The sequence below is a fragment of the Methylobacillus glycogenes JCM 2850 genome (genome assembly GCF_000617925.1).
Classification (GTDB): Bacteria; Pseudomonadota; Gammaproteobacteria; order Burkholderiales; family Methylophilaceae; genus Methylobacillus; species Methylobacillus glycogenes.
Genome location: NZ_BAMT01000011.1, coordinates 1 through 56,360 on the forward strand (window position 1 = coordinate 1; position 56,360 = coordinate 56,360).

54 protein-coding genes and 14 pseudogenes (1 of these 68 running past the window's edge) are annotated in these 56,360 nt (G+C 54.4%); 41 read left to right on the forward strand and 27 right to left on the reverse strand.

Annotation, left to right across the window (positions count from 1 at the left end):
• The 32 genes and pseudogenes from JCM2850_RS21110 to JCM2850_RS13005 form a co-directional block, all read left to right on the forward strand.
• The coding region (locus JCM2850_RS21110; RefSeq protein ID WP_500778289.1) for an EF-Tu C-terminal domain-related protein at nt 1–157 on the forward strand (157 nt) is incomplete at its 5' end.
• 79 nt (nt 158–236) lie between these two features.
• Nucleotides 237–545: a 30S ribosomal protein S10 gene (gene rpsJ / locus JCM2850_RS12860; protein ID WP_011478646.1), complete on the forward strand. Its 309-nt coding sequence runs from the start codon at nt 237–239 to the stop codon at nt 543–545.
• A 97-nt stretch (nt 546–642) separates the two neighbouring features.
• Complete coding sequence (gene rplC, locus JCM2850_RS12865; protein WP_025872340.1) at nt 643–1,287, forward strand: 50S ribosomal protein L3; 645 nt, start codon at nt 643–645, stop codon at nt 1,285–1,287.
• Nucleotides 1,287–1,913 carry a 50S ribosomal protein L4 gene (gene rplD / locus JCM2850_RS12870; protein ID WP_025872342.1) on the forward strand — a complete coding sequence of 209 codons (627 nt, stop codon included), beginning with the start codon at nt 1,287–1,289 and terminating at the stop codon, nt 1,911–1,913. Before rplC ends, rplD begins: the two co-directional genes overlap by 1 nt.
• Nucleotides 1,910–2,218, forward strand: coding sequence for a 50S ribosomal protein L23 (gene rplW, locus JCM2850_RS12875; RefSeq protein WP_025872344.1), 309 nt, complete (start codon nt 1,910–1,912; stop codon nt 2,216–2,218). Before rplD ends, rplW begins: the two co-directional genes overlap by 4 nt.
• Before the next feature lie 8 nt (nt 2,219–2,226).
• Nucleotides 2,227–3,059: pseudogene (gene rplB, locus JCM2850_RS19235) on the forward strand (50S ribosomal protein L2).
• 5 nt (nt 3,060–3,064) lie between these two features.
• Nucleotides 3,065–3,340, forward strand: coding sequence for a 30S ribosomal protein S19 (rpsS, locus tag JCM2850_RS12885; RefSeq protein ID WP_025872346.1), 276 nt, complete (start codon nt 3,065–3,067; stop codon nt 3,338–3,340).
• 9 nt (nt 3,341–3,349) lie between these two features.
• Nucleotides 3,350–3,679: a 50S ribosomal protein L22 gene (gene rplV / locus JCM2850_RS12890; RefSeq protein WP_025872347.1), complete on the forward strand. Its 330-nt coding sequence runs from the start codon at nt 3,350–3,352 to the stop codon at nt 3,677–3,679.
• Nucleotides 3,680–3,689: 10 nt separating this feature from the next.
• Complete coding sequence (rpsC, locus tag JCM2850_RS19240) at nt 3,690–4,400, forward strand: 30S ribosomal protein S3 (protein ID WP_036266225.1); 711 nt, start codon at nt 3,690–3,692, stop codon at nt 4,398–4,400.
• Nucleotides 4,384–4,800, forward strand: coding sequence for a 50S ribosomal protein L16 (gene rplP / locus JCM2850_RS19245; RefSeq protein ID WP_036266227.1), 417 nt, complete (start codon nt 4,384–4,386; stop codon nt 4,798–4,800). Before rpsC ends, rplP begins: the two co-directional genes overlap by 17 nt.
• A gap of 2 nt (nt 4,801–4,802) precedes the next feature.
• Complete coding sequence (gene rpmC, locus JCM2850_RS12905; protein ID WP_025872349.1) at nt 4,803–5,012, forward strand: 50S ribosomal protein L29; 210 nt, start codon at nt 4,803–4,805, stop codon at nt 5,010–5,012.
• Between the two features lie 11 nt (nt 5,013–5,023).
• Entirely contained in the window at nt 5,024–5,296 is a 273-nt protein-coding gene (gene rpsQ / locus JCM2850_RS12910; RefSeq protein WP_025872351.1) for a 30S ribosomal protein S17, read from the forward strand.
• 162 nt (nt 5,297–5,458) lie between these two features.
• Nucleotides 5,459–5,827: a 50S ribosomal protein L14 gene (gene rplN, locus JCM2850_RS12915; RefSeq protein WP_025872353.1), complete on the forward strand. Its 369-nt coding sequence runs from the start codon at nt 5,459–5,461 to the stop codon at nt 5,825–5,827.
• A gap of 11 nt (nt 5,828–5,838) precedes the next feature.
• A complete protein-coding gene (rplX, locus tag JCM2850_RS12920; protein WP_025872355.1) occupies nt 5,839–6,156 on the forward strand; it encodes a 50S ribosomal protein L24 in 318 nt (105 codons plus the stop codon).
• Nucleotides 6,157–6,165: 9 nt separating this feature from the next.
• Nucleotides 6,166–6,705, forward strand: coding sequence for a 50S ribosomal protein L5 (gene rplE / locus JCM2850_RS12925; RefSeq protein WP_025872357.1), 540 nt, complete (start codon nt 6,166–6,168; stop codon nt 6,703–6,705).
• Between the two features lie 2 nt (nt 6,706–6,707).
• The gene (rpsN, locus tag JCM2850_RS12930; RefSeq protein WP_025872359.1) at nt 6,708–7,013 is read left to right on the forward strand and encodes a 30S ribosomal protein S14; all 306 of its coding nucleotides are present in this window, start codon (nt 6,708–6,710) and stop codon (nt 7,011–7,013) included.
• A gap of 15 nt (nt 7,014–7,028) precedes the next feature.
• Nucleotides 7,029–7,424, forward strand: coding sequence for a 30S ribosomal protein S8 (rpsH, locus tag JCM2850_RS12935; RefSeq protein WP_025872361.1), 396 nt, complete (start codon nt 7,029–7,031; stop codon nt 7,422–7,424).
• 10 nt (nt 7,425–7,434) lie between these two features.
• Nucleotides 7,435–7,967: pseudogene (rplF, locus tag JCM2850_RS12940) on the forward strand (50S ribosomal protein L6).
• A gap of 9 nt (nt 7,968–7,976) precedes the next feature.
• Complete coding sequence (rplR, locus tag JCM2850_RS12945; RefSeq protein ID WP_025872365.1) at nt 7,977–8,330, forward strand: 50S ribosomal protein L18; 354 nt, start codon at nt 7,977–7,979, stop codon at nt 8,328–8,330.
• Between the two features lie 15 nt (nt 8,331–8,345).
• Nucleotides 8,346–8,854: pseudogene (gene rpsE / locus JCM2850_RS12950) on the forward strand (30S ribosomal protein S5).
• Between the two features lie 2 nt (nt 8,855–8,856).
• Complete coding sequence (gene rpmD / locus JCM2850_RS12955) at nt 8,857–9,054, forward strand: 50S ribosomal protein L30 (protein ID WP_025872369.1); 198 nt, start codon at nt 8,857–8,859, stop codon at nt 9,052–9,054.
• Entirely contained in the window at nt 9,054–9,488 is a 435-nt protein-coding gene (rplO, locus tag JCM2850_RS12960; RefSeq protein ID WP_025872371.1) for a 50S ribosomal protein L15, read from the forward strand. The genes rpmD and rplO overlap by 1 nt, the downstream gene beginning before the upstream one ends.
• Nucleotides 9,489–9,495: 7 nt before the next feature.
• Nucleotides 9,496–10,818, forward strand: a complete 1,323-nt coding sequence (secY, locus tag JCM2850_RS12965) for a preprotein translocase subunit SecY (protein ID WP_025872372.1) — start codon at nt 9,496–9,498, stop codon at nt 10,816–10,818.
• A gap of 7 nt (nt 10,819–10,825) precedes the next feature.
• Complete coding sequence (gene infA, locus JCM2850_RS12970; protein WP_025872374.1) at nt 10,826–11,044, forward strand: translation initiation factor IF-1; 219 nt, start codon at nt 10,826–10,828, stop codon at nt 11,042–11,044.
• A gap of 21 nt (nt 11,045–11,065) precedes the next feature.
• Complete coding sequence (gene rpmJ, locus JCM2850_RS21115; RefSeq protein WP_081620790.1) at nt 11,066–11,179, forward strand: 50S ribosomal protein L36; 114 nt, start codon at nt 11,066–11,068, stop codon at nt 11,177–11,179.
• A 123-nt stretch (nt 11,180–11,302) separates the two neighbouring features.
• A pseudogene (rpsM, locus tag JCM2850_RS12975) lies at nt 11,303–11,664 on the forward strand (30S ribosomal protein S13).
• 13 nt (nt 11,665–11,677) lie between these two features.
• Nucleotides 11,678–12,067 (forward strand): 30S ribosomal protein S11, encoded by a 390-nt coding sequence (gene rpsK, locus JCM2850_RS12980; RefSeq protein ID WP_011478671.1) that lies wholly within the window; start codon nt 11,678–11,680, stop codon nt 12,065–12,067.
• A gap of 82 nt (nt 12,068–12,149) precedes the next feature.
• Nucleotides 12,150–13,136 (forward strand): DNA-directed RNA polymerase subunit alpha, encoded by a 987-nt coding sequence (locus JCM2850_RS12985; RefSeq protein ID WP_025872382.1) that lies wholly within the window; start codon nt 12,150–12,152, stop codon nt 13,134–13,136.
• Nucleotides 13,137–13,146: 10 nt separating this feature from the next.
• Nucleotides 13,147–13,542, forward strand: a complete 396-nt coding sequence (gene rplQ / locus JCM2850_RS12990; protein ID WP_025872384.1) for a 50S ribosomal protein L17 — start codon at nt 13,147–13,149, stop codon at nt 13,540–13,542.
• 251 nt (nt 13,543–13,793) lie between these two features.
• The gene (locus tag JCM2850_RS12995) at nt 13,794–14,540 is read left to right on the forward strand and encodes a glycosyltransferase family 25 protein (RefSeq protein ID WP_025872385.1); all 747 of its coding nucleotides are present in this window, start codon (nt 13,794–13,796) and stop codon (nt 14,538–14,540) included.
• A 190-nt stretch (nt 14,541–14,730) separates the two neighbouring features.
• Nucleotides 14,731–16,170, forward strand: a complete 1,440-nt coding sequence (mgtE, locus tag JCM2850_RS13000) for a magnesium transporter (RefSeq protein WP_025872387.1) — start codon at nt 14,731–14,733, stop codon at nt 16,168–16,170.
• Nucleotides 16,167–17,447: a mechanosensitive ion channel family protein gene (locus JCM2850_RS13005; protein WP_025872389.1), complete on the forward strand. Its 1,281-nt coding sequence runs from the start codon at nt 16,167–16,169 to the stop codon at nt 17,445–17,447. The genes mgtE and JCM2850_RS13005 overlap by 4 nt, the downstream gene beginning before the upstream one ends.
• Nucleotides 17,448–17,566: 119 nt before the next feature.
• Here JCM2850_RS13005 and rpmG read toward each other — a convergent pair whose 3' ends face one another.
• The 4 genes and pseudogenes from rpmG to coaBC form a co-directional block, all read right to left on the reverse strand.
• On the reverse strand, nt 17,567–17,722 hold the full coding sequence (gene rpmG / locus JCM2850_RS13010; RefSeq protein WP_011478679.1) for a 50S ribosomal protein L33: 156 nt from the start codon (nt 17,720–17,722) through the stop codon (nt 17,567–17,569).
• 11 nt (nt 17,723–17,733) lie between these two features.
• The gene (gene rpmB / locus JCM2850_RS13015; RefSeq protein ID WP_025872392.1) at nt 17,734–17,970 is read right to left on the reverse strand and encodes a 50S ribosomal protein L28; all 237 of its coding nucleotides are present in this window, start codon (nt 17,968–17,970) and stop codon (nt 17,734–17,736) included.
• 105 nt (nt 17,971–18,075) lie between these two features.
• Nucleotides 18,076–18,528, reverse strand: a complete 453-nt coding sequence (gene dut / locus JCM2850_RS13020) for a dUTP diphosphatase (protein WP_025872394.1) — start codon at nt 18,526–18,528, stop codon at nt 18,076–18,078.
• A gap of 11 nt (nt 18,529–18,539) precedes the next feature.
• Nucleotides 18,540–19,780: pseudogene (coaBC, locus tag JCM2850_RS19250) on the reverse strand (bifunctional phosphopantothenoylcysteine decarboxylase/phosphopantothenate--cysteine ligase CoaBC).
• Between the two features lie 67 nt (nt 19,781–19,847).
• Between coaBC and radC the strand changes: the two are divergent.
• The gene (radC, locus tag JCM2850_RS13030; protein ID WP_025872396.1) at nt 19,848–20,522 is read left to right on the forward strand and encodes a RadC family protein; all 675 of its coding nucleotides are present in this window, start codon (nt 19,848–19,850) and stop codon (nt 20,520–20,522) included.
• Between the two features lie 104 nt (nt 20,523–20,626).
• Here radC and JCM2850_RS13035 read toward each other — a convergent pair whose 3' ends face one another.
• The 18 genes and pseudogenes from JCM2850_RS13035 to JCM2850_RS13105 form a co-directional block, all read right to left on the reverse strand.
• A complete protein-coding gene (locus JCM2850_RS13035) occupies nt 20,627–20,893 on the reverse strand; it encodes a hypothetical protein (protein WP_025872398.1) in 267 nt (88 codons plus the stop codon).
• A gap of 220 nt (nt 20,894–21,113) precedes the next feature.
• Nucleotides 21,114–22,625, reverse strand: a complete 1,512-nt coding sequence (locus JCM2850_RS22960) for a sulfite reductase subunit alpha (RefSeq protein WP_036266234.1) — start codon at nt 22,623–22,625, stop codon at nt 21,114–21,116.
• Nucleotides 22,619–23,599, reverse strand: a complete 981-nt coding sequence (locus JCM2850_RS22965) for a molybdopterin dinucleotide binding domain-containing protein (protein WP_234406260.1) — start codon at nt 23,597–23,599, stop codon at nt 22,619–22,621. Before JCM2850_RS22965 ends, JCM2850_RS22960 begins: the two co-directional genes overlap by 7 nt.
• Nucleotides 23,539–25,460, reverse strand: a pseudogene (locus tag JCM2850_RS22970) (molybdopterin-dependent oxidoreductase). Before JCM2850_RS22970 ends, JCM2850_RS22965 begins: the two are co-directional and overlap by 61 nt.
• Nucleotides 25,393–25,755: a nitrite reductase small subunit NirD gene (nirD, locus tag JCM2850_RS13050; RefSeq protein ID WP_025872400.1), complete on the reverse strand. Its 363-nt coding sequence runs from the start codon at nt 25,753–25,755 to the stop codon at nt 25,393–25,395. The pseudogene JCM2850_RS22970 and the gene nirD overlap by 68 nt, the downstream one beginning before the upstream one ends.
• A gap of 67 nt (nt 25,756–25,822) precedes the next feature.
• The gene (locus JCM2850_RS23630) at nt 25,823–26,968 is read right to left on the reverse strand and encodes a ferredoxin-like domain-containing protein (RefSeq protein ID WP_305079988.1); all 1,146 of its coding nucleotides are present in this window, start codon (nt 26,966–26,968) and stop codon (nt 25,823–25,825) included.
• Nucleotides 26,969–26,976: 8 nt separating this feature from the next.
• The gene (locus JCM2850_RS23635) at nt 26,977–28,386 is read right to left on the reverse strand and encodes an FAD-dependent oxidoreductase (protein WP_305079989.1); all 1,410 of its coding nucleotides are present in this window, start codon (nt 28,384–28,386) and stop codon (nt 26,977–26,979) included.
• A 366-nt stretch (nt 28,387–28,752) separates the two neighbouring features.
• Nucleotides 28,753–30,445: pseudogene (locus JCM2850_RS19270) on the reverse strand (bifunctional protein-serine/threonine kinase/phosphatase).
• Between the two features lie 24 nt (nt 30,446–30,469).
• Nucleotides 30,470–31,680: pseudogene (locus tag JCM2850_RS19275) on the reverse strand (nitrate/nitrite transporter).
• Between the two features lie 100 nt (nt 31,681–31,780).
• Nucleotides 31,781–32,548: a uroporphyrinogen-III C-methyltransferase gene (cobA, locus tag JCM2850_RS13070; RefSeq protein ID WP_234406261.1), complete on the reverse strand. Its 768-nt coding sequence runs from the start codon at nt 32,546–32,548 to the stop codon at nt 31,781–31,783.
• A gap of 235 nt (nt 32,549–32,783) precedes the next feature.
• A pseudogene (locus JCM2850_RS19280) lies at nt 32,784–34,201 on the reverse strand (alginate export family protein).
• A gap of 70 nt (nt 34,202–34,271) precedes the next feature.
• Nucleotides 34,272–35,077: pseudogene (locus JCM2850_RS19285) on the reverse strand (ABC transporter ATP-binding protein).
• A 25-nt stretch (nt 35,078–35,102) separates the two neighbouring features.
• Nucleotides 35,103–35,989, reverse strand: a pseudogene (gene ntrB, locus JCM2850_RS19290) (nitrate ABC transporter permease).
• Nucleotides 35,990–36,042: 53 nt separating this feature from the next.
• Nucleotides 36,043–37,316: pseudogene (locus JCM2850_RS19295) on the reverse strand (CmpA/NrtA family ABC transporter substrate-binding protein).
• 433 nt (nt 37,317–37,749) lie between these two features.
• Nucleotides 37,750–39,006: a nitrate regulatory protein gene (locus JCM2850_RS13095; protein WP_025872404.1), complete on the reverse strand. Its 1,257-nt coding sequence runs from the start codon at nt 39,004–39,006 to the stop codon at nt 37,750–37,752.
• 203 nt (nt 39,007–39,209) lie between these two features.
• Nucleotides 39,210–40,313, reverse strand: a complete 1,104-nt coding sequence (locus JCM2850_RS24320) for an ATP-binding cassette domain-containing protein (RefSeq protein WP_439645870.1) — start codon at nt 40,311–40,313, stop codon at nt 39,210–39,212.
• A 2-nt stretch (nt 40,314–40,315) separates the two neighbouring features.
• On the reverse strand, nt 40,316–41,005 hold the full coding sequence (locus JCM2850_RS24325) for an ABC transporter transmembrane domain-containing protein (RefSeq protein ID WP_439645871.1): 690 nt from the start codon (nt 41,003–41,005) through the stop codon (nt 40,316–40,318).
• Nucleotides 41,006–41,202: 197 nt separating this feature from the next.
• Complete coding sequence (locus JCM2850_RS13105; protein ID WP_025872406.1) at nt 41,203–41,508, reverse strand: hypothetical protein; 306 nt, start codon at nt 41,506–41,508, stop codon at nt 41,203–41,205.
• Nucleotides 41,509–41,627: 119 nt separating this feature from the next.
• On the opposite strand from JCM2850_RS13105, the gene JCM2850_RS22975 reads away from it, so the two are divergent.
• The 3 genes and pseudogenes from JCM2850_RS22975 to JCM2850_RS13115 all read left to right on the forward strand — a co-directional run bounded on the left by JCM2850_RS22975 (nt 41,628) and on the right by JCM2850_RS13115 (nt 43,888).
• Nucleotides 41,628–42,452, forward strand: coding sequence for a carbon starvation CstA family protein (locus tag JCM2850_RS22975; protein ID WP_267879291.1), 825 nt, complete (start codon nt 41,628–41,630; stop codon nt 42,450–42,452).
• Nucleotides 42,391–43,670, forward strand: a pseudogene (locus JCM2850_RS24330) (carbon starvation CstA family protein). Before JCM2850_RS22975 ends, JCM2850_RS24330 begins: the two are co-directional and overlap by 62 nt.
• 14 nt (nt 43,671–43,684) lie before the next feature.
• Complete coding sequence (locus tag JCM2850_RS13115) at nt 43,685–43,888, forward strand: CstA-like transporter-associated (seleno)protein (protein ID WP_025872408.1); 204 nt, start codon at nt 43,685–43,687, stop codon at nt 43,886–43,888.
• A gap of 24 nt (nt 43,889–43,912) precedes the next feature.
• Here JCM2850_RS13115 and JCM2850_RS13120 read toward each other — a convergent pair whose 3' ends face one another.
• From JCM2850_RS13120 to lgt, 4 genes are all read right to left on the reverse strand, one after another.
• Nucleotides 43,913–45,376 carry an aminotransferase-like domain-containing protein gene (locus tag JCM2850_RS13120; RefSeq protein WP_305079990.1) on the reverse strand — a complete coding sequence of 488 codons (1,464 nt, stop codon included), beginning with the start codon at nt 45,374–45,376 and terminating at the stop codon, nt 43,913–43,915.
• A 95-nt stretch (nt 45,377–45,471) separates the two neighbouring features.
• Nucleotides 45,472–45,771, reverse strand: coding sequence for a helix-turn-helix domain-containing protein (locus tag JCM2850_RS13125; protein WP_025872412.1), 300 nt, complete (start codon nt 45,769–45,771; stop codon nt 45,472–45,474).
• Nucleotides 45,761–48,085 (reverse strand): FdhF/YdeP family oxidoreductase, encoded by a 2,325-nt coding sequence (locus JCM2850_RS13130; protein ID WP_025872414.1) that lies wholly within the window; start codon nt 48,083–48,085, stop codon nt 45,761–45,763. The genes JCM2850_RS13125 and JCM2850_RS13130 overlap by 11 nt, the downstream gene beginning before the upstream one ends.
• Before the next feature lie 194 nt (nt 48,086–48,279).
• A complete protein-coding gene (gene lgt / locus JCM2850_RS13135; protein WP_025872416.1) occupies nt 48,280–49,077 on the reverse strand; it encodes a prolipoprotein diacylglyceryl transferase in 798 nt (265 codons plus the stop codon).
• Nucleotides 49,078–49,149: 72 nt separating this feature from the next.
• Between lgt and ilvD the strand changes: the two genes are divergently transcribed.
• From ilvD to JCM2850_RS13155, 4 genes and pseudogenes are all read left to right on the forward strand, one after another.
• The gene (gene ilvD, locus JCM2850_RS13140; RefSeq protein ID WP_025872418.1) at nt 49,150–51,000 is read left to right on the forward strand and encodes a dihydroxy-acid dehydratase; all 1,851 of its coding nucleotides are present in this window, start codon (nt 49,150–49,152) and stop codon (nt 50,998–51,000) included.
• Between the two features lie 190 nt (nt 51,001–51,190).
• Nucleotides 51,191–51,960: pseudogene (locus tag JCM2850_RS19310) on the forward strand (D-hexose-6-phosphate mutarotase).
• A gap of 101 nt (nt 51,961–52,061) precedes the next feature.
• Nucleotides 52,062–52,388: a c-type cytochrome gene (locus tag JCM2850_RS13150; RefSeq protein ID WP_025872420.1), complete on the forward strand. Its 327-nt coding sequence runs from the start codon at nt 52,062–52,064 to the stop codon at nt 52,386–52,388.
• A 12-nt stretch (nt 52,389–52,400) separates the two neighbouring features.
• Nucleotides 52,401–52,643, forward strand: a complete 243-nt coding sequence (locus JCM2850_RS13155) for a DUF2442 domain-containing protein (RefSeq protein ID WP_025872422.1) — start codon at nt 52,401–52,403, stop codon at nt 52,641–52,643.
• A gap of 89 nt (nt 52,644–52,732) precedes the next feature.
• On the opposite strand, the gene JCM2850_RS13160 is transcribed toward JCM2850_RS13155, so the two are convergent.
• On the reverse strand, nt 52,733–54,610 hold the full coding sequence (locus JCM2850_RS13160) for a sigma-54-dependent Fis family transcriptional regulator (RefSeq protein ID WP_025872424.1): 1,878 nt from the start codon (nt 54,608–54,610) through the stop codon (nt 52,733–52,735).
• Between the two features lie 313 nt (nt 54,611–54,923).
• Between JCM2850_RS13160 and JCM2850_RS13165 the strand changes: the two genes are divergently transcribed.
• On the forward strand, nt 54,924–56,360 hold the 5' portion of the coding sequence (locus JCM2850_RS13165) for a methanol/ethanol family PQQ-dependent dehydrogenase (RefSeq protein ID WP_025872426.1). Its footprint extends 435 nt past the window's final position; 1,437 of the gene's 1,872 nt are visible here — the first part of the coding sequence; the start codon lies at nt 54,924–54,926; its stop codon lies beyond the right edge, outside the window.

Here is a 56,360-nt window from a genome sequence, read left to right on the forward strand (position 1 = left end):
GCTGCCGGCTGGTACCGAAATGGTGATGCCAGGTGACAACGTCTCCATCACTGTTGCGCTGATTGCGCCAATCGCGATGGAAGAAGGTCTGCGTTTCGCGATTCGTGAAGGCGGCCGTACCGTTGGTGCTGGTGTTGTTGCTAAGATCATTGAGTAATTAAAAACCGTCAGCCCGCAGGCAGAAATGCTTGCGGGCTTTTCGCTCTTTGGAAGTATCGCTCTTTAAGGAAATTAACATGGCAGCACAAAAAATTCGTATCCGCCTCAAGGCTTTTGATTACCGTCTGATTGATCAATCCGCACTTGAGATTGTTGAAACTGCCAAGCGTACCGGTGCAGTTGTTAAGGGTCCAGTACCACTGCCAACACGTATCGAACGTTTTGATATTCTGCGTTCCCCACACGTTAACAAGACATCCCGCGATCAGTTCGAAATTCGTACTCATCAGCGTCTGATGGACATTGTTGACCCAACTGACAAGACAGTCGATGCATTGATGAAGCTGGATCTGCCAGCTGGTGTCGATGTAGAGATCAAGCTGTAACTTGTGTTTATGAAGTGGGTCGGATATAATCCGACCCTTTCGCGTACCGGGTCGGTCAATTGTAATCGGCCTTTTTAATTATTATAAGGAATCGATCATGAGCTTAGGGCTTATTGGTCGCAAGGTGGGCATGACCCGCATTTTTACCGAAGAAGGCGAAAGCATTCCGGTAACAGTGCTGGAAGTCGTACCTAACCGTGTGACACAGATCAAGACTGTCGCAAGTGATGGCTATACTGGCCTTCAAGTCGCTTACGGCGAACGTCGTGCAAGCCGTATCGGCAAGGCGCTGTCTGGGCATTATGCCAAGGCTGGCGTTGCTGCTGGTTCTGGTATCAAAGAATTCCCAGTTGCTGATGACGTGCTGGCCAACTACACCGTTGGTGGCAATGTCACTGTAGAACTTTTCCAAGCTGGTCAGCTGGTTGATGTAACCGGCACCTCTCTTGGTAAGGGTTTTGCTGGCGCTATCAAGCGTCACAACTTCTCCTCCAATCGTGCATCCCACGGTAACTCCAGGTCCCATAACGTTCCTGGTTCTATCGGTATGGCGCAGGATCCAGGTCGTGTATTCCCTGGTAAGCGTATGCCTGGTCATCTGGGTGCTGCGAAGACTACCGTGCAAAACCTTGAGGTTGTACGTGTAGATGCTGAGCGCAACCTGTTGTTGATTAAGGGTGCGATTCCTGGCTCTAAAGGCGGCGACGTTGTAGTCCGCCCTAGCGTGAAGGTGAAGGCATAATGGAAATCAAGTTAATCGACAAGAATGGCAAGCCTGCTAAGGCTGGCTTGGCTGTTTCCGAGGCTACTTTCGGCCGCGAATTCAACGAGGCACTGGTGCACCAAGTTGTGGTTGCTTACCAGGCTAATGCCCGTACAGCTACTCGTGCTCAACTGGGTCGTGGCAATGTTAGCCACACCACTCATAAGCCATGGAATCAAAAGGGCACCGGTCGTGCTCGTTCCGGTATGAGCTCCAGCCCTATCTGGCGTGGAGGCGGTCGTGCATTCCCTAATAGTCCTGATGAAAACTTCAGCCACAAGCTGAACCGTAAGGTTTACCGTGCTGGCGTGCGTTCCATTCTCTCTGAGTTGGTGCGTCAAGAGCGTCTTAGCGCAGTTGAAGAATTTGTTGTGGACAGCCCCAAGACTAAGCAATTGGTCGATAAGATCAAGAACCTCGGTTACAACGATGGTTTGCTGGTATTGGTGGACAAGTTCGATGAGAACCTCTACCTATCTGCTCGTAACCTGCCACACGTGCTGGTTATTGAAGCTCAGTATGTAGATCCTGTTAGTTTGGTGCGTTTCCCTAACGTGCTGGCAACCAAGGGTGCGGTTCAGAAACTTGAGGAGATGCTGGCATGAGTGCATTGAGTATTCAAGAGCGTTTGCTGCAAGTCATTCTTGCACCGCAAATCACAGAAAAAGCTACTCGCATTGCTGATAAGAATCAGCAAATCGCTTTCCGCGTACGCACTGATGCTACCAAGCCTGAAATCAAGGCTGCGGTTGAACTGGTGTTCAAGGTGGAAGTGGCAGCGGTTACCGTTGCTAATGTGGGTGGTAAGGTTAAGCGCGCTGGCCGTACTACTGGTCGCCGCAAGGACTGGAAGAAGGCTTATGTTAGCCTGAAGCCAGGTCAAGAAATCAACTTCGCAGCGGGCGAATAGGAGAAATCATGGCACTGATTAAAGTCAAGCCTACTTCCCCAGGCCGCGCGCCGTAGTCAAGGTGGTAACACCTGAGCTGCACAAGGGTAAGCCCTATGCGCCGCTGCTGGAGAAGCAGAACAAAAAAGCAGGTCGTAACAACAACGGCCACATCACAACCCGTCATCAGGGTGGTGGTCACAAGCAGCATTACCGTGTTGTTGACTTCCGTCGCAACAAGGATGGCATTGTCGCTAAGGTTGAGCGTCTGGAATACGATCCAAATCGTAGCGCCCACCTGGCTCTGCTTTGCTACGCTGATGGTGAGCGTCGTTACATCATTGCTCCACGTGGCATCCAAGCGGGTGCTCAGCTGGTAAGTGGTTCCGATGCGCCTATCCGTGCTGGTAACGCTCTGCCACTGCGCAACATCCCTGTTGGTAGCACCATACACTGCATCGAATTGCAACCTGGCAAGGGCGCTCAAATTGCTCGCTCTGCTGGTACTTCGGTACAGCTGCTGGCGCGTGAAGGTAGTTATGCTCAGCTGCGTCTGCGTTCCGGTGAAGTTCGCCGCGTACACGTAGATTGCAAGGCAACTATCGGTGAAGTTGGTAACGAAGAGCACTCCCTGCGTTCCATCGGTAAGGCTGGCGCGATGCGCTGGCGTGGTGTTCGTCCTACCGTTCGCGGTGTGGTGATGAACCCTGTCGATCACCCGCACGGTGGTGGTGAAGGTAAGACTGCTGCAGGTATGAACCCGGTCAGCCCATGGGGCTTGCCAACCAAGGGTTATCGTACGCGTAGCAACAAGCGTACTGACAACATGCGCGTCAGCCGTCGTCCTGCGAATAAGAGGTAATCAATATGGCACGTTCTATTAAAAAAGGTCCATTCATTGATGGCCATCTGGCAAAGAAAGTGGAAGCTGCTGCAGCTACCCGTGACAGAAAGCCAATTAAGACTTGGTCCCGTCGCTCCACCATTCTGCCTGATTTCATTGGGTTGACCATCGCGGTTCACAACGGCAGGCAGCATGTGCCGGTGTTGATTTCTGAAAACATGGTAGGTCACAAGCTCGGCGAATTTGCGCTGACCCGTACATTCAAGGGTCATGCTGCCGACAAGAAGGCCAAGAGGTAGGAGAAGACGATGGAAGTTTCCGCAATATTAAGAGGTGTTCATCTGTCCCCGCAAAAGGCTCGCTTGGTGGCTGACCTGATTCGTGGCAAGAAGGTCGACAATGCCTTGAACATCTTGGCTTTTACCCCAAAAAAGGGTGCCGAGATCATCAAGAAGGTAGTTGAGTCTGCCATTGCCAACGCCGAACACAATGAAGGCGCCGATATCGATGAGTTGAAGGTAACTTCGATCTATGTCGACAAGGGCTTGGTACTGAAGCGCATCCGTGCGCGTGCCAAGGGTCGCGCTGGACGGATTATCAAGCCAACTTGTCACATCACTGTGACAGTCGGTAACTAAAGGAATCGCTATGGGTCAGAAAATTCATCCGTTTGGTTTCCGTCTGAGTGTCCAGAAAAACTGGTCTTCTCGTTGGTATTCCAATAGCAAAAACTTCCCTGCGATGCTGAACAGCGACGTTAAGGTGCGCGACTTCTTGAAGAAGAAGCTCTCCCACGCAGCTGTGAGCAAGATCGTGATTGAGCGTCCTGCAAAGAACGCCAAGATCACCATCTACAGCGCTCGTCCAGGTATCGTCATTGGTAAGAAGGGTGAGGACATTGAGTCCTTGCGCTCTAGCCTGCAGGGTTTGATGGGTGTGCCTGTACACCTCAATATCGAAGAAGTGCGCAAGCCTGAAATCGATGCCACCCTGATTGCTGAAAGCATTGCTCAGCAGTTGGAAAAGCGTGTCATGTTCCGTCGTGCAATGAAGCGCGCGATGCAAAACGCGATGCGTCTGGGTGCTCAAGGCATCAAGATCATGAGCTCGGGTCGTCTGAATGGTATCGAAATCGCACGTACTGAATGGTACCGCGAAGGTCGTGTGCCACTTCATACACTGCGTGCTGATATCGATTACGGCGTGGCTGAAGCACAAACCACTTACGGCATCATCGGTATCAAGGTGTGGGTATTCAAGGGCGAAGTATTCGGCAACAAGCTGGATCAAGCCGCTCAACCTGCAGAGCCAGAAAAGAAAGTAAGAAAGTCGGGGGCAAAAAATGCTGCAACCAGCTAGACAGAAATTCCGCAAAATGCAGAAGGGCCGTAACAAAGGCATCGCTACCACCGGTAACAAGGTGAGCTTTGGTGAGTTCGGTCTGAAAGCGGTCGGTCGTGGTCGTTTGACTGCACGCCAAATTGAAGCAGCGCGTCGTGTGATGACACGTCATATCAAGCGTGGTGGCCGCGTATGGATTCGCATCTTCCCAGATCAGCCGATTTCTAAGAAGCCTGCTGAAGTACGTATGGGTAATGGTAAGGGTAGTACCGAGTACTACGTAGCCCAGATCCAACCTGGAAAGATGTTGTACGAAATGGACGGCGTTAGTGAAGAACTGGCGCGTGAAGCGTTCCGTCTGGCAGCGGCTAAGTTGCCAATCGAGACTACCTTCATTACACGTCATATTGGGAGCTAGTCATGAAAGCGTCCGAATTGAGGAACAAGACTGTTGATGAGTTGAATGGTGAGCTGATCGAATTGCGCCGCGCGCAATTCTCTCTGCGCATGCAATTGGCAACTCAACAGTTGAACAAGGTTGACCAGCTAGGTAAGGTGCGTCGCGATATCGCTCGCGTTCGCCTCGTGCTTGCTGAAAAAGCCAAATCGGCTAATGCAAGCCAAGCTTAAGCGGAGTCATTATGAGCGAAAATCAAACTGAAAAACTGGTTCGCACTTTAAGTGGCCGTGTAGTGAGTGACAAGATGGACAAGACTGTTACAGTTCTGGTCGAGCGCAAGGTGAAGCATCCCTTGATCGGCAAGGTTGTACGTCGCTCCAACAAGTTCCACGCACACGACGAAAACAATGAGTGCAAAGAAGGTGATCTGGTTGTAATCGAAGAAAGCCGTCCGCTTTCCAAGACCAAGACCTGGCGTGTTAGCAAGATTGTAGAAAAAGCACGTATTGTCTAATTAATATTGCCCTCCTACTTGCAAGAGTTTCGGAGGCAATATATAATGTCGGACTCTTTGGCGCCCAACAAGCTGGCGCCCCAATACTGACCGTAGTGTTGTCGGCCGTTTTTTGACAAGCGGCTGGTGTTGGTTTAACGGATTAAGTTGGAGATTATTCTCATGATTCAAATGCAGTCTCGGCTGGATGTTGCCGATAACACTGGTGCGCGCTCCGTAATGTGCATCAAGGTGTTGGGTGGTTCTAAGCGTCGTTATGCTGGTATTGGTGACATCATCAAGGTCAGTATCAAGGATGCAGCTCCACGCGGTCGCGTCAAAAAAGGCGAAGTTTATAGCGCGGTTGTTGTTCGCACAGCCAAGGGTGTTCGTCGTCCAGACGGTTCCCTGGTTAAGTTCGACAGCAATGCCGCAGTATTGTTGAACAACAAGCTGGAACCGATTGGTACCCGTATTTTTGGGCCGGTGACACGTGAGCTGCGTGGCGAGCGTTTCATGAAGATCGTTTCTCTGGCACCCGAAGTTCTGTAAGGAGTTGCTAGATGAGTAAGATTCGCAAGGGTGATGAAGTCATCCTGAATACAGGTAAAGACAAGGGTAAGCACGGTACTGTTCTGCGCGTGCTCGAGTCCGGCCAAGTACTGGTCGAAGGTATCAACATTGTGAAGAAGCATGCCAAGCCAAACCCAATGCGCGGTGTAACTGGCGGCATCATCAGCAAGGAGATGCCTGTTGACATCTCTAATGTTGCTTTATTTAACCGTGCCACCCAAAAGGGTGACCGCGTTGGCTACAAGACATTGGACGATGGTCGCAAGGTTCGTGTGTTCAAGTCCAGCGGCGAAGTTGTAGACGCATAAGGGTAGATCATGGCTCGTTTAAAAGATTTTTACAAAGACACCGTGGTTAAGCAGCTGACTGAACAGTTCGGCTACAAGTCTGTGATGGAAGTGCCTCGCATCGAAAAAATCAGCATCAATATGGGTGTTGGTGAGGCAGTTGCAGACAAGAAGATCATGGAAAATGCAGTAGGTGACCTCGAGAAGATCGCCGGTCAAAAGGCAGTTGTTACCAAGGCTAAGAAGTCCATCGCTGGCTTCAAGATCCGTGATGGCTACCCAGTAGGCTGCAAGGTAACTCTGCGTCGTGAACACATGTACGAATTCCTGGATCGCCTGATTACAGTTGCGATTCCACGTATTCGTGACTTCCGTGGTATTTCCGCTAAGTCCTTTGATGGTCGCGGAAACTACAACCTTGGTGTACGTGAGCAGATTATTTTCCCAGAAATTGAATACGACAAGATCGATGCGTTGCGCGGGATGAATATCACCATCACTACAACTGCAAAGACTGATGAAGAAGCGCGTGCGCTCCTTACTGCATTCAGTTTCCCATTTAGGAACTAATCATGGCAAAAACCTGCTTGATCGAACGCGAACAAAAGCGTCGCGACACAGTAAAGAAATACGCAGCTAAGCGTGCTGAGTTGACTGCGGTTGCTAACGATGTAAATGCATCTGTTGAAGACCGTCGTGCTGCTCGCAACAAGCTGCAAAGTCTGCCACGTAACTCCAGCCCAGTTCGTCTGCGCAATCGTTGTGCACTGACTGGTCGCCCACGTGGTGTATTTAGTAAATTCGGCATTGCGCGCAGCAAACTGCGCGAGTTGATGATGCGTGGCGAAGTGCCAGGTGTCACCAAGGCTAGCTGGTAACGGAGGAATTTAGTTATGAGTATGAGTGATCCGATTGCCGATATGCTGACCCGCATTCGCAATGCGCAAAGCACCAACAAGCCTGCAGTTTCTATGCCAGCATCCAAGGTTAAGCGTTCTATCGCTGTGGTACTGAAGGATGAAGGTTATATCGATGACTTCGCAGTGCAAGATGTTGACGGTAAGCCACAACTGAATATCAGCCTGAAGTACTACGCTGGTCGCCCTGTTATTGAGAAGATTGAGCGTGTGAGCCGTCCAGGCCTGCGTATCTATCGTGGCAACCAGGATATCCCTGTTGTGATGAATGGCTTGGGCGTGACCATAGTGTCCACCTCCAAGGGTGTAATGACTGATCGTAAAGCACGTGACGCCGGTATCGGTGGCGAAGTGCTGTGCGTAGTGGCTTAAGGAGAAAATAATGTCTCGTGTAGCTAAAAACCCAGTCGCTATTCCTGCCAAGGTAGAAGTCGTTCTCAGCGCAGCTAATATTGCTGTCAGCGGTCCTCTGGGCAAGCTTTCCCTGCCTTTGACTGGTGACGTTGCGCTTGAGCGTGATGGTGACAATATTACTTTCGCGGTTGCCCGTGATACTCAGCATGCTCGTGCCATGTCCGGCACCCTGCGCGCTTTGGTATTCAATATGGTAACCGGCGTGTCCACAGGCTTCACCCGTAAGCTCAACCTGGTTGGCGTGGGTTACAAGGCTCAGGCGCAGGTACTACCCTGAATCTGGACCTGGGTTTCTCTCATCCAGTTAACCACAAGATGCCAGAGGGTGTGACTGTTCAGACTCCGACTCCTACCGAGATCGTGCTGACAGGTCCAGACAAGCAAGTTGTGGGTCAGGTTGCCGCGCAGATTCGTGCGTATCGTTCGCCAGAGCCTTATAAGGGCAAGGGTGTACGTTACTCCGATGAAGTGGTGATTATCAAAGAAACCAAGAAGAAGTAAGGTTTAGCCATGAATAATGTAAATTCACGTCTGCGTCGTGCACGTAAAACCCGTGCCAAGATCGCCGAGTTGAAAGTCACCCGCTTGAGCGTGCACCGTAGCAACAATCACATCTACGCTCAGATCATTGCGGAAACTGGTGACACGGTCCTGGCAAGTGCTTCCACCCTTGAGGTTGAAGTGCGCAAGGAACTCCAGAATGGCGGCAATATTGCTGCTGCCGTAATTATCGGTAAGCGTATTGCGGAAAAGGCCAAGGCTGCAGGTATCACTACTGTTGCGTTTGATCGTTCTGGCTACAAATACCACGGTCGTATCAAGGCGCTGGCTGACGCTGCGCGTGAAAACGGCTTGTCCTTCTAAAGACTGAGGTTGATGATGGCAAAAGTTGAAATTGAACAGCAGCAGACCGACGGTCTGCGCGAGAAAATGATAGGCGTCAACCGCGTCACCAAAGTGGTGAAGGGTGGCCGTATCATGAGTTTTGCAGCACTGTCCGTAGTTGGTGATGGTGATGGTGGTGTAGGCATGGGCAAGGGCAAGGCGCGTGAAGTGCCTGTCGCAGTGCAAAAGGCCATGGACGAAGCACGTCGCGGTATGGTTAAGGTGAGCCTGAATAATGGCACCCTGTTCCACGCTGTAACTGGTGTTCACGCGCTGCCAAGGTGTTCATACAGCCAGCTTCCGAAGGTACCGGTATTATCGCCGGCGGCGCAATGCGCGCTATCTTCGAAGTGATGGGTGTGACTAACGTACTGGCGAAATGTATCGGTTCTACCAACCCTTACAACGTTGTACGTGCCACTCTGAACGGTCTGCAATCCATGAATACTCCTGCTGAAATTGCTGCTAAGCGTGGCAAGAGCATTGAAGAAATCAGAGGTTAATGATGGCTAAGGCTAAAAAAGCAACTGATCTGATCAAGGTTACCTTGGTTAAGAGCACCATCGGACGAATCCAGTCTCACCGTGCAAGCGTCGCAGGCCTGGGCTTGCGTCGCCTGAACCAGACTGTCGAAGTGCAAGACACTCCGGCAAATCGCGGCATGATCAATGCGGTGAGCTATCTGTTAAAGGTAGAAGCATAATGAAACTGAACACCATCAAGCCTGCAGAAGGCGCTAAGCACGCTAAACGTCGTGTTGGCCGTGGTATCGGCTCCGGCCTGGGCAAGACTGCTGGTCGCGGTCACAAGGGTCAAAAGTCCCGTACTGGTGGTTTCCACAAGGTTGGTTTCGAAGGCGGTCAAATGCCTTTGCAACGTCGTTTGCCTAAGCGTGGTTTCAATTCCTTGACTGCAGCTGATACCGCTCACGTTCGTACCAGCGAACTGGCTAAGGTTGAAGCCGAAGTGATTGATTTGCTGACCCTGAAGCAAGCAAACCTGATTTCCGGTACTGCTCGTTCCGTTAAAGTATTCTTGTCCGGTGATATCGGTCGCGCTGTGACTGTTCAAGGTCTGCTGTTGACCAAGGGCGCTCGTGCTGCTGTTGAAGCTGCTGGCGGCAAGATCGTAGAGTAATTGATTCGTGGCTAACGATAGTATTTTAGGTGCAGTAGGAAAAGCCAGCGAGTTGAAAAACCGCTTGCTTTTCGTATTGGGAGCCCTGATCGTTTTCCGCCTGGGTGCGCATATCCCAGTGCCAGGTATAGATCCAGACGTATTGGCTCGTTTGTTTGAGTCTCAAAGCAACGGCATCCTGGGCATGTTCAACATGTTCTCGGGTGGTGCGCTGGAGCGTTTTACTATCTTTGCGCTGGGTATCATGCCTTACATCTCAGCTTCCATCATCATGCAACTCCTGACCGTGGTTTCACCACAGATGGAGCAGCTGAAGAAGGAAGGTGAAGCTGGCCGCAGGACGATTACCAAGTACACACGTTATGGCACAGTATTTCTTGCCACTTTCCAGGCTCTTGGCATTGCCATTGCACTGGAAGGTCAATCTGGTCTGGTGCTAGACCCCGGTCTGATGTTCCGCTTTACCACGGTCATTACCCTGGTAGGTGGCACCATGTTCCTGATGTGGTTGGGTGAGCAGATTACAGAACGTGGCATAGGTAATGGTATTTCCATCATCATCTTTGCCGGTATTGTTGCTGGTCTGCCGCATGCAATCGGCGGTACTTTGGAATTGGCTACAACGGGTGCGTTCTCTGTGCCTTTGGTGTTGTTCCTGTTTGTTGCTGCGGTTCTGGTTACAGCGTTTGTTGTATTTGTAGAACGCGGCCAACGCAAGATCACAGTGAATTACGCCAAGCGTCAGGTCGGCCGTAAAGTATTTGGTGGTCAAACTAGCCATCTGCCATTGAAGTTGAATATGGCTGGTGTGATTCCTCCAATCTTTGCCTCGAGCATTATCTTGTTCCCGGCAACATTGGCAGGCTGGTTTGGTAGCCATGAAAGCATGACCTGGCTTAAGGATATTGGGAATACCCTGTCTCCTGGCCAACCGCTGTACATTATTTTCTTTGCAACAGCGATTATCTTCTTCTGTTTCTTCTATACGGCGTTGGTATTCAACCCCAAAGAAACAGCGGATAACCTGAAAAAGAGTGGTGCCTTCGTTCCTGGAATTCGTCCTGGTGAACAGACAGCTCGATATATAGATCGCATCATGGGTCGTCTGACTCTGGCTGGTGCCCTGTATATCACGGCTGTGTGCTTATTGCCTGAGTTCCTGATTCTGAAGTTCAACGTTCCGTTCTATTTTGGCGGAACCTCCTTGCTGATTATCGTGGTCGTGACCATGGACTTTATGGCTCAAGTGCAATCTCATTTGATGTCACATCAGTACGAAGGGCTGTTGAAGAAGGCCAATTTCAAGGGTGGTGCGGGTCTCCCGCGGTGATTGCAGTATGGCTAAGGAAGATCGCATTGAAATGCAAGGCGAGGTTCTTGAGAACCTTCCCAATGCAACATTCAGGGTCAAGCTGGAAAATGGTCATATAGTCCTTGGTTATATTTCCGGCAAGATGCGTATGCACTACATCCGCATCCTGCCAGGTGACAAAGTCACCGTGGAAATGACGCCATATGATTTGTCGCGTGCGCGGATTATTTTCCGCGCCAAGTAGATTTTAGCGAAGAGGTGAAAGATGAGAGTTCGTGCATCAGTAAAGACATTGTGCCGTAATTGCAAGGTGGTTCGCCGTCGTGGCGTGGTGCGTATTATCTGCACCGATCCGCGTCATAAGCAACGCCAGGGTTAATGCGGTAACGTGGTGATAAATGGGGCTGGTTTTTAATTATTTGTTAAAAATCAGCCAAGCTGTTAAAATTTTGGGCTTTTTTGGCGATTTGAAACGATGCGCCATTAATTTTGGAGTAGCTACATGGCTCGTATTGCAGGGGTGAACATCCCAAATCATAAACATACTGAAATCGCATTGACTTCGATTTACGGTGTGGGCCGTACTACGGCAAAACAAATTTGTCTGGCTGCAGGCGTTTCTGCGACAGCGAAGATCAAAGATCTGAACGACGCTGAAGTTGACAAGCTGCGTGATGAAGTCGGCAAGTTGCAAGTTGAAGGTGACCTTCGCCGCGAAGTAACCATGAACATCAAGCGTTTGATGGACCTGGGCTGCTATCGTGGTATCCGCCATCGTCGCGGCTTGCCTGTCCGTGGTCAACGTACAAAGACCAATGCGCGCACTCGCAAGGTCCAATCAAGCCTATCAAGGCATCCAAGTAAGGAATAGCAAATAATGGCTAAAGCTAACGTACGCGTACGCAAGAAAGTCAAAAAGAATATTGCCGAGGGCATCGCCCACGTGCACGCTTCTTTTAACAACACGATCATTACCATCACGGATCGCCAAGGGAATGCACTTTCCTGGGCAACTTCCGGCGGTGCTGGTTTCAAGGGTTCCCGTAAGAGTACTCCTTTCGCTGCCCAGGTTGCTGCTGAAGCTGCCGGCAAGGCTGCGCAAGAGTGCGGTGTTAAGAACCTTGAAGTTCGCATCAAGGGCCCAGGCCCAGGTCGTGAATCTGCTGTGCGTGCATTGAATGCAGTAGGTTTCAAGATCACCAGCATTTCTGACGTAACCCCTGTGCCACACAACGGTTGCCGTCCACCAAAGAAACGCCGTATCTAAACCGGATACATGGTCTCAGCCACGATAACCTGGTTGTCGTGGTTGATTTTATTTAAAGAAATCGAGGACCGTAAGGATAGCTATGCAAAACAGTCCGACTGAATATTTAAAGCCACGTGTTGTTGATGTTGAAGTGATCTCACCAGTGCGTGCACGTGTGACTCTGGAGCCCATGGAGCGTGGTTTTGGTTACACACTGGGCAACGCATTGCGTCGTGTACTGCTGTCTTCCATTCCTGGCTTTGCGATTACCGAAGTCAAGATTGATGGCGTTGTGCATGAATACTCAACACTGGATGGTGTGCAGGAAGACGTTGTAGATATCCTGCTGAACCTCAAGGGTGTTGCACTTAAGCTCAATAGCAAGAGTGAAACCACTTTAATCCTCAACAAGAGCGTTGAGGGTGTAGTGACTGCCGGTGATTTTGAAACTGGTCACGATGCTGAAATCGCTAACCCTGATCATGTGATTGCTCACCTGACCAAGGGCGGCAAGATCAATCTTGAAGTCAAGGTTGAAATGGGTCGTGGTTATCAGCCCGTACCTCAGCGCCAGAAGTCTGAAGATGAAGATCGTATCCTGGGCTTTATCCAGGTTGATGCTTCCTTCAGCCCAATCAGCAAGGTTAGTTACCACGTTGAGAGCGCTCGTGTTGAGCAGCGTACCGATCTGGACAAGCTGATCATGGACGTTGAGACCAATGGTGTGGTTGAGCCTGAGCAAGCTATCCGTGATGCAGCACGCATCCTGATGGGCCAGTTGTCCGTGTTTGCCGACTTGGAAGGCGCGCCTTCTGAAGTTGAAGTTAAGCATGCACCACAAGTTGATCCTATCTTGCTGCGTCCGGTGGATGATCTGGAACTGACAGTACGTTCGGCAAACTGCCTCAAGGCGGAAAACATTTATTACATTGGTGACCTGATTCAGCGTACTGAAAACGAGCTGTTGAAAGCACCAAATCTGGGCCGTAAATCTTTGAATGAGATTAATGATGTACTGGCCTCTAAGGGCCTGACATTAGGCATGAAACTGGAAAATTGGCCACCAGCGGGCCTGGAAAAGGTGTGAGGAAATCACTATGCGTCATCGCAACAGCAATCGTAAATTAAACCGCACCAGCAGCCATCGTCTGGCTATGCTGCGCAACATGGCCAACTCTTTGCTGCGTCATGAAGTTATCAAGACCACTTTGCCTAAGGCCAAGGAACTGCGTCGTGTTGCAGAGCCTTTGATCACTCTGGGCAAGGAAGCTACTCTGGCTAACCGCCGTCTGGCTTTCAACCGTCTGCGTGACCGTGATATCGTTGGCAAGCTCTTCAATGAACTGGGCCCACGCTACCAAACACGTAACGGTGGTTACCTGCGTATCCTGAAGTGCGGTTTCCGCCAAGGTGACAATGCCCCTATGGCACTGGTTGAACTGGTTGACCGTCCAGAACTCGCAGTTGATGGTGAAGTAGTTAGCGCAGAATAAATCTGATGCGGCAGTAGCCAAATCCAAAAAAGCTGGTTTTTTAACCAGCTTTTTTATTGCGCCTTTGCCATGCATGCCAACGTTGCTGCGCCTGCATTGCAGCGCATTATGGCTTATGGGTGTGTGCAGGTTCACAGCAGCAGTACTAGCAAAGAGGGTTGCATCCCGTTGCTTAATTAAAGCATTTGCATATAATTTTGCTTTTAATTTTAAGTCATGGCTGCGCCGTTTGAAGGCGGCCATTCCACCAGATGGCTGCTACCCTAGATATTCCCTGTTTCGTCATTAACATGGCCAAGGAGCTGACGCGCTGGCATGCGTTGCAGGCCCAGTGTCCGCCTGAGCTTAAATTCACACGTTTTGACGCAGTGGATGGCCGCTGTGCCGCAGAGCATAGCGTTAGCCAGATTCAGGATTTGGGACAACTCACCGCGCCAGAGCTGGGCTGCTTGCTGAGCCATATTGGTGTTTGGCAGCATGTTCTGCAGCAAGATCTTCCCTTGGCTGTCGTGCTGGAAGACGATGTCATGTTTGGCAAAAACTTTGCGGCCAGATTGCAAGGTTTTTTACAGCGCTTACCGCAGAATTTTGAGCTGGCTTATTTAGGTTTTAATGCTAATGCGCATGTGAAGTTTGCTATTCCCGGCGTCGGTAAGGTGGTTGTCATCGTGGATGGGGAGCACTACGACCTCAATACTGAAGAAACCGCCTGCTATCGTCTTTATCGGGCCTGGGGAACATGTGCTTATGTGATTTCACAGCAGGGTGCAGCGCGTTTACTTGATCTTGTCATGAACAAGACCTACCCTGGCTACCACCATTTTGATTTTACCAACGGTTTGGGTGGGCTACTTAATTGTGCTTTCCCAACATCTCCCATCGATATGCGTATCATGTCATTGATGGAGCAGTTGCAGGCTTATGTCGCTTTTCCGCCCATCTGCCAGCCTCATCCTCAGCTTGATAGCACCATTACACAGCGCGCGTGGGATGCTTGAACCTGCTTTATGCCCATCTGTCGCAAAATATATCTGTGCCGCAGGGCGGTAAGTGGGGCACAAATGATAGGCACAATACCAGCGGCATAATAAAATCTGTCTGTTGGTGCCAAGTCATCATTCGGCATCGCGTCACCCAGCACCAGGGTTGTTATTACTTCAACGTACCATCATAAGCTTGCAAGGCGATATGGCAGATAGACAAGAATCAAAAGAAAGTTTGCAGGAGAGCTTGCAACAGGTCATCAGCTTGCTGAGCAAGCACAAGCTGGTTGAAGAGCTATTGCACAAGCAGGACATGCCTAAGCAGGCGCTGGTGCAGAACCTGGTACACAAGCAAAACCTGGTAGAACTGCAGAAAAAGCTGGATACCCTGCATCCCGCTGACGTTGCCTATATTCTTGAGGCCTTGCCTTTAGAGCAGCGTCTTGACGTTTGGGATCTGGTCAAGGCCGAGCGCGACGGTGAAATCCTGCTGGAAGTATCGGATGCGGTGCGCCAGACGCTGATTGCGGACATGGATTCCGATGAGTTGCTGGCGGCCGCAGAGCAACTGGATACCGATGAGCTGGCCGACCTGGCGCCAGACCTTCCCAAAGATGTGCTGCAAGAGCTGCTGGAGAGCCTGGATAGCCGCAACCGCGAACGGCTGCAATCGGCTCTGGCCTATATGGATGATGCCGTGGGCGCGCTCATGGATTTCGATATCATCACCATACGTGAAGACATCACACTGGAAGTGGCGCTACGTTATCTGCGCCGTATAGGCAGCCTGCCTGACCATACCGATAAATTGTTTGTGGTAGACCGCAATGATGTCCTGCGAGGTGTGTTGCCGCTCAAGCGTCTGGTGGTGAATGATCTGGATTCTGGTGTTGCGGAAATCATGGCCGATGATGCGGTGGTATTCCACCCCCAGGATAAAGCCGACGAGGCCGCCAAGGCCTTTGAACGCTATGACTTGGTGACAGCCCCGGTAGTAGACGAAAACAATCGCCTGGTAGGCCGACTGACGGTGGATACGGTGATGGACTATATCCGCGAAGAAGCCGAAAGCGATATGTTGTCCATGGCGGGTCTGCGCGAAGAAGAAGATATATTCTCTTCGGTCTGGAAATCGGTGCAAAACCGCTGGACCTGGTTGGCGATCAATCTGGTAACCGCCTTTGTTGCCTCGCGCGTTATCGGCATGTTTGAAGGCTCGATTGAAAAAATTGTCGCTTTGGCGGCCTTGATGCCTATTGTCGCTGGCATAGGCGGTAACTCCGGCAATCAGACCACCACCATGATTGTGCGTGGGTTAGCGCTGGGGCAAATCTCCTATTACAACACCCGCTCCCTGCTAATCAAGGAAACCGGAGTTGGGCTGTTGAATGGCCTGATCTGGGGTAGCGTGCTGGGGATTATTGCCTACCTGCTGTATGACAATGTGGCCCTGGGCCTGGTCATGACAGCTGCGATGACGCTGAATCTATTACTGGCTGCGGTGATGGGGGTGATGATTCCTTTAATCATGTCCAGTCGCTTCAATCGTGATCCTGCGGTTGGCTCCAGCGTATTGATCACCGCGGTCACCGATAGCGGTGGCTTCTTTATCTTCCTGGGTCTGGCGACCATCTTCCTGCTATGAACAACACTATCTTCACTGTCTGGCAAGACCTGCAGGCAGATTTCTCCTCCGCTGCAGTGGTGTGGCAAGTTGGCATCATTGTCAGCAGCCTGGTGATTGCCTGGTCTCTCAATAGCCTGCAACGTGCCCGTCTGGCCAGTAGCAATGTGCATCAGGCGGCTATTGATGGGCTGACCCGTATTCTCTTCCCCATCTCATCGCTGGTGATGATCTGGATTGGCCAGCTGGTACTGGCCAACTGGTATAGCCCCAGCCTGCTGGAGTTGGCTTCCAGGCTCTTAATTGCCATGGCCGTCATCCGCCTTGCCGTCTATGTACTGCGCTTTGTGTTTTCCCCCAGTGGCTGGCTCAAGACCACAGAAAACATCCTATCCAGCACCGTCTGGGTAGTGCTGGCGCTGCATGTCACTGGTGTGCTGCCAGATATACTTGAAGCGCTGGATGGCGTGCGCTTTACCGTGGGCAAGAGCCCGGTGAGCTTGCTGCTGGTGATACAAGGCTTGTTGACCGTGCTGGTCACCTTGTTTATTGCGCTGTGGTTAAGCCGTTTGATTGAGAACCGCCTGATGCAGGCGCAAAACATCAATATCAATATGCGTGTGGTCATCAACAAAGTCATACGCATCGCCTTTATCTTTGTGGCCGTCATGGTGGCCTTGTCGGCGGTGGGGCTGGATCTCACATTGCTATCGGTGTTTGGTGGCGCCTTGGGTGTGGGTCTGGGCTTTGGCTTGCAGAAGATTGCCAGCAACTATGTCAGCGGCTTTATCATCCTGCTCGATGAATCCATGAATCTGGGAGATATCGTCACCATAGGTTCCTACTACGGCATAGTGCAAGAACTGCGCTCACGCTATATGGTGCTACGTCAGCTGGATGGCACGGATGTCATTATCCCCAATGAAACCCTGATCACCAGCGCGGCCATCAACCATACGGCCATCAGGCGTAGGGTTCCTATCAAGCTGCCTATACAGGTGGCGTATGAAACCGATATTCGTGAAGCGCTGGCCTTGATGGTAGAGATAGGCAAGAAACAGCCACGGGTGATGCAAGAGCCACCACCAGATGCCAAGCTGGTAGGCTTTGCCGAAAGCGGCATAGACCTCAACCTGACCGTCTGGGTGCCAGACCCTGAAAATGGGGCGGGCAGTATTCCGCACGATATTTATATGGCACTCTGGGACGAGTTCAAGAAGCGCGGTATATCCATCCCTTACCCGCAACGCGAAGTGCGCATCTTGCAGCAGGAAACACCTGCTACGCCTGGTCAATAATTGGCCTGCAAGCCAGCAGGCCTATCTTGATGCAATCCAAATTCGATCAAATTAGCATCACTTGAGCTTAGGCAATAAAAAAGCCCGCATATGCGGGCTTTTTCTTGGGAGCAACAAGCTTATTTCAGCTTGGTTTCCTTGTACAGTACATGCTTGCGAGCAACGGGATCAAACTTCTTGATCTCCATTTTTTCTGGCATGGTGCGCTTGTTCTTGGTCGTGGTGTAGAAGTGACCAGTACCAGCGCTGGATTCCAGTTTGATTTTTTCACGCATGATTTAAGTCCTTAAATGTTTTCGCCGCTGGCACGCAGATCAGCCAGAACAGCATCAATACCGTTCTTGTCGATTGTGCGCAGTGCAGCATTGGTGATACGTAGGCTGATCCAGCGGTTTTCGCTCTCTACCCAGAACTTGCGGTTTTGCAGGTTAGGAAGGAAACGACGCTTGGTCTTGTTGTTTGCGTGGGAAACGTTATTCCCAACCATCGGCTTTTTGCCGGTTACCTGACATACGCGTGCCATGGTTGACTCCGAAATTCGAAAGACCGCATTTATACCATGAAAAACTAAATGTTTTCAAGTGTATTGGAAGATTTTTAATTAGCAGCTAAAGCTGCAATCCCAGGCTTAATGCTTGCCAGTGCTGCCAAAACCGCCTTCACCACGCGAACTTTCGGTGAATTCAGCGACAATATTAAAGCTGGCTTGTACCACAGGCACAATCACCAGCTGCGCAATGCGCTCCATGGGGTTGATGATGAAACTATCCTTGCCGCGGTTCCAGCACGATACCAGCAGTTGGCCCTGATAATCTGAATCGATCAGGCCCACCAGATTGCCCAGCACAATGCCATGCTTATGGCCCAGGCCAGAGCGCGGCAAAATCAGTGCCGCATACTGTGGGTCTGCCAGATGGATAGCCAGGCCTGTGGGGATCATGATGGTGTCGCCGGGGTGCAGCGTCTGGGTGTGCTCCAGACAGGCGCGCAAATCCAGGCCAGCAGAGCCAGGCGTGGCGTAGGCGGGCAGCATGTGCTGCAGGCGTGGGTCTAAAATCTTGATATCAATATTGAGGCTCATGTTAGGTATGCTCATTTCTGCTTGTCGGTATGGGTGAACATGGTGGCAATATGTTGCAGCAGCCCATGCGCCAGTTCAATCTTGGGGCCGTGTGGCAGCGGGTGGCTGCCAGCGTCATCTATCAGCACCAGGCTGCTTTCATCCTGTCCCAACGCCTCACTGGCAATATTGGCCGCGATTAATGGAATATGTTTGCGGCGACGTTTTTCTTCGGCGTATTGCAGTAAATTCTCGGTTTCAGCCGCAAAGCCAACGCAGAAAGGCGGATTAGGGCGCGCTGCCACTGTAGCCAGGATATCGGGGTTGGGTTCCAGCGTAATGGTCAGGCTTTGCTGACTTTTCTTCAGCTTATGCTGACTGCTTTGCTGTGGTCTGTAATCTGCCACTGCCGCAACTGCAATGAAAATATCCTGACCCGGGAGTTGTGACTCCACCGCGTCCAGCATTTCCAGCGCACTGGTGACTTTAATGGTGCGGGCAGCTGCGGGGGGCTGCAAAGCAACCGGGCCACTGACCAGGGTGACGGTTGCCCCTAATTCTATGGCAGCTTGCGCCACGCTGTAACCCATCTTGCCCGAGCTATGATTGCTGAGCGCACGTACCGGGTCTAGCGCTTCTACCGTGGGGCCAGCCGTAATCAAGATGCGCTTGCCCGCAAGTAATGCGTTTGCAGCGGAAGGTCTTGCAGAGGCAGGGTTTGACGCACTGGCGCTGGCGGCCAATATCTCTGCCAACAAGGCCTCGGCTTCCAGCATGCGGCCCATCCCGGTCTCGCCACAGGCTTGTGCGCCGCTCTCCGGGCCAAATAGCCGTACACCATCCTGTTGCAGTTGCACGATATTGCGCTGGGTAGCAGCCTGCTGCCACATCTGGCGATTCATGGCCGGTGCCACATAAAGTGGACAGTCACGCGCCAGGCAAAGCGTACTCAGCAAATCATCCGCATGGCCGTGTACCAGCTTGGCAATAAAATCTGCACTGGCGGGGGCGACGAGAATGGCATCTACTTGGCGGGAAAGATCGATATGCGCCATGCCGCGGCTACTACTATCATCCAGAGGCCAGTGTGCACAGGGTTGCCTGATAGCGCCTGAAAAGTCAGCGGCGTCACAAAACGCGTGGCAGACTCCGTCATCACCACATGCACATTAATGTCTTGTTTTACAAGCAGTCTCACCAGCTCTGCGGATTTGTAGGCGGCAATGCCTCCGCTAATGCCGAGCAAGAGGTTTTTTATGGAATAATCACTCATCAGGATGGTAGGCAGGCGTAGAAACACCGCTGGAAATTTCACCCGATTCTATATGAAAGGCTGAAGCGTGGCGATTACTGATTGGCCGGACAATGAGCGCCCCAGAGAGAAACTACTGGGCAGAGGAGCGGCGGCATTGTCTGATGCCGAGCTATTGGCAATTTTTCTGCGTACTGGCGTGATGGGCAAATCCGCCGTAGATCTGGCGCGTGATCTGCTGGCGCACTTTTCCAGCCTCAACGGCATATTTGCTGCCAGCGCTCAGGAAATCACAGGCGTGCATGGCATGGGCCGCAGCAAGTTTGTGCAGTTGCAGGCCATCTTTGAAATGAGTCGCCGCGCCTTGCTGGAGCAAATGCATGAGCGCGATGTCCTGACTTCACCGCAAGCGGTGCGCCAATACCTCAATATGAAAATAGGTGGCCAGCCCCATGAAGTGTTTATGGCCTTGTTTCTTGATGCCCAACATAGAGTGGTGGCAGTTGAGGAATTATTCCGCGACACCTTGACCCAAGCCAGAGTCTATCCGCGAGAAGTGGTCAAGCGGGCGCTGTACCATAATGCTGCTGCCGTGATATTTGCCCACAATCACCCCTCAGGCGAGGCAAAGCCAAGCGAGGCAGACAAATTACTCACCGAAGCGCTTAAAGCCGGATTGCAGTTGGTGGATATACGCGTGCTGGACCACTTTGTGGTTGCCGGAAACAAGATCTGCTCGTTTAGCGAACTTGGGCTGCTTTAGGCGCTACCCTTAATATCGCGCTGCCATGAGGCAGCGCTCTCAATGTCCAGTGCTCTCAAAGTACAAACCCCGCCGAGGGTATGCAAGCGCAATGCAGGGAGTGATTAACGGCCTTTACCGCTCAGTGAGCCGCGATTGAAATGCTTGTCGCCAGGCGGGATGCAACGCGTACCAAAGTAACCACCTTGTGACTTGGGTGGGCATTCACCATTGATGCGTTGACCCGGCTCCGCATATTGCCAGCTACCATCCGGCTGCAACACCACAGATTCACCTTCACTGGTAGTCGCGTTAATCTCACGGCCTTCTTCGGCCATCACGGGTAGTGCCAGCCAGCCACCGAGGGCAGCGGCAAATAGGGTATGTCTCATGCGATCTCATCCTTATCTCTGTTGTCAGCCTGGTCATATTGCACAGCCTAGCCAGTTTTTTGCTGCCGATATTGCCACGCATGGTCATGAAGAGCTAGCGCAATTAGTGACAAGTTCGCGCTATCTGGTTGGTGACTAGTAGCAATATCCGGCAGTGATATAAGGAAAGACCGGAAATTAAAGCTTAAGGTTCCTGCCTTCAAGTCTCACGCGTATTCCCTTAATACACGTCACGCACATAGCGTTTATCGCGACTCATATTGCTGACATACTCAGCAGCCGCTGCCGCGCTCATCCCGCCATGCACCTCAATAATTGTCTTCAACGCCTGATCCACATCTTTAGCCATGCGGCTGGCATCACCGCACACGCGGAAGTGCGCGCCTTGTTGCAACCATTGCCACAGCTCAGCCCCATGTTCCAGCATGCGTTGCTGCACATAAATCTTCTCTGCCTGGTCACGAGAGAAAGCGGTATCAAGACGCGTCAGAATGCCATGCGCCTGAAATGCCTGTAATTCATCCTGGTAATAAAAGTCCGTGGCGGCATGCTGCTCGCCAAAGAACAGCCAGTTCTTGCCTTTAGCCATGCTGGCTTGACGCTCCTGCAAAAAGCCAATAAATGGCGCGATACCTGTGCCCGGCCCCACCATAATCATGGGCGTATCCGGATTGCTGGGCACGCGGAAGTGTGCGGATTTTTGGACAAAAATAGGCACATCAACATCAGTCGCTCTATCAGCCAGGAAAGTCGAGCACACACCGCCACGCGCTTGCCCAGCATCACCATAACGCACTACCGATACCGTCAAATGCACCTGATGCGGGAAAAGCTTGGGACTGGAGGATATGGAATACAACCGCGGTTGCAGCGGCTTAAGCACGCCCAGCCATTCACTGGCACTGGCCACCACAGGGAAGGCTTGCACCAGGTCTATCAACTGCTTGCCCCAGAGCCAGGTTTGCAGTTCGGCCTGCTGTTCTGCGGCCAGCAGGGCCTGCAATTGAGGGTGCTGGCTGCGCGATGCGCAGAATTTGAGTATATCGGGCGTGATGCGCGCAATATCGTAATAGTGTGACAGCGCCTGTACCAAGGGCACCTGCTTTTCTTCCTGCCCTTGCTTGATAGCCACCATGGTAGTGGCCGTGAGCTTGAGCGTGGCCAGTATATTGCCCACCAGCTCCGCGCAATTGGTTGGCCAAACACCTAATGCATCTCCGGCTTCATAGCTAAAGCCGCTATCACCCAGCTCAAAGCCAAACTGGCGTATTTCCTTGCTTGAGCCGCTAGCATTGAGGCGCTTATTGATAAGTAGCCTGGTGCGCAGAGGGTGCTGGCGGGTATAGCTAGGCGCAGAGCTGCCCGTTGTTGCTTCGCTTTCCAGGGCAGTGTCCACCCCGGCATAAGCTGCTTGTGCCGGGCTGCGTACGTTGGCTTGCTGGGTATTTTCCTGCTTGAGGCTCACGACTACGGCTTCCAGCCAACCTAGTGCCACTTCCTCAAAGTCCGGCTCGCAGTCCACCCGCGCATGCAGGCTCTTGGCACCCAGTGCAGTGAGCCGGGCTTCCAGTTTGCGGCCAAAACCACAGAACTGGTCATAGTTGGAATCGCCAAAGGCCAGCACGGCAAAGCGTGTCTGTTCCAGCCTGCTGGCGCTCTCGGCCTGCAAGGCCTGCCAGAGTGCGTTGGCATTATCAGGCGGATCACCATCACCAAAGGTGCTGGTCAGCAATAGTAGTTGGCGGCTTTCTGCAACGTAGAAGGGCTGGTGCTATCCATGCTGGCCAGGGTGACGGCATAACCTTCAGCCTGTAGGCGCTGTGCGCACTTGGTGGCAAAGGCCTCGGCATTACCAGTTTGCGAGGCCCAGAGTACGGTGACTTGGGGCTGTTCGGTTGCTGAGGAATGGCTGGCTGCGCTGGATTCACTGACAAAAGTACGAGAGAAAATGCCCGCCAGAATGCCATCCAGCAGCACACGCTTGGCTGGCTCTAGCGGCGCGGTGCTGGGCAACACGGGCACACCGCCGCGCTGGCGTGATTCTTCTGTACCCAGGCCTGTGAGATAGCCTTGCATATAGCGCTGTTCATTAGCATCAAGATTGATCTCGGGTACGCGGTCCAGGCCTAGCAGTTTTGCCAAGGCGTTGATGTCTGTCATGGCAAGTTCCTTTACATGAGTCTGGGTGGATGCAGAGATAGCGGCGCTTGCGAGTGCGGATGCTTGATCGTCATTTTGCGATGCATGTTGCGATGCATATTGTGGTGACTGCACCTCAAGCGCTGTGGCGGCTGCCACGCGTTGCAGGCTGACGGCACACACTTTGAACTCTGGCTGTTGCGAGAGTGGGTCTATCGCATCATTGGTCACCGCATTGATGGCCAACTGGTCACCAAAGCAGTCATTCCAATGGAAAGGCGCAAAACTATTGCCTGGAAGTACACGCTCGCTCACCACAGCAGGTAGCACCGCCACGCCGCGGCGTGAGCGCACCGCTACCTGGTCTCTATCCTTGATATCCAGCGCTGCGGCATCGTCCGGGTGCAGTTCTATAAACGGGCCGGGGTTGAGTTTGTTCAGGGTGGCAATCTTCCCGGTCTTGGTCATGGTGTGCCATTGATGCTGCAAGCGGCCTGTATTCAAAATCAGTGGGTATTCAGCATCCGGCAGCTCGGCCGCAGGCATATGCGGACGCGCAAAGAACACGCCCTTACCGCTCTTGGTGGCAAAGGCCAGGCGCGGGGCGCTGCCATCCGCATTGATTTTGCGTTCCTGGTGTATGCCATCGTTGAGGTAACGGATAGGCTGGCGCTGGGTCTGGCTATTTGCCGCACGCGGCCATTGCAGCGGTTGGCTGCGCAGTTGTTCATGCTGATGCCACGAATTTCATAGCCTGTCTTGCGGTTGGAGGTTTGGGTAATCTCGGCAAACACCTCGGCCGCAGATGCGTAAGTAAAGCCTTCGGCAAAGCCCATCTCACAAGCCACGCTGGCGATAATCTGCCAATCGGCCATGGCCTCGCCAGGTGCAGCCACCGCTTGCTGCATCAACGTCATATTGCGCTCGGAGTTGATCATCACCCCTTCAGCTTCGGCCCAGAGCGCGCCCGGCAGCAGGATATCTGCATAGCGATTTGTTTCCGTGTCCAGGAAGGCATCCTGGGTAATCACCAGCTCGGCGGCTTCCAGCCCGGCAATCACCTGCTTGCGATTGGCCACACTGGCCACCGGTTGGTGCAGATAATCCAGCAGGCTTTGATCTTGCCTGCCGCCATTTGCTCAAACATGGCCACGGTGCCGCCTAGCTGGCGGGTGTGCAGAGTATTGGCTGGGATATTCCACAGCTGTTCCATGAATGCACGGTCTTCTTCTACCAGCACCGAGCGCTGACCGGGTAAGCCTGGGCCCATATAACCCATCTCGCGCCCGCCCATGGCATTGGGTTGGCCCGTCAGTGAGAAAGGCCCACTGCCTGGACGGCAAATGGCACCTGTGGCCAGGTGCAGATTGCAGATGGCATTGGTGTTCCAGGTGCCATGGGTGCTTTGGTTCAGGCCCATGGTCCAGCAGCTCATCCAGTTCTTGGCTGTGCCTATCAAGGCTGCTGCCTGCGCAAGGTCAGCCTCGGCAATGCCTGTGATCTCCTCCACTTTTTGCGGGCTGTAGTCTTGCAGGAAGGCAGGCATGGCTTCCCAGCCTTCGGTGAATTCAGCAATAAATGCGGGGTCGGTGTGACCGTTCTTCAGCAGCAGATGCAGCAGGCCATTGAGCAGGGCCAGGTCGGTGCCCGGCTTGATCTGCATGAAAAGATCGGCCTTGTCTGCGGTGGTGTTGCGCCTGGGGTCAACGACGATGAGTTTGGCCCCGGCCTTGACCCTGTCCATCATGCGCAGGAACAGAATTGGGTGGCAGTCCGCCATATTGGCCCCGATGACAAAAAACACATCGGCCTGGTCGAAATCTTCATAAGAACCCGGTGGGCCATCTGCCCCCAGAGAGAGCTTATAGCCGCTGCCAGCACTGGCCATGCACAGGCGCGAGTTGGATTCTATGTTATTGCTGCCCAGATAACCCTTGACCAGCTTGTTAGCGAGATACTGCGATTCTATGGACATCTGGCCAGAGACATACAGCGCAATGGCTTCCGGGCCGTGGCTGTCCAGTATCTCGCGCAGGCGGCGCGCGGTTTCCTTGATGGCGCTATTGATCTCGACGCGCTTGGGTTCCTGCTTGCGCTCGTGGCGCATATAAGCATGTTCCAGCCTGCCTGTGCCCACCAAGGCCTGGGCGCAGGTATTGCCCTTGGTGCAGAGGCGGCCACGGTTGGTGGGGTGTTCCTTGTCGCCGACTACTTTGATAATGCGTTGGTCGGCAACTTCCATGACAATGCCGCAACCTACGCCGCAGTAGGGGCACACGGATTTGATGGCGGTGGTGGGGCTGGTCATGATGGCTGCTCTGCCTAGTGTTGAGTGCTCAGTGAATAAACTCAGTACGGCATCAAGCCTGTACCCAGACATTGCGCTCGCGCAGTTCCACCGCGTAGGTGTTGAGCGCGGTGGCTGCATCTTCAACGCAACAGCCAGTGCGCAGCTGGTAGTGGTGCTTATAGATAGGCGAAGCCACTACAGGCTCGCCCGCAAGATCGCCCACCAGACCGCGAGACAGCACATTGGCACCGCTGTGCGGGTCGTGGTTATCCAGCGCGTATAGCTGATCATCCTGCAGACGGAAGATGGCGATCTGCTTGCCATTCACCAGCGCGCAGACGCCAGTGTTTGGCCAGATATCGTCCAGCTTGCAGATGGCTTCCCAACGTTCAGCGGCTGCGGTGTTTTCTGAATTTGCGCTTAACTGACTCATATCAACTCCTAAACTTAATGCTTAATTTTTAATCAATTTTTGTAATCAACCTGGTCAAGCAACCCGGTTAATCAACGAGCGCCAGAATGGGGATCACCTTGTCCTGGCGTTTTTCTTCCAGGGTGGCAGGGCGCATCTGATCACGCTCAGGCACAAAGACGATATTGCTGTCGCCTGCGCTGCTGTTGATAAAGCTGCGGAAGCGTTGGCGTACTTCTGGGTTGGTGACGGCCGTCTTCCATTCATCCTGATAGTTGTCCACCACGTGCTGCATCTGCGCTTCCAGTTCCGCGCCCAGGCCCAGGCTATCGTTAAGAATGACGTCCTTGAGGTAATCCAGGCCGCCTTCCAGGTTGTCGCGCCAGGTGCTGGTGCGTTGCAGGCGGTCAGCAGTGCGGATATAGAACATCAGGAATCGATCTATCATCTGTACCAGTTGATCGCGGCTGAGGTCGCTGGCCAGCAGTTCGGCATGGCGTGGCTTCATGCCGCCATTGCCGCAGACATAGAGGTTCCAGCCGTTTTCAGTGGCAATTACGCCCACATCCTTGCCCTGAGCTTCCGCGCATTCACGGGTGCAGCCAGAAACGCCAAACTTGATCTTGTGCGGCGCACGCAGGCCCTTGTAGCGGTTTTCCAGCGCCACAGCCAAGCCCACGCTGTCATCCACGCCATAGCGGCACCAGGTAGAGCCGACGCAGCTTTTGACGGTACGCAAGGACTTGCCATAGGCATGGCCGGATTCAAAGCCAGCCGTAATCAACTCTTCCCAGATATTGGGCAATTGCTCGACGCGGGCGCCAAACATATCCACGCGCGCCCCGCCAGTCACCTTGGTATACAAACCGTATTTCTTGGCAATCTGACCGATGGCAATCAGGCCGTCAGGCGTGACTTCACCACCGGGCATACGCGGTACTACCGAGTAGCTGCCATCCTTCTGGATGTTGCCCAGGAAGTAATCGTTGGAATCCTGCAGTGAGGCCAGGTCTTTCTTTAGAATGAAATCGTTCCAGCATGAAGCCAGCACACTGGCGACAGTAGGCTTGCAGATATCGCAACCCATGCCCTTGCCGTGCTTGTGCAACAGCTCGTCAAAGCTCTTGATCTGTTCCACACGCACCATGTGGTAAAGCTCCTGGCGCGAGTAGGGGAAGTGTTCGCACAGATGGTTGTTCACCGCCATGCCGTGCTTGCGCATCTCGGCTTTCATGACTTGTGTCACCAGTGGCACGCAGCCGCCGCAGGCTGTACCTGCTTGGTGCAAGCCTTGATCTCGCCTATGCTGCAGGCACCGCCTGCCACGGCTTCGCCTATGGCTGCCTTGCTGACGTTGTTGCATGAGCAAAGTACCGCAGTGTCTGGCAGCGCATCCACGCCCAGGCCGGGTTTGGCCTGGCCATCGCTGGCTGGCAGGATAAGAAATTCAGGGTTTTCCGGCAGTGGCATGGCGTTGAGGGCCATTTGCTGCAAAGTGCCAAACTCATCGGCATTGCCAATCAGCACTGCGCCCAGCAAGGTCTTGCCATCTTCGCTGACCACAATCTTCTTGTAGATCTGACGCAACTGGTCGAGGTAGTGGAAGCTGCGGCTACCGTGGGTCTTGCAATGAGCATCACCTACGCTGGCCACATCCACGCCCATGAGCTTGAGCTTGGTGCTCATGTCTGCACCCTCAAAGGTGAGGTTGTGATCACCAAACAGATGCGCACAAGCCACGCGTGCCATGTCATAGCCAGGCGCTACCAGGCCGAACATTTCATTGTTCCAGCTGGCGCACTCGCCTATGGCATAGATATTGTGGTCGCTGGAGCGCGAGAACTGATCAATGGCAATGCCGCCACGCGCACCTATCGCCAGGCCGGATTCACGTGCCAGTTCATCGCGTGGGCGTATACCTGCCGAGAACACAATCATGTCGGTTTCCAGCCAGGTGTCATCAAAGAACATCATGCGATGACGCGCGGTAGCGCCTTCAACAATCGCCGTGGTGTTGCGGTTGGTGTGCACATGCACGCCCAGTTCTTCAATCTTGGCGCGCAATACTTCTCCACCTGCTTCATCCACCTGCACCGCCATCAGGCGTGGGGCAAATTCCACCACATGGGTATTCAGGCCCATATCGCGCAAGGCCTTGGCACATTCCAGGCCCAGCAGGCCGCCACCCACTACCACGCCACTCTTGGCTTGCTTGCCAGCGGCTGTCATGGCTTCCAGATCTTCTATGGTGCGGTAGACAAAGCAGTTTTCACGGTCACGCCCGGCTACCCCTGGGACAAAAGGCACAGAGCCTGTGGCCAGTACCAGCTTGTCATAAGGCAGGGTGCTGCCATCATCCAGGGTAATGATGTGCTTGTGGCGGTCTATGCCAGTAGCCTTGGCGTTAAGGCGCAGGCTGAGCCCGGGTCTGTCATAGAAGCCTGGCTCTACCAGGGAAAGATCCTCGGCGCTGCTGCCAGAGAAGAAGCTGGAGAGGTGCACGCGGTCATAAGCGGCACGTGGCTCTTCGCCCAATACCGTCACCTGCAGATTGGCAGCGGCGAGATCAGGGTGGCGCTTCACCAGCTCCTGCACAAAATAGTGGCCTACCATGCCGTTGCCAACTACCACCAAGCGTGTGTATTCATTCATCGTCGTGTTCCCTTGCACATAAACCTTAAACGCAAAACGGCGTCCATCGCCTGCCCAGCAGCTGCCTTGGGCAGTGCTCAACAAACAATGGACGCCGTTGTCCAGATCAGGATTTTCCCCGCAGGAAAATCCCTAAAATTTTTTCTCGCCACATCAGGACGAGTTCAATAGCTATAAAGCAATGTCCGTACCAGATTCCTGGATTAAGCATTCACGCGCCTATGCAGCAGGTTTTGCTGCTGTGCTGGAGCTATAAAATTTCGCGTTATGCACCAAAAAGGCACACTCGCGCAAAAGCAGTGCGCGGCAGTGAAGGGCTGGGGGGTGATGGATTTTGCTTGCTGAAAATGAGCTAAGTGAAGAGCTTCAGGAAATAAACATCAGATAGATCAAGACCAAATTGACCAGGATGGAACAAACCGCCAGCCATTGCCATTGCTGCAAGCCTGCGCGCGAAATCAAAGGGGTGCGTTGCATGGGCAGCAAGGGGCGTGATTCGCCCAGTTCCAGTGCCAGCAACATTTCCTCCGCAGTCTCAAAGCGCGATTCAGGATTCTTGCAACGGCCTTCAAAATAATGTTTTCCAGCCAGCCCGGGATATCTGGGCGGTAGCGCGTGGGTGGCACGGGCTCACCAAAGCGCGGATGCTGGAAAGGCTCAATCTCGCCATAGGGATATTTGCGTGTCAGCAAGTGATACAAGGTGACGCCTGCCGCATAGAGATCGCTACGCACCGAGCTTGCCCATGTTCAAACAATTCCGGTGCCATAAAGCTGGGCGTGCCCGGATTGGGCATGACTTCATCCTGTTGGTGCAGGCCGCTGGTGGCAACGCCGAGGTCAAGAATGCGCAGGCGGTTATCCTTGCCCATATGCAGGTTGGCGGGCTTGATGTCTCTATGTAGGATATGCAGGCGGTGCAGTGCACCCAGGCCGCGCAGCATTTCTATGCCTATGCGCGTGCACCCGGCCATAGTGAAGTGATGGCCGTGTTCCAGCCTATGTTGCAGCGTGGCACCCTCATGCCAGCTCATAACGTAATACAGCTTGCTGCGCTGCTCGGCATCCAGCGGCAATACCTGGGGCAGATATTGCGACATGATGCGTTTGGCCAGCCACTCTTCATTGAGCAGGGCCTGACAACTTTCTTTGTCATCGGCCAACAGTGCTTGCAGGGTTTTTAGCACCCAGATTTGCCCGCTTTGCCTGTGCTGCACCTTGTAGACCATGCTGGCGCGGGACTGGTGCAACAGCTCCAGCACAGTGAAACTGTCAATGTCTTCTCCCGCCTTGAGCTTGGCGGGTGGGCTGAGTTCGCGGCCAGAAGCCAAGTGGTCGGTAAGTGTTTCCTCACCTGTGGCAGTCACCCGCACTACCACTGCGGTGGCGTTGTCATTGCCACCTGCGGCCATGGCTTGGCGCGTGAGTTCGTCACAGGCTTTTTGCGGGTTGTCGTACAAGCCCAGAATATGGTGTATCACGCTTTGGCCCAGCGTGCCCCAGACACCATCGGTCAACAACGCATAAACATCACCTACCTGCGTGTTGCCCTCGGCATAGTCCACACTAAGTTGATTATCCAGACCCACGGCACGTTTGAGCACATGGCGCATATCTGGCCTGTCCCAGACGTGATCGGTGGTGAGTATGTCCAGCTGGCCTGCACGCAGGCGATAAAGCCGACTATCACCGACATGGCCGACGTAATAGCGTTGGCCGCGCAGCACCAATAGCGAGAGCGTGGTGGCCATGCCTGCCATCTCCCGGTGTTGCAACGCCTGCGACAATATCCAGCGATTGGCCGCAACCAACACCTTATCCAGGGCCACCGGGATTTCCCAGGTATCTGGCGTGGCATAGTAATCGGTCAACAGCGTGCGCACGGTCATTTCTGCGGCCTCGCGGCCCCCGGCATTGCCACTGACGCCATCCGCCACCGCAAAGATGGCACCTTTGAGGTTGGGGGTGGCGCCTGTGGGCGTGACCAGCCCGGCAAAATCTTCATTGCGTTCGCGCTGGCCGATAACGCTGCTGCTGCCGGTGAGAAATTCCAGTGACATGCTAAGTAACTCGCTAGGCTGGCATTAGATACGGGCGCTGGTAACCGCCGCTGAGCCCCAGGTGGTGCGCCAGCGTTTTTTCACCAGAGACAAGCCTATCAAGGCAATCAGCGCCAGGCCAGCAAACATGGCCAGACCTACCTGGTAGTTACCTGTCAGTTGCTTGGAGTACCCCATGCTGGAAGCCAGGTAGAAGCCGCCTATGCCGCCCGCCATGCCAATCAGCCCGGTCATCACGCCTATTTCCTTGCGGAAGCGTTGCGGCACCAGCTGGAACACCGCGCCGTTACCCATGCCCAGCGAGGCCATGGCCAATACCACCACGGCCAGGCCCGCCCATTGCTGCTGCAAACCAAAACTCAAAATGAACAGGAAGCTGGCCGCGAGTATATACATGGCGCTCAGCGTGCGTATGCCACCTATGCGGTCAGCCAGATTGCCGCCTATAGGGCGCACAAAGGAACCGGCAAACACGCAGGCGGCGGTGAAGTAACCCGCATGTACCGGGTCCAGACCATATTGATCGTTGAAGTAGATCGTCAGCGAAGAAGCCATGCCAACAAAACCACCGAAAGTGACGCTGTAGAAGAACATAAACCACCAGGCGTCCTTATCCTTGAGCACGGCCAAATACTGGCCCAAGGATTTGCCTGCTGGTGGGTTGGGCGCATCCTTGGCAAACAGCATATACACCACCAGGGCGATGCTGAGCGGAATCAAGCCAGGCCAAATACATTGTTCCAGCCAAAGGCCAAAGCCAGGCCAGGGGCAAACAGCGCCGCCAGGGCCGTGCCGGAGTTACCCGCCCCGGCAATCCCCAAGGCTGTACCCTGGTGCTCGGGCGGATACCAGCGTGAAGCCAGCGGCAGTGCTACCGCAAATGAAGCACCCGCAAACCCGAGGAAAACGCCCAGCAACAAAGCCTGCTGATAGGAGTGCACACCATTGACCCAGGCGAAAGCCAGGGCAGCCAGCACAATCAATTGGCCAATCAGGCCCGCTTTCTTGGGCTGAATCTGATCCACCAACACGCCCATAACCAGACGTAGCAAAGCCCCGGTCAGCACCGGGGTGGCTACCATCATGCCTTTTTGCGCTGGGCTGAGCTGCAGGTCGCCTGCGATTTGCACCGCCAGCGGGCCTAGTAACACCCAGACCATAAAGCTGAGGTCGAAATAGAGAAACGCGGAAAACAGGGTCGGTTTGTGGCCCGCCTGCCAGAAACTGGTCTTCATAAAAGTCCTTGAGTAGTCAATTTGCCAATGTGTCTGCAGGTGTGTGCTGCAGGCTGTGATTTTTGATAGTGAGAAATCTGTTGTGTATTCCCGCCCAGGTTTAAGCCGCGATGGACAAGGAAGCCAGCAAATCCTGACTCTGCGCCAGGCGTACCACATCGCCCACCACGATAATTGCCGGGCTAGCCAGGCCTGCCTGTTTTACCGCGGCAGGCAGCTCAGCCAGTGTGCTGGTGACATGCTGTTGCTGCGGCAAACTGCCATTCTGGATTGCTGCCACTGGCGTATCCGGGCGCATGCCAGCAGCGAGCAGTTCGCGGCTGATGGTCGCCAGATGTTTCATGCCCATGTAGATCACCAGGGTAGTGCCGGATTGCGCCAGGGCCTGCCAGTTTTGGCCGCATTCGCCATCTTGCAGATGGCCAGTGACAAAGCTGACGCCATGGCTGTAGCGCCTGTGGGTGACCGGAATGCCTAGCATGGTCGGCGCGGCGATACCGCTGGTAATGCCAGGAACCACCACGCACTCCAGGCCTGCTGCACGCAGTTCCAGCATTTCCTCGCCACCACGCCCAAAGAGGAAAGGGTCACCACCCTTGAGCCTGACCACGGTTTGGCCTTGTTCGGCCAGGGCCACCATCATGCGGTTGATAAAATGCTGGGGCGTGGATTTGCAGCCGCCGCGCTTGCCTACTTCAATCACACGCGCTTGCGGTGCATGCTGCAATAGCTCGCGATTCACCAGATCATCCAGCAGCACGACATCGGCCGCTTGTAATGCCTTGACGGCTTTGAGTGTCAGTAGCTCAGGGTCGCCCGGGCCTGCGCCTATGAGGTAAACCTTGCCTTTATTCGTACTTGACATCATTTGGTGCCTATCTGGTGATTGATGCTGGTATTTAGCAAAATATGTTCCATTTGGTTAAACCATTTTATTTCAGTGGCTTGCGTAGTTTTTGCGTCAAACTTTCAATGGCGACGCGCCCCATTTTCATGCGTGTGCACCAATGTGGAATCTGACTGTTTCCCTTAATGGTGCATAAAGTGTTTAAGTAGCCAAGCCGCCTTGTGGGCGGCCTGGCAGTCCCGTCTGATGATCAAGCTCAGAAGGTGTACATCATGGTCAGCCACAGCTTCTCGGTATCACGCACCCGCCCGGCAGCATTGTTGCCTGGCAGCAGGGTGTACTGATCTTTCTCGCTGTATTTGCCATATTCAAGTTTGGTCCACAGGTGCGGGTTGACGTTGTAGGTCACGGCCGCATTCCACTCAGTACCAAATTTATCGCCAAAGCCGCCACCCACGGTGTTGAAGTGCGTATCGGACTTCAGCACGTGGTAATCGGCAAAGAAGAGGAAATCACCCCATTTGTAATTGGCGGTCACAAAGCTGTCTTTGAGACCTTCAACCGGAGTGGTAAGGAATTTATCCACCCAGCCCTGGAACAAGTGGTTGGTGCCAAACGGGGTCTGGAAAGCATATTGGCCGCTGTTGCTGGATAACAGCTCTTGATCCACGCGCAGACTGAAATTGCCATATGCGGCACCACCGCCCAGCTTGTAGTAGTGCGCATCTATGCGCGCATCGCCACCGCTGAAGTCGGTCTGCTTGGCATATTCGGCGGTGTAGAGCGCCTTCCAGTCCGGGGTGTAGGGGTGCACGCCATCCAGACGCAGACCTATGATTTTGTTGCCCTGGTCTGCACCCTGGTTGAGATTGCCATTCTTGCCTGCGGCTAGGCCGCCGTTGGCAGCAGCGTTGCCAAACCAGGCGCGGCCATAGCCCAGGTCATCAAAGCTAGAGAAATAGCCATAGCCCACCAGGGATTCAGTGGGAGATAAACGGTATTTGAGATTGACGATTTCCAGCGCGCCGTCACTGCGCAGCTTGGAGGTGATTTGCTGCACGCGCTCAAGATGGCCGAGGAAGATTTCGGTATCCGGTACGCTCTTGTTGAGCAGGGTGGCACCGTCGAATACCTGCATCAACTGGCGGAAGGCGATATCACCGACAAAACGCACATTATCCAGATTGATCTGCTGGCGGCCCAGGCGCAGGCGGTTGTTCTTGATGCCAGTCCAGTCCACATACAGTTGGTTGATGCCGGTATAGTCCGGGTCCACAATCTTGGCGTATTCCAACTTGTCCGGCTGGTTGGAAACGCTGTTGATCAGGCTGCCATTGGTGCTGTCGTTGTAATCATCCTTGAATTTGCTCACGTCTATCAGTTGCGCGCCAAAGCTGAAGTTGTGGAAGGGCGCGGTCTGCCAGCCAGCAGGGTGCGCAGGGTGACGGCATTGGCGTCCTTGAGTGGTGCACCCGCAGGCGAGTTGCCATCCTGTTCCACATGTTCATAGCGCAGGCGCAGGCTGCTGAGATTTTTGCCCGTTTTCACTGCATCCATAAAGGTGTATTCCGGCAGCACTTCCTCGGCCTGGGCGCTGTAGGCTGTCCCCAGCGCCAGCAGCATAAGCGTGCGCCAACAAGCTTGACGCAGGCTGAAACTCGAATTACTTTGCATGTGTTGCTCCTTGTTCTTGAGATGAGGGTGATGTAGTAGGGGCCCGTCCTGACCGACGGGCCTTTTTGCTTTATGCCGCCATATGCGCATGGCGCTCGTAAAGAAACTTCAACACTTCGCTGCGCAAATGGTTGTAGTGGCTGTTTTCGGCAAGCTCCAGGCGGAGGCGTGGTCGCGGCAGATCCACAGGCAAGATATCGCCTATGGTTGCGCCCGGGCCGTTGGTCATCATGACGATGCGGTCTGATAGCAGCACGGCTTCATCCACATCGTGCGTCACCATCACTGCGGTGCAGCCGCGCTTGGCCATAATGCCCATGAGCTCATCCTGCAAATGCGCGCGTGTCAGTGCATCCAACGCACCAAAAGGCTCGTCTAGCAGCAAAACCTTGGGTTCCATCGCCAGCGCACGGGCAATGCCCACGCGCTGCTTCATGCCGCCGGAGATTTCATTGGGGCGCTTGTCTGCTGCGTGCGCCAGACCTACCAGTCAATGGCCGCCTGGGTGCGTTTGGCCAGCTGGGCCTTGCTTTCTTCTGCGCCAAACACGCGCTCTACCGCCAGATAGACATTCTGGAAGCAGCTGAGCCAGGGCAGCAGCGAGTGGTTTTGAAACACCACTGCGCGTTCCGGGCCTGGGCCTGCAATTTCACGCCCGGCGCAGAACAGATTGCCCGCGCTTGGTTGCAACAGCCCGGCAATCAGATTGAGCACGGTAGATTTGCCGCAACCGGAGTGACCGATGATGGAAATGAACTCACCTTCACGGATGTTGAGGTTGACGTGTTTCAGGGCCTCAAAGCGGCCTTTCTTGGTGTGGAAGGTCATATTGACGTCTTCCAGCTGTACGTATCTTTCCTGCAGAATTTTTTCCATGATCATTCCTTATGTTCTGAGGTGACTATTCATAACTGAAGCGGTTTGCCAGAGAAGTGAGCATAAGCTCCAGCAGCAGGCCGACGATGCCAACCACGAAGATGGCGATGATGATGTGCTCTACGTTGAGGTTGTTCCATTCATCCCACACCCAGAAGCCTATGCCTACGCCGCCAGTCAGCATTTCAGCCGCCACAATCACCAGCCAGGCCACGCCTATGGACAGGCGCACGCCTGTCATCATGTAGGGCAGCACAAAGGGGAAGAGAATGCGGGTGACGATCTTCCACTCCGAGAGATTGAGTACCTTGGCCACATTCATATAGTCCTGAGGAACCTTGCTGACACCGACGGCGGTGTTGATAATCATGGGCCAGATGGCGAGATGAAGATCACCCAGATGGCGGCCGGGTTGGCGGCCTTGAACACCAGCAGACCTATAGGCAGCCAGGCCAGTGGCGACACCGGGCGCAGAATGCCGATGATGGGCGCTGCCATGCGCGACATAAACTGAAAGCGGCCGATGATAAAGCCCAGCGGAATGCCTATCAGCGCTGCCAAACCAAAGCCCAGGCCCACGCGCTCTAGCGAGGCGAGGATATTCCAGCCTATGCCTAGGTCATTGGGGCTGTTGCGGTAGAACGGGTCGCTGAATAGCTCAGTGGCGGCATGCCAGGTACTGAGCGGGCCGGGCAGGCTGGCGTTCTGGTGCGAAATCAGCGTCCAGATTGCCAGCATGAATAACAGCCCAGCTACAGGTGGCAACAGCCATTGCAGAAAGGCGCGCACACGCAGGGCAAATGGCGTGCTGGGCAAGCGTGATGGCGTGGGGCTGGTGGCCTTGCTTTGAGTCTGGCTTTGCGACTCGGCCATTGCCCCTGAGCTATCCTTGGTGATGCTGGCGGTGGTCATCGTGGTGCTCCCTTATAGTTAGATATAAATGCTGCTGCCTAGTGAGTGATATTTCAGGTCTTGATCTTGAAACCGTTGGCATAAGCTTGGGGTCTTTGCCATCCCATACCACGCCATCAATCAGCTTGCTGCTGCGCATGGGGTCTGTGGGTACAGCGACCCCCAGTGATTTGGCAGCCTCGGTATAGATATCGATGCGGTTGACCTTTTTGGCCACAGCTAGGTAATCAGGGTCGGTCTTGAGCAGGCCCCAGCGCTTGTGCTGGGTGAGGAACCACATGCCGTCTGAGAGGTAAGGGAAGGTCACCTTGCCGTCATTGAAAAACTTCATGAAGTTGGGGTCTTCCCACTTCTTGCCTATGCCGTTGTCGTAATGACCCAGGAAGCGGCCTTCAATCACTTCTTCCGGTGCATTGACGTAAGCCTTGCCAGCAATCAACTTGGCAACCGCAGGGCGGTTGGCGGTGGCGTCTATATAACGGCAGGCCTCGAGTATGGCCTTGGTCATGGCTAGCGCCGTATTCGGATATTTGCTGACAAATTCAGCAGTCGTGCCCAGCACTTTTTCCGGGTGGTCTACCCAGATATCCTGCGTGGTGGCCACGGTGTAGCCAACCTTGTCGTAAATCGCACGTGCATTCCAGGGCTCACCCACGCAATAGCCATCCATATTGCCTATGCGCATATTGGCCACCATTTGCGGCGGCGGCACGACGATGGTTTTGACGTCCTTGAGCGGGTGTATGCCGTAGCTTGCCAGCCAGTAGTACAGCCACATGGCGTGGGTGCCAGTGGGGAAAGTCTGGGCAAAGGTGAAATCGCGGTTTTCGTTATCCAGCAGGCGCTTCAGGGTAGCGCCGCTGGTGACGCCCTTGTCCTTGAGCTGGTTGGCCAGTGTGATGCCCTGACCGTTGTTGTTGAGCGTCAGCAGAATATTCATATCCTTCTGCTGGCCGCCTATGCCCATCTGCACGCCGTAAACCATGCCGTAAAGCATATGCGCGGCATGCAGCTCGCCATTCACCACCTTGTCGCGCACCCCGGCCCAGGAGGCTTCCTTGGAAGGCACTATCTTGATGCCGTATTTCTTGTCAAAACCCATCTGCGCCGCCACAACGATAGGCGCACAGTCAGTCAATGGAATAAAGCCTATCTTCACTTCGGGCAGCTCGGGCGCATCACTGCCTGCCGCCGAGGTTTGCGTTTGCATGGCGCCGGGCAAGATATTCAGCATGGCGGCAGCCCCCAGGGTGCTGGCCATGGCCTGGCGGAAAAACTGTCGCCGACTCTGGTCGGTGGTGAGTTCCGGGCTTGCCGTGCTGACCATCGCTTCTGATGGTGTGGTGTCGGTTTTATTCATCGTGGCTCCTGCAGTCAGTGATTGAAGTTCAAAGCGCCAAAACAAAAAGGCGTCCTGATGACAGACGTTTTGTCTGTCATCAGGACGCCTTTGTCCTTGGTCTCTAGCCCTATGTTGTTTTAAAGCGGAAAAATCCAGCTTTAAGTTGCTTCAAGCATCTGGTGGTATGCCAGATGCTTGAATACTGCTGATGCTGTGCAAATCATGTTACCCGCCGTTGGATAACAGGACTTAACAAGGTATTAGCAAAGGCTGTGCCAAGCAGGGTTTTAGCGATTAATGCTATGTTTTTAATGGATATTTTTGGTTAAACTTGCAGATCGGTGATTGTGTGATGCCATGGCGCATTGCACTACCCGTGTGCGATTGCACCATTAATTTGCCGGAATGGTGCCTGCTGTTACTTGGCGAGAATGTTGTCTGCTACATCAATAATCTTGCGATTTTGTTCCATGGCGGTACTGCGCATGATCTTATAGGCCTCCACTTCGCTGATGCCCAGCTTGCTCATGAGTTGACCCTTGGCACGCTCTATCTGCTTGCGCTCGGTGAGGGCTTTTTTGGTCTCGGATAACTCGTTTTCAATTTCGGCAATCTGTTGCGACTGTTGCTGCAATAAAGAAACGATAGATTCCATGGGGTAGGGATGCAGCGGATCGTGCGCCTGGAAGGTATAGGCGTTTTCCACTGGAATGGAGAGGTTGAAGAAGGCATTGTCCATGGTTGGCGAGGGTGCAGGTTGCTGGCGCAACTGCTGTAGATATTGTCGCGTGCGCTCCAGATCGGCCTTGGCATCACTGACCAGGGTTTCCAGCGTGTCGTGCATATCCTTGATCAACTGGCATTGAATCTGCCAGATATCTGCCAGACGTTGGCTGCACAGCTCAAACCAGGGCTTGCCATCCTGCGCCTGTAGCGCTTGACCATCCTTGGCCTGGGTGAGCTTGTGCCTGAACTGCTGATGCTTGTGGGCATGTGGACTCGCCATGGCGCTTGCCCAGGCTTGTCGCATGGGGTCGCCGCCAAACTGGCAGAACGATTCAAAGTGCCTGTCCTGCAAGGCGACCAGTTCCAGCAGTTTGTGCTGATGTTCCTGCTGCGCCGTGCCCGAGCCAAATAAATAAGACCCCACCGCACGCTCCTGCCCGGCAAACTCCTTGCCTTGCACCAGGTTATAGAGTGCGAGCATATAAGTGGATATGCGGCTATTCACGGCATTGTCGGTAATGTCGAAAATCAGCGAGATCAGGCTGCCGATAAAACGATTGTAGGACTGTATACAGTCATGGAAAGAAATACGCTGCAAAGTGATCTGGTGGCGTAGCGAAGTGAGCTGGTCAAAGCCGAGCAGCGTCCAGGCCAGCAGGGTGAGTTGCTTGGCAGGCACTTGCGCATGATCGGCTAGGTGACGTTGCAGGGCTGCGCGGAATTGCACTTCCAGGTTTTGGTTCTCGGCAATGATGTCACCACGTTCATTGCCAAAGCGCTGGCCGGAAGAGGCCAGAAACAGGCAGCTGGCACCACGCTCTGCCTGCAATTGATGAATTACCAGGCTGATGGTTTCGATCAGGCCTGTGCAGGTTGATAAACCTTCCAGCTCTTCGATATGGCGTTGCTTGGCCAGGAGTATGGTGTGGTCAGGCGTTAATTCATTCATGATGTGGGTTGGGTAGCAAAAACCATGCGCAGGATGAGGTCAAGGGCTAGAGGATACCGCATTAGCCTAGCCATGCATGATTGATATGATTTTCATCAATGACATGGGGTGGATGATCTGAGGCTGCGATTTTTACAAGCAAGCCAATATTCAGTGCGTGGCCGCTAGCGCAAGTAGGTTTTTGCACCAAGTTGGGTCATTTTTCAGCGCCTGATGTCAGATTGTGGTGCATGGTGGTGGTCTGCCCCCAGGCCGTGCAGGCCAAACTGCTGGCTGGCTAGGCGGCTATATAGCCCACCCTTGCGGCTCAGCTCTGCAGGCGTGCCGTGCTCAACAATACGGCCCTGATCCAGCACTAAGATACGGTCTGCATTCTGTACTGTTGCCAAGCGGTGAGCGATCACCAGCGTGGTGCGTCCCTGCATGGCGGCTTCCAGCCCGCGTTGCACCAGGGTCTCAGCTTCTGTATCCAGTGCGCTGGTGGCTTCATCCAGCAGCAGTATGGGCGCGTTTTTGAGCATGGCACGCGCAATGGCAATGCGCTGGCGCTCGCCGCCAGACAAGCGTGTACCGCGCTCACCGAGGAAGGTCTGGTAGCCTTCAGGCAAACGCTCAATAAACGGCGCTACCAGCGCGGCACGGGCGGCGGCAATCACCTCTGCATCGCTGGCATCTGGCCGACCATAACGTATATTTTCCAGCGCATTGGCAGAGAAAATCACGGGCTCCTGCGGCACGATAGCCATCATGCCGCGCAACTCCGCCAGACTTAGCGCACGGATATCCACACCATTGATCTTGAGGCTACCGGAGGTGATGTCATAAAAGCGCAGCAAGAGCTGGAACATGGTGCTTTTGCCCGCGCCTGAAGGGCCAACCAGGGCCACAGTTTCACCGGGCAGTATCTCAATGCTAAGTTGATCAATCGCTGTTCTGCCTGGGTTGGCAGGATAGTGAAAGCTTACATTTTCAAACTGTATGCTGGCCTGTTCAGCTTGGGGGATATGGCTGGGCTGGGCCGGGTCTTCAATCTGTGCTTCGGCTTGCAATAGCTCCAGCAAACGTCCGGCCGCCCCGGCAGCGCGCATGATATCGCCCCAGACTTCTGCCATGGTGCTGACACTGCTGGCTACCAGGCCTGCATAAAGAATAAAGGAGGCAAACTCGCCACTGCTCAAGCTACCCTGGCTGACCTGACGTGCGCCTACCCACAGCACAAAAACAATGGCGCTGCTGATGCCCGCAATCACCACCGCCGCCATCAGCGCACGTATGCGTATGCGTGCGACCGCAGTTTTAAAACTCACTTCTATGCGCTGCTTGAAGCGCGCGGCCTCATTGCTTCCTGCGTATAGGATTGCACGGTAGGCATGGCGTTGAGAATTTCCCCAGCCATGGCCGAGCTATCGGCAATGCGATCCTGAGATTCACGCGACAGGCGCTTGACCTTGCGGCCTATGATCATGACAGGCAGTGTCACCAGCAGCATCAGGCCGAGGTTGAGCGCAAACAGGCTCCAGCTGGTCACCGCCAGCATCACCATGCCGCCTATAAACTGGATCAGGCTGCGCAGCCCCATGGAGGCGGAACTGCCTACCACGGTCTGTATTAGCGTGGTGTCTCCGGTCAGTCTGGACAGCACTTCTCCGGTTTTCAGCGTCTCGAAAAATTGCGGCGATTGCTGAATCACGCGCTGATAGACCTGGCTGCGCAGATCAGCCGTGACGCGATCTCCCACCCAGGAGACGGTGTAATAACGTGCAGCCACAGTGAAGGCCCAGAACAGCGCCAGCACAATCAGCCAGAGAAAATGCTGGTTGAGCTGCTCGCCCGCGCTGCCCATGCCCTCATCAATCAAATCCCTGAACGCCAGAGGCACCAGCAGCAGTGCGGTGGAGGCAAGCAGCAGCAAGCCCAGCGCCAACGCAATGCGCCAGCGATAGGTATGTAACAGTGGGGTCAGGGTGCTGAGTAAACGGGCTGGGCGAGATGAGGGCATAGCCAGTATGTAAGGCGATTTTGCTCAGTCTGGCAAGTCTAAATTGGCTGACAGATAGCAGGAAGACTGCACTGCCGAGCTTGCAGGCGCTGCTTGATAATGGCCAGCATTGCCCTTCTCAGGACTAGGTAAAATTGGGCTAGTGTCAGGCCAAGCCAGGCTCGCTACCGCGAGCCCTGGTCAATCTAAATTGTGCCTTAACGGCCTTTGCCGCTGATGGAGCCGCGGTTGAAGTCTTTATCACCCGGCGGAATGCAACGGCCTATGCCAAGTACGCCACCCTGGGTGCCATGCGGGCAGCCCTGGTTTTCTGGGTATTGCTTGGCAATCTTGTCTGCCTCGGCTTTTTTCACTTTATCCACATACTCCCATTTGCCATTCGGGTGCAGCAGAATCTTCTCGCCACTGGCGGTGGTGGTTTCTATGGGCTTGGCACTTTCATCGGCCCAGGCGGGCAGGGTGAAGATCAGGGCAGCCAGCAGGCTGATGTAGCGCAGTTTCATGCTTATCTCACTAGAGTTATAGGTTGGATGCAATGTCTAGCAATATCCGTTCCGGCCGAGTTTGGTTTTATACTGGCGGACATTCGAAAACACATGTTAAACCCAAAATGAATAAAACCTTGAAATATGTCGCCTGGCTGGCAGTCGCGGTCATAGGGGCCGCCGCAGTAGGCGGCATTGCCCTGCACCGGGGTGAAAGCATCAATGCGCTGTGGTTTGTGGCGGCTGCCGTCTGTGTGTTTGCGCTGGCTTACCGTTTTTATGCCGCCTGGATAGCCGCGCGCGTCTTGATGGTGGACGCCACACGTGCTACCCCGGCCGAGCGCCTGGATAATGGCCGCGATTATGTGCCCACCAATAAGTGGGTGGTATTCGGCCATCATTTTGCCGCGATTGCCGGGCCTGGCCCCTTGGTTGGCCCTACGCTGGCAGCACAGTTTGGCTATTTGCCCGGCACTTTGTGGATATTGGTGGGCGCGGTGCTCGGTGGCGCAGTGCAGGATATGGTGACGCTATTTCTCTCCACGCGGCGCAATGGCCGCAGCCTGGGGCAGATTGCACGTGAGGAGCTGGGGCCTATAGGCGGTTTTGCCGCGCTGATAGGCACATTCACCATCATGATCATTCTGATTGCGGTGCTGGGGCTGGTGGTGGTCAATGCCATGAAACACAGCCCCTGGGCTACTTCCACCGTGGCAGCCACCATCCCGATTGCCATGATAGTGGGTCTTTATATGCGCTTGTTCCGCCCCGGCCGGGTGCTGGAAGCCTCGGTGCTGGGGGTGGCGCTATTGCTGTTGTCAGTGTTTGGTGGCGGATGGATAGATCATCACCCATGCTGCGCGGGCTGTTTGATCATGAAGCCTGTATCTGGCCTGGTGGGTGATTGCCTATGGTTTTGCGGCGGCCATTTTGCCAGTCTGGCTGTTGCTGGCACCGCGTGATTATCTTTCTACCTTTATGAAACTGGGCACCATCTTCCTGCTGGCGATTGCCATTGTGCTGTTGCAGCCTGAGGTGAAGATGCCTGCATTGACCCAGTTTATTGATGGCACTGGCCCCATCTTTGGGGGCACGCTATTCCCGTTTGTCTTTATCACCATTGCCTGCGGTGCCGTGTCTGGCTTCCACGCCTGATAGCATCGGGAACCACGCCCAAGCTGCTTTCCAGCGAATCCGATATCCGCATGATAGGGTACGGTGCGATGTTGCTGGAGTCCTTTGTGGCCATCATGGCGATGATAGCGGCCACCGTGTTGGACCCTGGCGTGTTCTTTGCCATTAACAGCCCGGCCGGGCTGGTGGGCAAGGAAGCCGCAGATGCGGTGGCAACGATATCTGCCTGGGGCTTCCCGGTGACGGTAGAACAAATGCAGGTGCTGGCACGCGATATGGGTGAAGCCACGCTGTTTGCGCGCACAGGTGGCGCGCCCTCGCTGGCGGTGGGCATGGCCAGCATCTTTGGCAGTGCCTTTGGCAATCAGTTGCTCGCCTTGTGGTATCACTTCGCCATCATGTTCGAGGCTATCTTTATCCTTACCACACTAGATGCAGGGACCCGGGTTGCACGCTTTATGCTGCAAGACATGCTGGGTAATTTTGCGCCCAAGCTGGGCCAGACCTCCTGGTATCCCTCGGTGCTGCTCACCAGTGCCACCGTGGTCGCAGGTTGGGGTTATTTCCTTTATATAGGCGTGATAGACCCCAATGGCGGCGTCAATATTCTCTGGCCGCTGTTTGGCATTTCCAACCAGATGCTGGCGGCGATTGCCTTATCGGTGGGCACTGGGGTGCTGATCAAGACTGGTCGATTGAAGTTTGCCTGGGTGACGGCCTTGCCTTTGTCCTGGCTGGTGCTGGTGACCACAGCCGCCGCCTGGGAAAAAATCACCAGCAGCGATGTACGCGTAGGTTTCCTCGCCGCTGCCAATGATATGTCGGCCAAGCTGGCAGCAGGCGTGCTGCCACCTGAAAAAGCCGCAGTAGCGCCGCAACTGATCTTCAATCAGCAACTCGATGCCGCTTTGACCCTGTTCTTTGTCAGCGTGCTCTGGATTGTGATTCTGGATATGTTGCGCGTGAGTTATCGCAGCCTGAGTGGCAAGCCCGTGCGTCCCTTGATGGAAGCGCCCTATGTCAAAACCAAGCTAGACGCTGCATGAGCAGGCTTAAATCCATGCTGCTGCGTTTGAGGGGGCGTATTGCCAGCGCCTGGCGCTTGTTGCGCCAGATGTCTGGGGATGATGCTTATGAGCGTTATCTGCGCTTGTATGCCGCCAATCAGCAGCAACATCAGCATGCCTCCCCGCCGCTCAGCCGGGAGGACTTCTGCAAGGCCTGGCAGGAAGACAAGTGGAACGGCGTCAAACGTTGCTGCTAGCTGCTATATAGCGTTTTTTCTGATCTAGCTTGCGCTGTCTGCTGTGGCCAGCATGCTGCAGGCCAGCGCACCTACATCGCGCACTGCCTGCTCTATGGCCACCGTCCACAGGTGGCTGAAATTGAGACGGATATAGTGGGTGAGGTCTTTCTTGCGCGAGAAAATGCTGCCCGGAGCCACGGTAATGCCGTTATCCAGCGCAGCGCGGTACAGCTTCAAGGTATCCAGCGCTGCGGGTAGCTGAATCCAGATCACATAACCACCCTTGGGCACGGAGAGCGTGGTGCCTGGCGGAAAACTTTCTTCAATCACATTACGTATCAGCACATATTGCGAGCGCAGTGTGTGGCGCAACTGCTTGAGGTGCTGCTCAAAACCATCGCGCTGCATATATTTGGCTATGGCTATCTGCGGGGCCGAAGGTAGCGACAGACTATTGAGAAACATCAGGCGCTCCACCTCCTGGCGGTAACGCCCAGCCGCGGTCCAGCCTACGCGGTAACCCGGTGCCAGCGATTTCGAGAATGAGGCGCAGTGCAGCACCAGCCCCTCGCGGTCAAAGGCCTTGGCCGGGCGCGGCGCTTGTTCGGAAAAATACAGCTCTTGATAGACATCATCTTCAATCAGCGGAATCTGCAAGCTGGCCAAAAGCGTCACCAAATCCTGCTTTTTAGCATCCGGCATCACAAAACCCAGCGGGTTTTGGAAATTGGTGGTCAAAATCACGGCAGCAATGCGGGTTTTGCTGGCGGCCTGCTGCAAGGCGATCAGGTCTATACCTGCATCAGGGTCGGTAGGCAGTTCTGCCACTTGCATGCCCAGGCGCTCCACCGTGTGGGCCAGTGCGTAATAGCCAGGCGCTTCTATGGCGATGGTATCGCCCGCCTTGGCCACCGCTTGCAGGCATAAAGTGATGGCCTCGGTAGCACCGTGGGTGATGACTATATCCTCGGGCGAGATATCCATGCCACTGGCCAGATAGCGCCGCGCAATCTGCTGGCGCAGCAATGCATTGCCGGGCGGCAGGTCTGAGAGCACGCCCCATTCGCCCTCATCATCGGTGAGGGCTTTTTCATATTGGTGGATTTTTTTCAGCGGAAACAGCTGCGGGTCAGGGAAGGGCGAACCCAGTGGCACCGTGCCGAATTCCCGTATGGATTTGAGGGTGGTAAGGACTAACTTGCTGGCATCAACATCGGCCAGATTAATATCCTGGGCCAGCGGCGAACCGCGCTTTTGCAGGCGCTTGCGTGGCGTGACGTAATAGCCCGATTGCGGATGGCTGCTGATCACGCCCTCTTGTTCCAGCAGCAGATACGCACGTAAGACGGTGCTGATGCTGAGGCTGTATTTCTGGCTTGCCTGGCGCACGGAAAAAATCTTGTCGCCTGGCCGCAATACGCCTTCATCTATCATCGCGCGTATGCGGGCAGCAAACGAGACGTAAAGCTTCATGGTCGCCGGAGGTGAGGTTTTGATGACACGCATTGTACTCCAGCGTGCATAGAGTACGGTTAATGGCGCTTGCTAGGCTTAGGAGTTTTCCAGCGGGGTTGCCTTATGCGCTTTGCAGCGAGTTTAAATTACGCGCTTTGCAGCGCTTGGGACAGCTCAGTGCCTGCAGGCGTAAGCCTAGCCACCAATCTGTCCTTTTCGTCGCTCACTTCAACCAGCGCCTGCTCGCCCAGCGCCGTCATCAGGCGCTGTAGCGTGCTCATGCGCAGGCCCAAACGCTTGCAGATGGCGGCCAGTGGCATGCGCGCACGGCCGCTATCATGCTCGGCATGCAGCAATTCAATAATCCCCAGCATCAGCACCGCGCTTTGATCCAGCTCTTGCGTGACCAGTGCTTCATCTTGCTGGGCATTATGTTCATGCAGCATGCGATACCTCTTTGGCGCCTACCTTCTCGATAATCACCGGGATGGATTTGGAGGTAGGGGTGTGGGAGAAATCAGCAACGCTATCCAGCGGCACCAGATTATTGGTCTCGGGATAGTAACCGCCCAGGCAACCGCTAGGGATATCGTAAGAAACCACCAAGAAGTTATCAGCGCGGCGGGTCACACCATCGGCCCAGACGCTGACCAGATTGACCCAATCGCCTGCCTTGAGGCCTTTACGCTTGATATCCTCAGGGTTCATGAACACCACGCGGCGCTGGCCGAACACACCACGGTATCTGTCATCCAGACCGTAGATAGTGGTGTTGTACTGGTCGTGTGAGCGGGTGGTCATCAGCACAAACATATCGTCGCCATATTGCTGGCGTGCCTGATGGATAGGCGAATCCTGCGGAATAGGCAGCACAGTGAATTCAGCCTTGCCAGAAGCAGTCATCCAGACGCGGTCGCTGGAAGGCACAGGCATGCGGAAGCCACCGGGTTTCTTGATGCGCTCGTTGTAGTTCTTGAACATGGCGGGCATGGTCTGCTCAATCACGTCGCGAATCTTGCTGTAATCCTTGACGTATTCCAGCCAGGGAGTCTTGCTGTGTTTCAGCGTGGCATGGGCCATGCGCGCCACAATGTCCGGCTCGGAAAGGATGTGGGGAGAGGCTGGTTTGTTCATACCGTAAGAGATATGCACCATGCTCATTGAATCTTCAACGGTCACGCCTTGCGGGCCGCTTTCCTGGGTGTCTATCTCGGTACGGCCCAGGCAAGGCAGTATCAGGGCTTCCTTACCGTGTACCAAATGGCTGCGGTTGAGCTTGGTGGTGACATGCGCGGTCAGGTCGCAATTGCGCAGGCCATCCCAGGTACGGTCGGTGTCTGGCGTGGCAATGGCAAAGTTGCCGCCCAGGCCAAAGAAGAACTTGGCCTTTTTATCTATCATGGCCTGAATGGCGGCCACGGCGTCATAGCCTGGCTCCTTGGGCACCTTGATATTGAATACTTGCTCCAGGCTTTCTAGGAACTTGAGCGGCATTTTTTCGTAAATGCCCACCGTGCGGTTGCCCTGCACATTGCTATGGCCGCGCACTGGGCACAGGCCTGCGCCTTCCTTGCCGATATTGCCGCGCAGCAGCATGAGGTTTACCAGGGTCTTGATGGTGGCAACGCCATGCTTGTGCTGGGTGATGCCCATGCCCCAGGTAGAAATCACGCGTTGGCCGGAAACATAAATGCGCGAGATTTGTTCAATCTGCTCCAGCGGCACGCCGGATTCTTCCAGAATGATGTCCCAGCTTTCCTGACGCGCATCGGCGGCAATTGCTTCAAAGCCATTGGTGTGTTCGTTGATAAAGGCCAGGTCAACCACGCGCTCGGTGCCATTGCGCACGGCTTCGTCATCCCACTGGATCACAAACTTGATCATGCCCTTGATCAGGGCCAGGTCACCGCCCAGCTTGGGTTGCAAGAACAGTTCACTGATCTTGCTGCCCTTGAACGACAGCATGTCAAACGGGCTTTGCGGATCGGCAAAGCGTTCCAGGCCGCGTTCTTTTAATGGGTTAATCGCCACAATGCGCGCGCCGCGCTTGGCGGCTTCACGTAGCTCACCCAGCATGCGTGGGTGATTGGTGGCCGGGTTCTGACCAAAAATCAGCAGGGTGTCAGCGTGTTCAAAGTCATGCAGCGTCACCGAGCCCTTGCCTATGCCCACGGTAGGCGGCAAGGCCATGCTGGTGGACTCATGGCAGAGGTTGGAACAATCAGGGAAGTTATTGGTGCCAAATTCGCGCACAAACAACTGGTACAAGAAAGCAGCCTCATTGCTGGCGCGGCCCGAGGTGTAGAAAATCGCCTCGTTGGGGTCTGCCAGGGCATTGAGGTGCTCGGCAATCACGGCAAAAGCCTGATCCCAGGAGACTTCCTCGTATTTATCGGTGCTGGCGTTGTAGCGCATGGGGTGGGTCAAGCGGCCTTCACCTTCCAGGGCAAAGTCGCTCCACTCCATAAGCTCGGTCACGGTGTGCTTGGCAAAGAAGGCGGGCGGCACGCGCTTGGCGGTGGCTTCAGCGGCGACAGCCTTAACGCCGTTCTCGCAGAACTCAAAAGTGGAAGTGTGTTCCTTGTCGGGCCAGGCGCAACCTGGGCAGTCAAAGCCATCCGGCTGGTTTTGCGAGAGCAGAGTGACGATGCCCTTGACCGGAATCTTCTGCAAAGCGAGTTGGGCGGCCACCTGCTTGATGGCACCCCAGCCTGCGGCAGGGTGGTGATAGGGCTTGATTGAACCTTGTTGTTCCGACATGCGCTGAATGATCCTGAAAAAAAGGGTGTAATGCACACCATGACGATTGGACCATCATAAGCGCGCAAAATGCGCAAAACCAGATACAGAACAGGGGATATTTTTAGAGTACAGTTTGCTAGCTGATCCGCAGCTATGCCCCGTATTTACTACAAGGTAGCTGCTGATCAGTGGCAGAAAAAAGCAGGGATTAATTAAGCATTTGTCTTTGTTTCAGCGCGGCGTGAGCTGACGATAAACAGCCAGATGCCCGCAATTACCATGGGCAGGCTCAGCCATTGGCCCATGCTCAGGCCCAGGGACAGCAGGCCGAGGAAGTCATCAGGCTGGCGCGTGAACTCCACCAAAAAGCGGAAACTGCCATAACCAATCAGGAACAGCGCTGAAACTGTACCCCTGGCGCGTGGCTTGCTGGAATACCACCATAGCAGCACAAACAACACCACGCCTTCTAGCAAAAACTCATATAGCTGCGAGGGGTGACGTGCCACATTATCTATTTGTGGAAACACCATGGCCCAGGGCACATCGCTGGGGCGGCCCCAGAGTTCACCGTTGATGAAATTGCCCATGCGGCCAGCACCCAGGCCCAGCGGCACCAAGGGGGCAACAAAATCCATAATGCCAAAGAAAGTCAGGCCACGGCTGCGCGCAAATAGCAGCATGGCCACTAACACACCTAAAAAGCCACCGTGGAAGGACATGCCGCCCTGCCAGAGAAAAAGAATTTCCAGCGGGTGCGCCAGATAATATTCCGCCTGATAAAACAGCGCATAACCCAGCCTGCCACCGAGGATAACCCCCAGCGCGCCGTAGAACAGCGCATCGTCCAGCATCTTGTGGCTCCAGCCCTGCCAGGGCTGGTGGGCAATACGCCAACGGCCCAGCCAGAGGAAACCAAGAAAGCCTGTCAGGTACATCAGGCCATACCAGTGGATGCCAAAACTGCCGAGGTGAATGGCGACTGGATCAAATTGTGGGTGCACAAGCATTGGACGACTCTATTGGGATGGTTCTAGGATTGGAGTAAAATCCAATAATTATACGTTTAGTTTAGGGTTTTTATGCCGCAATATCGCTCCAGAACATCCACTCACGGCCGCAACATGGCAGGCGCACGCGCCTTGTGGCGGGCCACGGGGATGAAGGATGACGACTTCCAGAAGCCTATCATCGCCATTGCCAACTCCTTTACCCAATTCGTGCCCGGACACGTCCACCTCAAGGACCTGGGCCAATTGGTTGCGCGTGAGATTGAGCGTGCGGGCGGTGTAGCCAAGGAATTCAACACCATTGCCGTGGATGACGGTATCGCCATGGGTCACTCCGGCATGCTCTACAGCCTGCCCAGCCGTGACCTGATTGCCGACAGTGTGGAATACATGGTCAATGCCCACTGTGCCGATGCGCTGGTGTGTATCTCCAATTGCGACAAAATTACCCCAGGCATGCTGATGGCGGCCTTGCGCCTCAACATCCCGGTTGTGTTTGTTTCTGGCGGCCCTATGGAAGCGGGCAAGGTCAACTGGCAAGGCACCTTCCACAAGCTGGATCTGGTGGATGCCATGGTGGCTGGCGCCAGCAGCGAAGTGTCTGATGAAGAGTCAGAGGCGATTGAACGCTCGGCTTGCCCCACCTGCGGCTCCTGCTCTGGCATGTTCACCGCCAACTCCATGAACTGCCTGACCGAAGCGCTGGGCCTCAGCCTGCCAGGCAATGGCTCTACCCTTGCCACACATGGCGCACGCAAGGAATTGTTCCTCAAGGCGGGCCGTTTGATTGTGGAAATCACCAAGCGTTATTACGAAGGTGATGATGAATCCGTATTGCCACGTAACGTTGCCAACCTGCATGCGTTTGAAAACGCCATGAGCCTGGATGTGGCCATGGGCGGCTCAACCAATACCGTGCTGCACCTCTTGGCAGCCGCGCATGAGGCAGGTGTTGATTTCACCATGGCCGATATAGACCGTATCTCGCGTGGTGTGCCTTGCGTGTGCAAGGTAGCGCCTGCCACGGCCAAATATCATATGGAAGACGTACACCGTGCGGGTGGCGTCATGGGCATCCTGAGTGAGTTGAGCCGCGCTGGCCTGATACACCGTGACAGCCCTACCGTGCACAGCCCAACCTTGGGCGAGGCGCTAGATAAGTGGGATATCACCACCACCACCGACGAAGACGTGAAAAAGTTCTACCGTGCAGCCCCAGGCGGCATTGCCACCACCATCGCCTTCAGCCAGTCCATGCTCTGGCCCGAGCTGGATACCGATAGACAAGAAGGCTGCATACGCGATAAAGAACACGCGTATTCACAAGATGGCGGCCTGGCCGTGCTTTACGGCAACATCGCGCTGGATGGCTGCATCGTCAAAACCGCAGGTGTGGATGACAGCATCCTCAAATTCACTGGGCGTGCACGCATCTTTGAAAGCCAGGACGCTGCGGTTGAAGGCATCCTGGGCGATAAAATCGTCGCAGGCGATATAGTTGTGATTCGCTATGAAGGCCCACGTGGCGGCCCAGGCATGCAGGAAATGCTTTATCCCACCACCTACCTCAAGTCCAAGGGCCTGGGTAAGGCTTGCGCCCTGCTCACCGATGGCCGCTTCTCTGGGGGTACATCCGGCCTCAGCATAGGCCATGCTTCACCCGAAGCAGCAGAAGGCGGTGCCATAGGCCTGGTAGAAGAAAACGACATCATAGAAATCGATATTCCGAACCGAACCATACACCTTGCGGTCACTGATGGAGTATTGGCACACAGGCGTGCCGCCATGGAAGCGCGTGGCAAGGCAGCCTGGAAGCCACAAAGCCGCGAGCGCCATGTTTCACCCGCCTTGCGCGCCTATGCTGCCATGAGCACCTCGGCAGCCAAGGGTGCGGTGCGCGATGTCAGTCAGATAGAAAAATAATAAAAACTCTGCCGCGTTGATATTCATCCATCAAAATTAATAAGAGCTTATGCAATCTGTACACGAGTTGAATTCCCGATATGGGGTGGGGCACAAAATTCACTTTTCCTCTGACCAGAATGGTCTGGTCACGCTGGAAATTGAAAATCCGCATGCCAGTGCCAAAGTGGCGTTGCAAGGTGGTCATGTAATGCAGTGGAACCCGCGGCATGCCGAAGTTCCAGTGCTGTGGTTATCAGATCAGGCCAGATTTGTTGCCGGGCGTTCCATCCGTGGTGGCGTGCCCGTATGCTGGCCCTGGTTTGGCCCGCACCCTACGGATGAAACCCTGTGTCCACACGGTTTTGCGCGTGTGGTGCCCTGGGAAGTGGTCGATGCCACCCCCATGCCGGACAACACCACCAGCCTGGTGTTGCGCCTGGTGGAAAGCAAACAGGTAGAAAAACAGTGGCCTTATGACTGCGAGCTAAGCCTCACCATCAACATAGGCCCAGTGCTGAAAATGTCCCTAACCACCACCAACAAGGGCGATGAGCCGTTTGTGATTGGTGAAGCCCTGCATACCTACTTCCAGGTCAGTGATATTGAAGTAGTGAAAATACACGGCCTGGACCATAGCGAATATGAAGACAAGGTGGAGGATTATGCCTGCACCACCAGACAGGTGAGATCACCTTCTCGCAAGAAGTGGATAGGGTATACCTCAACACCGAGTCTACCTGCGTGCTGGAAGACCCAGGCCTGCGCCGCAAAATCATCATAGAGAAAAGCGGCAGCCAATCCACCGTGGTGTGGACTCCCTGGGAGCGCAAGGCCGCAGAAATCGGCGATCTGGGCAGTCATTACGGCTGGCGTCAGATGGTGTGTGTAGAGTCTTCCAATGTCAGAAGCAATGTAGTCACCGTGGCACCAGGCAGCTCACACACCCTGAGCGTGCAGTACAGTACCGAAAGCCTGTAGTTTTGCTAGTCGGTCAACCCGGTGCCGGGTTGGCTCGTTACAAACAGAATCTGCTGGCATGAGAAATACCGTCATGCTGTGAAACTCGTCAAGGAAAGCGAATGAAAACATTAGCGCATGTCATCATGGGCGCTTTCGCATTACTGCTGACCAGCCAGGCTTACGCGGTGGATGCCAAGGCTGCCGAAAGCCTGGCGCAAAGAAACGGCTGCCTGGCTTGCCATACGGTCAATGAAAAAGTCGTCGGCCCTGCCCTTAAAGATGTAGCTGCCAAATATCGCGGTGAAAAAGGCGCAGAAGTCAAACTCATAGGCCGTGTCAAAAGCGGCTCCAATGGTGTCTGGGGGCCAGTGCCCATGTGGCCCAACAGCCCACAGGTCAAGGATGAAGATATCCGCGTAATTGTGCAGTGGATATTGACCTTATAGGCTGGCGCAGAAGTGAGTACTTCAGCCATCAAGTTGGATGCTCACGTAGTAGACGTCAGTTTTGGCAATGAAGCCCTGCATCTAGTGCTTGCTGATGGCCGGGAGATTTCTGCACCATTAGAGTGGTTTCCTAGGCTGAGAGATGCGAATGACGCGCAGCGTCGCAACTGGCGCTTGATAGGTAAGGGCGTAGGTATACACTGGCCTGAAATTGATGAAGATATTGCGGTGAATACCTTGATGCGGCATAGCTAAGATTTCCAAGCCAAATGATCATCTAGTAAAAAAGCCAGGCAGTTTGCCTGGCTTTTTTTACGTCTGTGGTTTGATTCAGATCAGAGCACTCAACCCAAACCCAAGGCCTTCAACTTCCGATAAAAGCGATTACGGCTCATGCCCAGTTCACGCGCGGCGGCGGAGATGTTGCCGTTGTGCTGTTGCAGTGCCAGCCTTACGGCTTCGTTGGTGATATCGGTGATGGAGCCTGCTGCCAAGGCAGTCATCGCAGTTTGTTCTGCCGCTGCAGCACCCAGCTCCTCCATAAAGCCTGGAGGCAGGTGTTTGCGTTGCAAGGGCTGGCCTGCGGCCAGAGCCAGCATGGTTTTCAGCACATTATGTAGTTGGCGGATATTGCCAGGCCAGGGGTGGCGCTGAAACAGCGCCAGCAAATCATCATTGAGCGTGGTGTTGGTGGCTTGTTCAGCGGTAAGCAGGCTTTGCACCAGCGCGGGCAAATCTTGACGGCTGCGCAGCGGTGGCAGCGTCAGGCTCAAGCCGTTCAGGCGGTAATACAAATCGCGGCGGAAAGTCCCGGCGGCCACTTTATCTTGCAGCGGCTGGTTGGTGGCGCTAATCAGGGCAAACTCCAGCTTTTTGGCCTTGCTGCCCCCCAGTGGGGTAATGCTGCGCTCTTGTAGCACACGCAATAGCCGGGCTTGCAGCAACAGGGGCATATCGCCAATTTCATCCAAGAAGAGCGTGCCGCCGTTGGCTTGCTCTATCTTGCCCTGGCTGCCTTTTTGCCTGGCTCCGGTAAACGCGCCTTCTTCATAGCCAAACAACTCTGCTTCTATCAGCCCTTCCGGCAGGGCGGCGCAGTTCACCGCAATCATGGGGCCATCGGCACGGCTGCTGCTGTTGTGTATGGCGCTGGTAAGCAATTCCTTGCCCACTCCGGTTTCACCCTGAATCAGAATCGGGATGTCCTGATCCATCACCAGCCTGGCTTGCTCCAGCACTTCGGCAATATGGCGGTCTGCGCTGGCCAGGTCTTCCAGCGTAATGCCGCGGCGCACTACAGGCCGCAGCGCGCTGGCTTTGCTGGCGGCAGTGATGGTTAGCCTGGCTTTAATGACGTGGCCCAGGCTGGTGCTGAGGTTGAGCACGGCTGGCTCAGCCTGCAAGGGCAGGGGCTGGCCAAATAATTGTTGGTAATCTTGCGGCAGCGTGTTGCAGCCCAGTTGCTGCAAACCATTATGGTTGATGGCCACCACGCGGCCGTCACGCTCAAACACGGCCACGCCTGCCCACTCGGTATCTATGAATTCAGCGCGTTCATGAAACTTCAGTGTCACCGGGCCTTGGTAACTGGCGCGGAACACGCGGTTTTCTATCAATTGCGCGGCCATTTTCACCAGCGCCAGCGTGTGTTGCTGGTGGGCAGAGAAGGCATTGGTGACATTCAGCGTGCCCAGCAGCTCGTAATTGGCACCAAAGATAGGGACGGCATAGCAACTAAATGTGTGCAGTTGCTCAACAAAGTGTTCTGCGCCCTGCACCGCCACCGCCTGGCGTTCTATGATCGCCGTCCCAATTGCATTGGTGCCGCGTTCTTGCTCGCGCCAGGAATAGCCCGGGCTTAATAGCTCAGCCGGGGCTAGGCCCATCAATTGATGCTCGCCGCGCGTGTGCAAAATCACGCCCTCGGCATCAGTGAGCGCAATCATGCTGTAAGAGTGCGCGATTTGCTCATAAAGCGAGGAAATTTCTGCCTTGGCCTGGGTCAGCAGCAAGTGGTTCTGGCTGCGTTTTTGCGCAAGTGCGGTGCTGTCCAGGGTTTCGGTGCTGAGTGGCTGGCAGGCTGGCACGCCGTTTTCACGGCTGCGCAACCAGGATTGGGCAATGGTGGCGTTGACAACCCCTCCTTGCATCTCGCCTTCAGCGAGAAATTGCTGCCGCGCGTGCTCAATCGCGCGCGGAGGTGTGGTCAATCTGTGAGTCATGATACGGAAGCTAACGAAATGAAACGAGTTGTACCCGAATGTAGCACTTGTGCTATTTCGATACAACCTGTTTGACCGTAGGGTTGCTGTGCAAAGACAGGCTTCCCCATCTGTAAGGCATTCTTTCCTTTATTGATTTGGGAATTATTCCCGTTAATTGCCAGGAGTGGCACAGGGATTGCTGAATAGGGCTGCACGTGAAAGATCGGCTCGCGTTGTAGCGACTGGTCATTACAGCCGTTCCGGTGGAGCTTGGGCGGCAGTCATAAAAAGCAATTTAAGAATCTATTTAAGAATCTATGGAGAACTACTTTTGAAAGCTAAGCATTTGAAACTGGCACTCGTGGCCAGCCTGCTGGGCGCGGTATCTGCCCCGGCATTGGCAGTGGACAACCTGGAAAAACTCACCAAGGATGACAACCAGTGGGTAGCGCAGCGTAAGGATTACGCCAACACGGGTTACAGCGGCCTGTCGCAAATCAACAAGTCCAACATCAAAAACCTCAAGGCTGCCTGGAGCTTTGCCACTGGTGTTAACCGTGGTCACGAAGGTGCACCACTGGTAGTGGGCGATATCATGTACATCGCCACCGCCTTCCCCAACAACGTATACGCGCTGGATCTCAGCAATGGCGAAAAGATCAAATGGTCTTACTTCCCCAAGCAAGACCCTTCCGTGCAATCGCTGCTGTGCTGCGATAACGTCACCCGTGGCCTGGGCTACGGCGATAACAAAATCTTCCTGCAACAGAATGATGGCATTCTGGTAGCCCTGGATGCCAAGACAGGCAACAAGGTGTGGGAAACCAAAGTGGTAGACGTCAAGCAAGGTGCCACCACCACCAACGCCCCGCATGTGTTCAAGGACAAAGTCATCACCGGTTGCTCGGGTGGTGAATACGGCGTGCGCTGCTACATCACCGCCTACAACATCAAGGATGGCTCGCTGGCATGGCGTGCCTACAGCACAGGCTCTGACGCCGACGTGCTGATAGGCAAGGACTTCAACAAGGAGGTGCCTGTACACAGCGCGCTCTCCGTATATGAAGACGTCAATGGCGGCAACAAAGAAGGCGGCTCCTTCAAGCCTGTTCCTGCCGATAAACTCAAATTCCCTGAAACTGACCTGGGCCTCAAAACCTGGCTCAAGCCACAAGCCTCCAAAAACGGCTGGGAACAAGGCGGCGGCGCTACCTGGGGTTGGTACTCCTACGATTCAGCTTTGAATCTGCTGTACTACTCCACTGGTAACCCATCGGTATGGAACCCGGATGTACGTCCAGGCGACAACAAATGGTCCATGACCATCTTTGCGCGTGACCTCGACACTGGTCTCGCCAAATGGGGTTACCAGCTGACACCGCATGACGAGTGGGATTACGACGCCGTCAACGAAACTATCCTTTGGGATGCCGATGGCAAAAAACTGGCAACCCACTTTGACCGTAACGGCTTTGGCTACACCCTCAACCGTGAAACTGGCAAAGTGCTGGTGGCTGAGAAAATCCATCCTTTCGTCAACTGGGCTAGCAGCATAGACCTCAAGACTGGCGTGCCAGTGAAGGACCCCAAGTTCTCCACCCACCAGGATGTAAACAGCAAAAACGTCTGCCCAGCATCTCTGGGTGTGAAGGATCAGCAGCCTGCGGCTTACTCACCCAAGAGCAAACTGTTCTATGTACCGCTTAACCACGTCTGCATGGACTACGAGCCAGTAGAAGTGAAATATGTAGCGGGCCAACCTTGGGTA

Coding starts and splice junctions, on each gene's coding strand:
- rpsJ (WP_011478646.1), top strand. CDS start 237: ATGGCAGCACAAAAAATTCGTATCCGCCTCAAGGCTTTTGATTACCGT.
- rplC (WP_025872340.1), top strand. CDS start 643: ATGAGCTTAGGGCTTATTGGTCGCAAGGTGGGCATGACCCGCATTTTT.
- rplD (WP_025872342.1), top strand. CDS start 1,287: ATGGAAATCAAGTTAATCGACAAGAATGGCAAGCCTGCTAAGGCTGGC.
- rplW (WP_025872344.1), top strand. CDS start 1,910: ATGAGTGCATTGAGTATTCAAGAGCGTTTGCTGCAAGTCATTCTTGCA.
- rpsS (WP_025872346.1), top strand. CDS start 3,065: ATGGCACGTTCTATTAAAAAAGGTCCATTCATTGATGGCCATCTGGCA.
- rplV (WP_025872347.1), top strand. CDS start 3,350: ATGGAAGTTTCCGCAATATTAAGAGGTGTTCATCTGTCCCCGCAAAAG.
- rpsC (WP_036266225.1), top strand. CDS start 3,690: ATGGGTCAGAAAATTCATCCGTTTGGTTTCCGTCTGAGTGTCCAGAAA.
- rplP (WP_036266227.1), top strand. CDS start 4,384: ATGCTGCAACCAGCTAGACAGAAATTCCGCAAAATGCAGAAGGGCCGT.
- rpmC (WP_025872349.1), top strand. CDS start 4,803: ATGAAAGCGTCCGAATTGAGGAACAAGACTGTTGATGAGTTGAATGGT.
- rpsQ (WP_025872351.1), top strand. CDS start 5,024: ATGAGCGAAAATCAAACTGAAAAACTGGTTCGCACTTTAAGTGGCCGT.
- rplN (WP_025872353.1), top strand. CDS start 5,459: ATGATTCAAATGCAGTCTCGGCTGGATGTTGCCGATAACACTGGTGCG.
- rplX (WP_025872355.1), top strand. CDS start 5,839: ATGAGTAAGATTCGCAAGGGTGATGAAGTCATCCTGAATACAGGTAAA.
- rplE (WP_025872357.1), top strand. CDS start 6,166: ATGGCTCGTTTAAAAGATTTTTACAAAGACACCGTGGTTAAGCAGCTG.
- rpsN (WP_025872359.1), top strand. CDS start 6,708: ATGGCAAAAACCTGCTTGATCGAACGCGAACAAAAGCGTCGCGACACA.
- rpsH (WP_025872361.1), top strand. CDS start 7,029: ATGAGTATGAGTGATCCGATTGCCGATATGCTGACCCGCATTCGCAAT.
- rplR (WP_025872365.1), top strand. CDS start 7,977: ATGAATAATGTAAATTCACGTCTGCGTCGTGCACGTAAAACCCGTGCC.
- rpmD (WP_025872369.1), top strand. CDS start 8,857: ATGGCTAAGGCTAAAAAAGCAACTGATCTGATCAAGGTTACCTTGGTT.
- rplO (WP_025872371.1), top strand. CDS start 9,054: ATGAAACTGAACACCATCAAGCCTGCAGAAGGCGCTAAGCACGCTAAA.
- infA (WP_025872374.1), top strand. CDS start 10,826: ATGGCTAAGGAAGATCGCATTGAAATGCAAGGCGAGGTTCTTGAGAAC.
- rpmJ (WP_081620790.1), top strand. CDS start 11,066: ATGAGAGTTCGTGCATCAGTAAAGACATTGTGCCGTAATTGCAAGGTG.
- rpsK (WP_011478671.1), top strand. CDS start 11,678: ATGGCTAAAGCTAACGTACGCGTACGCAAGAAAGTCAAAAAGAATATT.
- JCM2850_RS12985 (WP_025872382.1), top strand. CDS start 12,150: ATGCAAAACAGTCCGACTGAATATTTAAAGCCACGTGTTGTTGATGTT.
- rplQ (WP_025872384.1), top strand. CDS start 13,147: ATGCGTCATCGCAACAGCAATCGTAAATTAAACCGCACCAGCAGCCAT.
- JCM2850_RS12995 (WP_025872385.1), top strand. CDS start 13,794: ATGGCTGCTACCCTAGATATTCCCTGTTTCGTCATTAACATGGCCAAG.
- mgtE (WP_025872387.1), top strand. CDS start 14,731: ATGGCAGATAGACAAGAATCAAAAGAAAGTTTGCAGGAGAGCTTGCAA.
- JCM2850_RS13005 (WP_025872389.1), top strand. CDS start 16,167: ATGAACAACACTATCTTCACTGTCTGGCAAGACCTGCAGGCAGATTTC.
- rpmG (WP_011478679.1), bottom strand. CDS start 17,722: ATGCGTGAAAAAATCAAACTGGAATCCAGCGCTGGTACTGGTCACTTC.
- rpmB (WP_025872392.1), bottom strand. CDS start 17,970: ATGGCACGCGTATGTCAGGTAACCGGCAAAAAGCCGATGGTTGGGAAT.
- dut (WP_025872394.1), bottom strand. CDS start 18,528: ATGAGCCTCAATATTGATATCAAGATTTTAGACCCACGCCTGCAGCAC.
- JCM2850_RS13035 (WP_025872398.1), bottom strand. CDS start 20,893: ATGAGACATACCCTATTTGCCGCTGCCCTCGGTGGCTGGCTGGCACTA.
- nirD (WP_025872400.1), bottom strand. CDS start 25,755: ATGAGTCAGTTAAGCGCAAATTCAGAAAACACCGCAGCCGCTGAACGT.
- JCM2850_RS23630 (WP_305079988.1), bottom strand. CDS start 26,968: ATGAAAGCCGAGATGCGCAAGCACGGCATGGCGGTGAACAACCATCTG.
- JCM2850_RS23635 (WP_305079989.1), bottom strand. CDS start 28,386: ATGAATGAATACACACGCTTGGTGGTAGTTGGCAACGGCATGGTAGGC.
- cobA (WP_234406261.1), bottom strand. CDS start 32,548: ATGATGTCAAGTACGAATAAAGGCAAGGTTTACCTCATAGGCGCAGGC.
- JCM2850_RS13095 (WP_025872404.1), bottom strand. CDS start 39,006: ATGAATGAATTAACGCCTGACCACACCATACTCCTGGCCAAGCAACGC.
- JCM2850_RS24325 (WP_439645871.1), bottom strand. CDS start 41,005: ATGCCCTCATCTCGCCCAGCCCGTTTACTCAGCACCCTGACCCCACTG.
- JCM2850_RS13105 (WP_025872406.1), bottom strand. CDS start 41,508: ATGAAACTGCGCTACATCAGCCTGCTGGCTGCCCTGATCTTCACCCTG.
- JCM2850_RS13115 (WP_025872408.1), top strand. CDS start 43,685: ATGCTGCTGCGTTTGAGGGGGCGTATTGCCAGCGCCTGGCGCTTGTTG.
- JCM2850_RS13120 (WP_305079990.1), bottom strand. CDS start 45,376: ATGCGTGTCATCAAAACCTCACCTCCGGCGACCATGAAGCTTTACGTC.
- JCM2850_RS13125 (WP_025872412.1), bottom strand. CDS start 45,771: ATGCTGCATGAACATAATGCCCAGCAAGATGAAGCACTGGTCACGCAA.
- JCM2850_RS13130 (WP_025872414.1), bottom strand. CDS start 48,085: ATGTCGGAACAACAAGGTTCAATCAAGCCCTATCACCACCCTGCCGCA.
- lgt (WP_025872416.1), bottom strand. CDS start 49,077: ATGCTTGTGCACCCACAATTTGATCCAGTCGCCATTCACCTCGGCAGT.
- ilvD (WP_025872418.1), top strand. CDS start 49,150: ATGCCGCAATATCGCTCCAGAACATCCACTCACGGCCGCAACATGGCA.
- JCM2850_RS13150 (WP_025872420.1), top strand. CDS start 52,062: ATGAAAACATTAGCGCATGTCATCATGGGCGCTTTCGCATTACTGCTG.
- JCM2850_RS13160 (WP_025872424.1), bottom strand. CDS start 54,610: ATGACTCACAGATTGACCACACCTCCGCGCGCGATTGAGCACGCGCGG.